59 protein-coding genes (2 of these 59 only partly in view) are annotated in these 53,918 nt (G+C 64.4%); 25 read left to right on the top strand and 34 right to left on the bottom strand.

Annotated elements, in window-relative coordinates:
• Together AC07OE_RS14405 and AC07OE_RS14400 are read left to right on the top strand one after the other, a co-directional pair.
• A protein-coding gene (locus AC07OE_RS14405; protein ID WP_495071260.1) for a sensor domain-containing diguanylate cyclase crosses the window boundary here: on the top strand, positions 1 to 20 show its final stretch. Its footprint begins 1,537 nt before the window's first position; 20 of the gene's 1,557 nt are visible here — the last part of the coding sequence; its start codon lies beyond the left edge, outside the window; its stop codon occupies positions 18 to 20.
• 21 nt (positions 21 to 41) lie between these two features.
• Positions 42 to 620, top strand: coding sequence for an NnrU family protein (locus AC07OE_RS14400; protein ID WP_495071259.1), 579 nt, complete (start codon positions 42 to 44; stop codon positions 618 to 620).
• Positions 621 to 634: 14 nt separating this feature from the next.
• Here the strand turns inward: AC07OE_RS14400 and AC07OE_RS14395 are convergent, their stop codons facing one another.
• Both AC07OE_RS14395 and AC07OE_RS14390 read right to left on the bottom strand, forming a co-directional pair.
• Entirely contained in the window at positions 635 to 844 is a 210-nt protein-coding gene (locus AC07OE_RS14395) for a DUF2788 domain-containing protein (protein WP_495071258.1), read from the bottom strand.
• The gene (locus AC07OE_RS14390) at positions 844 to 1,689 is read right to left on the bottom strand and encodes a DUF2189 domain-containing protein (protein WP_495071257.1); all 846 of its coding nucleotides are present in this window, start codon (positions 1,687 to 1,689) and stop codon (positions 844 to 846) included. Before AC07OE_RS14390 ends, AC07OE_RS14395 begins: the two co-directional genes overlap by 1 nt.
• 106 nt (positions 1,690 to 1,795) lie before the next feature.
• Here AC07OE_RS14390 and AC07OE_RS14385 point away from each other — a divergent pair, with 106 nt between their 5' ends.
• The gene (locus AC07OE_RS14385) at positions 1,796 to 2,161 is read left to right on the top strand and encodes a glutaredoxin domain-containing protein (RefSeq protein WP_495071256.1); all 366 of its coding nucleotides are present in this window, start codon (positions 1,796 to 1,798) and stop codon (positions 2,159 to 2,161) included.
• 2 nt (positions 2,162 to 2,163) lie between these two features.
• Here the strand turns inward: AC07OE_RS14385 and AC07OE_RS14380 are convergent, their stop codons facing one another.
• Entirely contained in the window at positions 2,164 to 2,655 is a 492-nt protein-coding gene (locus AC07OE_RS14380; protein ID WP_495071255.1) for a Spy/CpxP family protein refolding chaperone, read from the bottom strand.
• Between the two features lie 145 nt (positions 2,656 to 2,800).
• Between AC07OE_RS14380 and AC07OE_RS14375 the strand changes: the two genes are divergently transcribed.
• Together AC07OE_RS14375 and AC07OE_RS14370 are read left to right on the top strand one after the other, a co-directional pair.
• Positions 2,801 to 3,742: a recombination-associated protein RdgC gene (locus AC07OE_RS14375; protein WP_495071254.1), complete on the top strand. Its 942-nt coding sequence runs from the start codon at positions 2,801 to 2,803 to the stop codon at positions 3,740 to 3,742.
• 44 nt (positions 3,743 to 3,786) lie between these two features.
• Entirely contained in the window at positions 3,787 to 4,701 is a 915-nt protein-coding gene (locus AC07OE_RS14370; protein ID WP_495071253.1) for a dienelactone hydrolase family protein, read from the top strand.
• On the opposite strand, the gene AC07OE_RS14365 is transcribed toward AC07OE_RS14370, so the two are convergent.
• The 7 genes from AC07OE_RS14365 to AC07OE_RS14335 all read right to left on the bottom strand — a co-directional run bounded on the left by AC07OE_RS14365 (position 4,698) and on the right by AC07OE_RS14335 (position 11,040).
• Positions 4,698 to 5,255, bottom strand: coding sequence for a glycine zipper domain-containing protein (locus AC07OE_RS14365; protein ID WP_495071252.1), 558 nt, complete (start codon positions 5,253 to 5,255; stop codon positions 4,698 to 4,700). The genes AC07OE_RS14370 and AC07OE_RS14365 overlap by 4 nt on opposite strands.
• Positions 5,256 to 5,350: 95 nt before the next feature.
• Positions 5,351 to 6,100, bottom strand: coding sequence for an aspartate/glutamate racemase family protein (locus AC07OE_RS14360; protein WP_495071251.1), 750 nt, complete (start codon positions 6,098 to 6,100; stop codon positions 5,351 to 5,353).
• Between the two features lie 8 nt (positions 6,101 to 6,108).
• Complete coding sequence (locus tag AC07OE_RS14355) at positions 6,109 to 6,828, bottom strand: GntR family transcriptional regulator (RefSeq protein ID WP_495071250.1); 720 nt, start codon at positions 6,826 to 6,828, stop codon at positions 6,109 to 6,111.
• Entirely contained in the window at positions 6,825 to 7,712 is an 888-nt protein-coding gene (locus AC07OE_RS14350; protein WP_495071249.1) for an ABC transporter permease, read from the bottom strand. The genes AC07OE_RS14355 and AC07OE_RS14350 overlap by 4 nt, the downstream gene beginning before the upstream one ends.
• Positions 7,709 to 8,629: an ABC transporter permease gene (locus AC07OE_RS14345; protein WP_495071248.1), complete on the bottom strand. Its 921-nt coding sequence runs from the start codon at positions 8,627 to 8,629 to the stop codon at positions 7,709 to 7,711. Before AC07OE_RS14345 ends, AC07OE_RS14350 begins: the two co-directional genes overlap by 4 nt.
• 27 nt (positions 8,630 to 8,656) lie before the next feature.
• Positions 8,657 to 9,937: an ABC transporter substrate-binding protein gene (locus tag AC07OE_RS14340; protein WP_495071247.1), complete on the bottom strand. Its 1,281-nt coding sequence runs from the start codon at positions 9,935 to 9,937 to the stop codon at positions 8,657 to 8,659.
• A gap of 62 nt (positions 9,938 to 9,999) precedes the next feature.
• Positions 10,000 to 11,040: an ABC transporter ATP-binding protein gene (locus AC07OE_RS14335; protein WP_495071246.1), complete on the bottom strand. Its 1,041-nt coding sequence runs from the start codon at positions 11,038 to 11,040 to the stop codon at positions 10,000 to 10,002.
• Positions 11,041 to 11,272: 232 nt separating this feature from the next.
• Between AC07OE_RS14335 and AC07OE_RS14330 the strand changes: the two genes are divergently transcribed.
• Positions 11,273 to 11,599, top strand: a complete 327-nt coding sequence (locus AC07OE_RS14330; protein ID WP_495071245.1) for a low molecular weight protein tyrosine phosphatase family protein — start codon at positions 11,273 to 11,275, stop codon at positions 11,597 to 11,599.
• Here AC07OE_RS14330 and AC07OE_RS14325 read toward each other — a convergent pair.
• The 12 genes from AC07OE_RS14325 to AC07OE_RS14270 all read right to left on the bottom strand — a co-directional run bounded on the left by AC07OE_RS14325 (position 11,533) and on the right by AC07OE_RS14270 (position 22,797).
• Positions 11,533 to 12,852, bottom strand: coding sequence for a biosynthetic peptidoglycan transglycosylase (locus AC07OE_RS14325; RefSeq protein ID WP_495071244.1), 1,320 nt, complete (start codon positions 12,850 to 12,852; stop codon positions 11,533 to 11,535). The genes AC07OE_RS14330 and AC07OE_RS14325 overlap by 67 nt on opposite strands.
• A 39-nt stretch (positions 12,853 to 12,891) precedes the next feature.
• Positions 12,892 to 13,449, bottom strand: a complete 558-nt coding sequence (locus AC07OE_RS14320; protein ID WP_495071243.1) for a hypothetical protein — start codon at positions 13,447 to 13,449, stop codon at positions 12,892 to 12,894.
• Complete coding sequence (gene xrtQ / locus AC07OE_RS14315; protein WP_495071242.1) at positions 13,446 to 14,297, bottom strand: exosortase Q; 852 nt, start codon at positions 14,295 to 14,297, stop codon at positions 13,446 to 13,448. Before xrtQ ends, AC07OE_RS14320 begins: the two co-directional genes overlap by 4 nt.
• Before the next feature lie 15 nt (positions 14,298 to 14,312).
• The gene (locus tag AC07OE_RS14310) at positions 14,313 to 16,421 is read right to left on the bottom strand and encodes a VIT and vWA domain-containing protein (protein ID WP_495071241.1); all 2,109 of its coding nucleotides are present in this window, start codon (positions 16,419 to 16,421) and stop codon (positions 14,313 to 14,315) included.
• 165 nt (positions 16,422 to 16,586) lie between these two features.
• Complete coding sequence (locus tag AC07OE_RS14305; RefSeq protein ID WP_495071240.1) at positions 16,587 to 17,384, bottom strand: hypothetical protein; 798 nt, start codon at positions 17,382 to 17,384, stop codon at positions 16,587 to 16,589.
• A 10-nt stretch (positions 17,385 to 17,394) separates the two neighbouring features.
• Positions 17,395 to 18,861: a two-component system sensor histidine kinase CreC gene (gene creC, locus AC07OE_RS14300; protein WP_495071239.1), complete on the bottom strand. Its 1,467-nt coding sequence runs from the start codon at positions 18,859 to 18,861 to the stop codon at positions 17,395 to 17,397.
• Positions 18,858 to 19,589, bottom strand: coding sequence for a two-component system response regulator CreB (gene creB / locus AC07OE_RS14295; RefSeq protein WP_495071238.1), 732 nt, complete (start codon positions 19,587 to 19,589; stop codon positions 18,858 to 18,860). The genes creC and creB overlap by 4 nt, the downstream gene beginning before the upstream one ends.
• A 63-nt stretch (positions 19,590 to 19,652) precedes the next feature.
• Positions 19,653 to 20,099 (bottom strand): Cu(I)-responsive transcriptional regulator, encoded by a 447-nt coding sequence (gene cueR, locus AC07OE_RS14290; protein WP_495071237.1) that lies wholly within the window; start codon positions 20,097 to 20,099, stop codon positions 19,653 to 19,655.
• Entirely contained in the window at positions 20,083 to 20,280 is a 198-nt protein-coding gene (locus AC07OE_RS14285) for a heavy-metal-associated domain-containing protein (RefSeq protein ID WP_479621993.1), read from the bottom strand. The genes cueR and AC07OE_RS14285 overlap by 17 nt, the downstream gene beginning before the upstream one ends.
• A gap of 79 nt (positions 20,281 to 20,359) precedes the next feature.
• Positions 20,360 to 20,989: a YbhB/YbcL family Raf kinase inhibitor-like protein gene (locus AC07OE_RS14280; RefSeq protein ID WP_495071236.1), complete on the bottom strand. Its 630-nt coding sequence runs from the start codon at positions 20,987 to 20,989 to the stop codon at positions 20,360 to 20,362.
• Between the two features lie 69 nt (positions 20,990 to 21,058).
• Positions 21,059 to 21,895, bottom strand: coding sequence for a helix-turn-helix transcriptional regulator (locus AC07OE_RS14275; protein WP_495071235.1), 837 nt, complete (start codon positions 21,893 to 21,895; stop codon positions 21,059 to 21,061).
• Positions 21,892 to 22,797, bottom strand: a complete 906-nt coding sequence (locus tag AC07OE_RS14270; protein ID WP_495071234.1) for a LysR family transcriptional regulator — start codon at positions 22,795 to 22,797, stop codon at positions 21,892 to 21,894. The genes AC07OE_RS14275 and AC07OE_RS14270 overlap by 4 nt, the downstream gene beginning before the upstream one ends.
• Positions 22,798 to 22,899: 102 nt before the next feature.
• Between AC07OE_RS14270 and AC07OE_RS14265 the strand changes: the two genes are divergently transcribed.
• The 3 genes from AC07OE_RS14265 (at position 22,900) to AC07OE_RS14255 (ending at position 27,066) form a co-directional block, all read left to right on the top strand.
• A complete protein-coding gene (locus AC07OE_RS14265) occupies positions 22,900 to 24,315 on the top strand; it encodes an MFS transporter (protein ID WP_495071233.1) in 1,416 nt (471 codons plus the stop codon).
• 38 nt (positions 24,316 to 24,353) lie between these two features.
• A complete protein-coding gene (locus AC07OE_RS14260) occupies positions 24,354 to 26,582 on the top strand; it encodes a heavy metal translocating P-type ATPase (protein ID WP_495071232.1) in 2,229 nt (742 codons plus the stop codon).
• Positions 26,583 to 26,670: 88 nt separating this feature from the next.
• Positions 26,671 to 27,066, top strand: coding sequence for a MerR family transcriptional regulator (locus tag AC07OE_RS14255; RefSeq protein ID WP_495071231.1), 396 nt, complete (start codon positions 26,671 to 26,673; stop codon positions 27,064 to 27,066).
• On the opposite strand, the gene AC07OE_RS14250 is transcribed toward AC07OE_RS14255, so the two are convergent.
• Complete coding sequence (locus AC07OE_RS14250) at positions 27,063 to 27,314, bottom strand: hypothetical protein (protein WP_495071230.1); 252 nt, start codon at positions 27,312 to 27,314, stop codon at positions 27,063 to 27,065. The genes AC07OE_RS14255 and AC07OE_RS14250 overlap by 4 nt on opposite strands.
• 104 nt (positions 27,315 to 27,418) lie before the next feature.
• Here AC07OE_RS14250 and AC07OE_RS14245 point away from each other — a divergent pair, with 104 nt between their 5' ends.
• Positions 27,419 to 27,757 carry a YnfA family protein gene (locus tag AC07OE_RS14245; protein WP_495071229.1) on the top strand — a complete coding sequence of 113 codons (339 nt, stop codon included), beginning with the start codon at positions 27,419 to 27,421 and terminating at the stop codon, positions 27,755 to 27,757.
• Between the two features lie 16 nt (positions 27,758 to 27,773).
• On the opposite strand, the gene AC07OE_RS14240 is transcribed toward AC07OE_RS14245, so the two are convergent.
• Positions 27,774 to 28,328, bottom strand: a complete 555-nt coding sequence (locus AC07OE_RS14240) for a DUF4124 domain-containing protein (protein WP_495071228.1) — start codon at positions 28,326 to 28,328, stop codon at positions 27,774 to 27,776.
• 262 nt (positions 28,329 to 28,590) lie between these two features.
• Here AC07OE_RS14240 and AC07OE_RS14235 point away from each other — a divergent pair, with 262 nt between their 5' ends.
• Positions 28,591 to 30,147: a methyl-accepting chemotaxis protein gene (locus AC07OE_RS14235; protein WP_495071227.1), complete on the top strand. Its 1,557-nt coding sequence runs from the start codon at positions 28,591 to 28,593 to the stop codon at positions 30,145 to 30,147.
• 19 nt (positions 30,148 to 30,166) lie between these two features.
• Positions 30,167 to 31,354 carry a YbfB/YjiJ family MFS transporter gene (locus AC07OE_RS14230; RefSeq protein ID WP_495071226.1) on the top strand — a complete coding sequence of 396 codons (1,188 nt, stop codon included), beginning with the start codon at positions 30,167 to 30,169 and terminating at the stop codon, positions 31,352 to 31,354.
• Positions 31,355 to 31,409: 55 nt separating this feature from the next.
• On the opposite strand, the gene AC07OE_RS14225 is transcribed toward AC07OE_RS14230, so the two are convergent.
• Positions 31,410 to 33,029, bottom strand: a complete 1,620-nt coding sequence (locus AC07OE_RS14225; RefSeq protein WP_495071225.1) for a GMC family oxidoreductase — start codon at positions 33,027 to 33,029, stop codon at positions 31,410 to 31,412.
• A 38-nt stretch (positions 33,030 to 33,067) separates the two neighbouring features.
• On the bottom strand, positions 33,068 to 33,823 hold the full coding sequence (locus AC07OE_RS14220; RefSeq protein ID WP_495071224.1) for a class II aldolase/adducin family protein: 756 nt from the start codon (positions 33,821 to 33,823) through the stop codon (positions 33,068 to 33,070).
• Between the two features lie 105 nt (positions 33,824 to 33,928).
• Here AC07OE_RS14220 and AC07OE_RS14215 point away from each other — a divergent pair, with 105 nt between their 5' ends.
• Positions 33,929 to 34,624 (top strand): Crp/Fnr family transcriptional regulator, encoded by a 696-nt coding sequence (locus AC07OE_RS14215; protein WP_495071223.1) that lies wholly within the window; start codon positions 33,929 to 33,931, stop codon positions 34,622 to 34,624.
• Positions 34,625 to 34,633: 9 nt separating this feature from the next.
• Here AC07OE_RS14215 and AC07OE_RS14210 read toward each other — a convergent pair whose 3' ends face one another.
• Positions 34,634 to 35,215, bottom strand: coding sequence for an NADPH-dependent FMN reductase (locus tag AC07OE_RS14210; RefSeq protein ID WP_495071222.1), 582 nt, complete (start codon positions 35,213 to 35,215; stop codon positions 34,634 to 34,636).
• Between the two features lie 397 nt (positions 35,216 to 35,612).
• Between AC07OE_RS14210 and mnmG the strand changes: the two genes are divergently transcribed.
• The 10 genes from mnmG (at position 35,613) to AC07OE_RS14160 (ending at position 44,576) form a co-directional block, all read left to right on the top strand.
• On the top strand, positions 35,613 to 37,661 hold the full coding sequence (mnmG, locus tag AC07OE_RS14205) for a tRNA uridine-5-carboxymethylaminomethyl(34) synthesis enzyme MnmG (RefSeq protein ID WP_495071221.1): 2,049 nt from the start codon (positions 35,613 to 35,615) through the stop codon (positions 37,659 to 37,661).
• Between the two features lie 37 nt (positions 37,662 to 37,698).
• Positions 37,699 to 38,355 (top strand): hypothetical protein, encoded by a 657-nt coding sequence (locus AC07OE_RS14200; RefSeq protein ID WP_495071220.1) that lies wholly within the window; start codon positions 37,699 to 37,701, stop codon positions 38,353 to 38,355.
• A 5-nt stretch (positions 38,356 to 38,360) separates the two neighbouring features.
• Positions 38,361 to 38,900 (top strand): DUF4124 domain-containing protein, encoded by a 540-nt coding sequence (locus AC07OE_RS14195; protein WP_495071219.1) that lies wholly within the window; start codon positions 38,361 to 38,363, stop codon positions 38,898 to 38,900.
• On the top strand, positions 38,887 to 39,570 hold the full coding sequence (gene rsmG / locus AC07OE_RS14190) for a 16S rRNA (guanine(527)-N(7))-methyltransferase RsmG (RefSeq protein ID WP_495071218.1): 684 nt from the start codon (positions 38,887 to 38,889) through the stop codon (positions 39,568 to 39,570). Before AC07OE_RS14195 ends, rsmG begins: the two co-directional genes overlap by 14 nt.
• Positions 39,571 to 39,914: 344 nt before the next feature.
• Positions 39,915 to 40,532 carry a LysE family transporter gene (locus AC07OE_RS14185; protein ID WP_495071217.1) on the top strand — a complete coding sequence of 206 codons (618 nt, stop codon included), beginning with the start codon at positions 39,915 to 39,917 and terminating at the stop codon, positions 40,530 to 40,532.
• A gap of 52 nt (positions 40,533 to 40,584) precedes the next feature.
• Positions 40,585 to 41,370: a ParA family protein gene (locus AC07OE_RS14180; protein ID WP_495071216.1), complete on the top strand. Its 786-nt coding sequence runs from the start codon at positions 40,585 to 40,587 to the stop codon at positions 41,368 to 41,370.
• 72 nt (positions 41,371 to 41,442) lie between these two features.
• Positions 41,443 to 41,985 (top strand): RBBP9/YdeN family alpha/beta hydrolase, encoded by a 543-nt coding sequence (locus AC07OE_RS14175; protein WP_495071215.1) that lies wholly within the window; start codon positions 41,443 to 41,445, stop codon positions 41,983 to 41,985.
• Between the two features lie 27 nt (positions 41,986 to 42,012).
• On the top strand, positions 42,013 to 42,972 hold the full coding sequence (locus AC07OE_RS14170; RefSeq protein ID WP_495071214.1) for a ParB/RepB/Spo0J family partition protein: 960 nt from the start codon (positions 42,013 to 42,015) through the stop codon (positions 42,970 to 42,972).
• A gap of 72 nt (positions 42,973 to 43,044) precedes the next feature.
• On the top strand, positions 43,045 to 43,821 hold the full coding sequence (locus tag AC07OE_RS14165; protein ID WP_495071213.1) for a class I SAM-dependent methyltransferase: 777 nt from the start codon (positions 43,045 to 43,047) through the stop codon (positions 43,819 to 43,821).
• Positions 43,818 to 44,576: an HD-GYP domain-containing protein gene (locus AC07OE_RS14160; protein ID WP_495071212.1), complete on the top strand. Its 759-nt coding sequence runs from the start codon at positions 43,818 to 43,820 to the stop codon at positions 44,574 to 44,576. Before AC07OE_RS14165 ends, AC07OE_RS14160 begins: the two co-directional genes overlap by 4 nt.
• Before the next feature lie 9 nt (positions 44,577 to 44,585).
• Here the strand turns inward: AC07OE_RS14160 and AC07OE_RS14155 are convergent, their stop codons facing one another.
• The 3 genes from AC07OE_RS14155 to AC07OE_RS14145 form a co-directional block, all read right to left on the bottom strand.
• Entirely contained in the window at positions 44,586 to 45,392 is an 807-nt protein-coding gene (locus AC07OE_RS14155) for a class I SAM-dependent methyltransferase (protein WP_495071211.1), read from the bottom strand.
• A gap of 75 nt (positions 45,393 to 45,467) precedes the next feature.
• Complete coding sequence (locus tag AC07OE_RS14150; protein WP_495071210.1) at positions 45,468 to 46,928, bottom strand: hypothetical protein; 1,461 nt, start codon at positions 46,926 to 46,928, stop codon at positions 45,468 to 45,470.
• Between the two features lie 147 nt (positions 46,929 to 47,075).
• The gene (locus AC07OE_RS14145) at positions 47,076 to 48,500 is read right to left on the bottom strand and encodes an FAD-binding oxidoreductase (RefSeq protein WP_495071209.1); all 1,425 of its coding nucleotides are present in this window, start codon (positions 48,498 to 48,500) and stop codon (positions 47,076 to 47,078) included.
• 401 nt (positions 48,501 to 48,901) lie between these two features.
• Between AC07OE_RS14145 and AC07OE_RS14140 the strand changes: the two genes are divergently transcribed.
• On the top strand, positions 48,902 to 49,483 hold the full coding sequence (locus AC07OE_RS14140; protein ID WP_495071208.1) for a TMEM175 family protein: 582 nt from the start codon (positions 48,902 to 48,904) through the stop codon (positions 49,481 to 49,483).
• A 92-nt stretch (positions 49,484 to 49,575) separates the two neighbouring features.
• Positions 49,576 to 50,151 (top strand): cob(I)yrinic acid a,c-diamide adenosyltransferase, encoded by a 576-nt coding sequence (locus AC07OE_RS14135; protein WP_495071207.1) that lies wholly within the window; start codon positions 49,576 to 49,578, stop codon positions 50,149 to 50,151.
• A 78-nt stretch (positions 50,152 to 50,229) separates the two neighbouring features.
• Here the strand turns inward: AC07OE_RS14135 and AC07OE_RS14130 are convergent, their stop codons facing one another.
• The 4 genes in view from AC07OE_RS14130 to AC07OE_RS14115 are tightly spaced (at most 51 nt apart) and all read right to left on the bottom strand, a layout consistent with a single transcriptional unit that may run on beyond the window.
• The gene (locus AC07OE_RS14130) at positions 50,230 to 51,351 is read right to left on the bottom strand and encodes a mannitol dehydrogenase family protein (protein ID WP_495071206.1); all 1,122 of its coding nucleotides are present in this window, start codon (positions 51,349 to 51,351) and stop codon (positions 50,230 to 50,232) included.
• Between the two features lie 13 nt (positions 51,352 to 51,364).
• Positions 51,365 to 52,375, bottom strand: a complete 1,011-nt coding sequence (locus tag AC07OE_RS14125; RefSeq protein ID WP_495071205.1) for a zinc-binding alcohol dehydrogenase family protein — start codon at positions 52,373 to 52,375, stop codon at positions 51,365 to 51,367.
• A 50-nt stretch (positions 52,376 to 52,425) separates the two neighbouring features.
• Positions 52,426 to 53,433, bottom strand: coding sequence for an aldo/keto reductase (locus AC07OE_RS14120; protein ID WP_495071204.1), 1,008 nt, complete (start codon positions 53,431 to 53,433; stop codon positions 52,426 to 52,428).
• Between the two features lie 51 nt (positions 53,434 to 53,484).
• On the bottom strand, positions 53,485 to 53,918 hold the 3' end of the coding sequence (locus tag AC07OE_RS14115) for an ABC transporter substrate-binding protein (RefSeq protein ID WP_495071203.1). The gene runs 511 nt beyond the window's last position; only the last 434 of its 945 coding nucleotides appear in the window; the start codon falls outside the window, past its right edge; its stop codon occupies positions 53,485 to 53,487.

Genomic DNA, 53,918 nt, shown 5'->3' with positions numbered 1-53,918 from the left:
ACCGGGTGTTGGGCGCGTAATGGCATAACAGGAGAGTTGCCATGGGCTATTTGTTGCTGGGATTGGTGGTGTTTTTGGGAGTGCACTCGGTGCGCATGGTTTCGGACACGTGGCGCACACGGGCGATGGGCCGCTGGGGCGAGGGCGCTTACAAAGTTGTGTACTCCCTGTTGGCAGCCGTCGGTCTGGCACTCATTGTCTGGGGCTTTGGCGTGGCCCGCGAAACCCCGGTGGTGCTGTGGACCCCACCCAGTGGTATGCGCCATCTGGCGGCGTTGTTGACGCTCCTGGCCTTTGTGCTGTTGGCGGCAGCCTATGTTCCGGGCAATGCCATCAAGGCGCGCTGGCGCCATCCCATGGTGCTCGCTGTCAAAACCTGGGCACTGGCGCACTTGCTCGCCAATGGCAACCTGGCCCACGTGCTGCTGTTTGGTGCGTTTCTGCTGTGGGCAGTCGCCAACTTCATTGCCTGCCGAAAACGGGACCGCGCCTTGGGTGTTACCTACCCGGCGGGTACTGCCAAGGCTACCGGTTTGACTATGGTGGTAGGGGTGGCAGCCTGGGCTGTGTTTGCCTTTGTGCTGCATGGGCTGCTGATTGGCATTCGCCCCATTGGTTGACCCGCGTTGGGGCTCTACCGGGTCAGCACCCACTGGATGACGAATTTGGCGGCAAAGCCCACCATGCCAAACGCCAAGCCCAGAAACAGCACAAACGTTCCGAACTTGCCAGCCTTGGACTCCCATGCCAGCTGTCCGATGATGAACAGCATGTAGAGCATGAAGCCACCCACCCCAAAGGTGAGGCCAAAACTGGCAATTTGCTCTTCGCTAAAACCAAACATCAGCGTTGCCCGGGACGTACATAGGGCGCGGAGTAGGCCTCGCGGGCGGGTAATGCGGAAGCATCTACCAGCTCACGGTAGGCATGCCAGCTGGCGTGGCCGAGCATGGGGATCACCGGAATCAGGCCCAGCAGCAGCGACCCCAGGCCCAGCAGGGTGAACCCCATGATGAGTGCTGCCCACAGTGCCATGGGAATGGGGTTGGCCAGGATGGTTCGCCAGCTCGTCAGCACTGCCTGCAACAGCGTCACACGGCGGTCCAGCAACAAAGGCATGGAGACCACGCTGGAAGCAAACAACGGTGCCGCCAGTACGCCACCCAAAGCCAGCCAGAGTTCAAACAGCCAGCTGTCGGGTGCCAGCACCACGTAGCGGACAAATTCCAGGGGTGTATTCACAGGCACGGGCGCCAGCAGGGTAATCAGGGCCGCCGAGGTCAGCACCCAGCCGGTGGCCGCTGCGGCCAGCAGTGCGCCAAATTGCACCATGCACCAGTAGTCGTTGCCCCATTTGTTGAAATGGCTGTTCTGCCAGTTCAACCAAGTCTTGGCCACCACCCGCCAGTCCGCGGTTTCCTTGCGCTCCAGCGCACGGCTCAGGGCATAGAGGCTGGTCGCGAGTACCGGGGCAATCACCAGAAAACCTGAGAGTGCACCGGCCAGCAGCCAAAAACGATGGTGTGCCACTGCCACGATGGCCGCACCGAATGCCGCCAGCACGAACCCATGTGCAAAGCTCACCCAGCCGGCGCGCAACATGTCGTGCCAGGCCAGACCTAGCCACGCCAAAGGGCGCATCAAGCTGATGGTGTGGATGGGTGGGGGTGAGAAGGGACGTTTAGCCATGGTGGTAGACCAATCCTACCCAGTGTAGGCGCCGATCAGCCCCTAAATTTTGATGGGGATCAAGGGCCCACCGCATAATAAAAAATCAACCCTATCAGGATCGTTTATGCCCCGTCCCATTCTGGATGAATCTCACATTCACCCCGCCATACGTCAACGCATTGCCACCCATCAGCAAGACATTGTTCAGGAAGTGCAGGCTGCCGTGGCCGCCCATGCGGTGGTGGTGGTGGGCATGGGGCTCAACCCCATGCCGAAGAAAGCACGGGCAGCGCTAGACGCTGCGGGGGTGCCCTACACCTACCTGGAGTACGGCAGCTACTTCAACACCTGGCGTCGGCGCAACGCACTGAAAATGTGGACCGGCTGGCCCACATTTCCCATGGTGTTCGTCAAAGGCACACTGGTAGGCGGTGCCACCGACGTACAGGCCCTGATCGCCAGTGGCGAGCTCAAGGCGCTGTTGGCCTGAGCTTATTTGCGCTCGCCACCCCGGTGGCCGCCCATGCGGGCGTGTTCTTGGTCAAACACTTTTTGTTGTTCGGGGCTAAGCACCGCGTAGAAGGTTCTGATTGCTTCATCGCGCTTGTCCATCTGGGCTTGCATATCTGCCATGTGCTGGGTGCGCAGAGCGCGGATCTTGTCCAGGCGTTCCGGGGTGCTCAGCTTGTCCAGTTCTGCACGGTCGGGGCGCTGTTTGGCGTCGCGGGCTGGCGGCTTCATTGCGGTGGTGAAGGTGGTCCAGGCGCTCTCCTGGGCCGCAGTAATTTTCAGCTTGGTTTTCAGCTCGGCCACGTGTTTGGCATGCATCTCTTCCATCTTGGCGGGATCCATGCGTTGGTGGTGTTCCATGCGGGGCTTGCCGTCCGTGGCGGGGGCATTGGCGGCAGGCTGTTGCGCCATGGCCGAGAAGCCGGCACCGGCCAGAACGCTGGCAACTACGAGAGATTTGAAAACGGGTTTCATGGTGTGTCCTTTACTCATCTGCCTGCAGCGGGTATCGCATCAGGTTGAGACCAAGTGTGTGGGGGCTGTGTAACTCGCCCATTGCGCCGCCATGTGGGTTTGTAAAGTTGCGTGAAAATGCACGGTCTATAGAAATGGGTCAAAAGTGTTCAAAAACATGATGGTGTACCGCTTGGTGTCGGCATGGTCGACAACGCAGGCGCAGTTGGAAGAGGCGCTGGATGGCGCACGGTTTGTGGAATGTGGCGCCAGCCAGGAGAAGTCCGTGGGTTGGACCGAACCGCGTGGCCAGGCCAACGGCCCGCTGGTGGAGATTGTGGGTGGCCAGTGGCTGCTCAAGCTCATGATCGAGGTCAAGAGCGTGCCGGGCTCCGTGGTCAAGCGCAAGGTGCAAGAACAGCTGGCCCACATCGAGGCCACCACGGGCCGCAAGCCTGGCAAGAAAGAGGCGCGCGAGATCCGGGATGATGCCCGTCTGGCCCTCTTGCCCATGGCGTTCACCAAGCAGTCCAGCGTGCAGGTGTGGATAGACCCCAAGGCAGGACGCCTGGTGCTGGACGCCGGCAGCCAGGCCAAAGCCGACGAGGTGATGACGGCCTTGATCAAGGCCGTGGACGGCCTGGCCGTGCAACTCATCAACACCCAGTTGGCACCGGCCACCGCCATGGCGCATTGGCTGGGCACGCAGGAAGCGCCACCAGACTTCAGCGTGGACCGGGAGTGCGAGCTGAAAGCCGCTGACGAATCCAAGGCCGTGGTGCGCTACACGCGCCACGCGCTGGACACCGACGAAGTGGCCCAACACATTGCACTGGGCAAGATGCCCACGCGCCTGGCCATGACCTGGAATGACCGGGTGTCGTTCGTGCTGACCGAGGCGCTGCAGCTCAAAAAGATTGCCTTCCTGGACACCGTGTTTGAGGAAGCCGCCAAGGCTGCAGGCGATGGCAAGGACGACAACTTTGACGCTGACGTGGCCATTGCCACGGGGGAGCTGGTACAGCTGATTCCGGACTTGCTGGAGGCGTTGGGCGGCGAGGTTGCCTTGGGCGAAAACCCTGCTGCGGGCGCAGTCACAGCGGTGTAACGGCTTTCCCGCTAAGCTGACTTCTTTTTTTGGGAGGCTGGCCCATGCAACGCAAAACCGCGCAGGACTTTGACCAGGAACTGCTGATTCTGTTTGATGCCTATGTGCACGGCATCGTGGACCGGCGTGGATTTCTGGAGCGTGCCCAGAAGTTTGCGGTGGGTGGGGTGACGGCGGCGGGCTTGCTGGCTGCACTCAGCCCCAACTTCGCGGCCGCCCAGGTGGTGCCCAAAGACGATGCGCGCATCAACACCCGCACGGTCGACATTCCATCCCCCGCGGGCTACGGCAGCATCAAGGGCTATCTAGCCCGCCCAGCGCAGGCCACGGGCAAGTTGCCCACCATTTTGGTGGTGCACGAGAACCGCGGGCTCAACCCCCACATCGAAGACATTGCGCGTCGCCTGGCGTTGGCGGGCTACTTGGTGTTGGCGCCTGATGCGCTCACCCCACTGGGTGGCTACCCCGGTGATGAGGACAAGGCCCGTGATGCCTTTGCCAAACTGGACCAGACCAAGACGCGTGAAGACTTTGTGGCGGCTTCGCGCTACCTGCTGAACCATGCCGAGGGCACGGGCAAGTTGGGTGTGGTGGGCTTTTGCTACGGGGGTGGCATGGCCCACATCCTGTCGGTGCGCCTGCCAGAGCTGGCAGCGGCGGTGCCCTTCTACGGTAACCTGCCTGCACCCGAAGATGCCGCCAAGGTGAAGGCGCCGCTGCTGGCCCACTTTGCGGCGGTGGACGAACGCATCAACGCGGCCTGGCCCGCCTATGAAACGGCCCTGAAAGCCGCCGGCGTGCGCTACACGGCCTACCAATACGCGGGCACGCAGCACGGGTTCAACAACGACACCACGCCCCGCTTTGATGCGGCCGCCGCGCAACTGGCGTGGGACCGCACCCTGGCATTTTTTGCCCAGACCCTGCGCGCCCAAGGCGCAGCGCTAGTCATGGCTTAGTCGTCGAAACGGTCGTGGCCATGACCGTGGTGGCGGTGGTGCTTGTCCCAGCCGCGGTGGTAGTGGTGGCCAAAGTCATGGCGGTAGTCGTCGCGGTAGCCCGCCTGCTCATAGTGCCCGCCTGGGCCGTAGCCACGCGCTTGGTATTGGCGTTGGGTCACGCTACGTCCCACACCGGCACCTGCTGCTCCACCCAGGCCCGCGCCGACGATGGCACCGCTACGACCTCCCACGGATTGACCGACCGCCGCACCAGCTGCACCGCCGACAGCGCTGCCAATGACCGCACCATTGCGACCGGAACCATGCGTGGTGACCGCAGCGCCAGCAGCGCCGCCCAAGGCGCCACCGACTACCGCACCGCTTCTACCGCCCATGGATTGACCAAGCACCGCGCCGGCCGCAGCGCCTACGCCGCCACCCAGAAGGGGCGTCCATTCGTCCGCATGGGCGGTATGAACCAGGGCCAACAGACCCAAGGCTGCGGTACCCGCGCGCAGGCTGCGGACCAGCTGGCCAGGAAACCGGGTGGGGTGAGAAGACGAATGCGTCATAGGTAGCAAGGGGCCGGAGCCCGTACCGCCAGAGGTGGCGGTTTATGCGCTTTCAACGCCCTGCCCACCGGGACGATGACGCCAATTACAAGGCTTTACACCTGCAGCAGCTTGTTACGACTGCCCAATGCGATTAGTTCGGGGGCCAGGTTGTCCCACGGCACGTCGAAACCGTTTTCCCTGTTGGGGCTGGGTGGCAGGGCCAGTGCATGGCGCGTGCCGGCCAGCACACTGTCAATGACCGGTATGTCCACATACGGCTGGATCAGTGCTGCCAGACCCGCCAGACCGGCGCCGCCGAGCACAATGGACTGGGCGGCCCATTGTGTGGCGGCTTCCTGGCAGGCCTTGGTGAGCAGGGCCACGGCGGCTTGCGGGTTGCTGGCCAGTTCGGCGCCACTGGGTGCCACGGTCTGGATGCCGGCCAGCGCGGACGCATGGCCCAGCGAATAGGCGAGGCGTTCCAGCATGGGTTTCCAGCGTTCACCGCCGGTGACGACGGCAAACCGCCCCCGCGTCGCCGCCTCCGCGAATGCTGCTTCCGCCAGACCCGTGACGGGTGCCGCACTGCCCTGGCGCAGGGCCAGCAAGCCGGGGTCCCCAAAGCAGCCGATCAGGATGGCATCCGGCACCTGGGGGTTGTCTTGCAGCGCCGCGGCCCAGCGGTCCAGCAGGGCGTGGCTGGCGATGGCGTAGCTGGCCTCGCAGGCAATGTAGGGGGCGCCAAAGCGGGCCGTCACGGTCTTGACCTGCACCTGTGGGCCGGCAGCAGCCTGGGCGTGGGTCTGCAACAGCGCACTGACGCTGTGCGAGGTGTTGGGATTGATGACCAGTAGCTGGCGCATGGTGCGCTCTAGGACGCCGAGGGTGGAACGGCATCCCCAAACAGCGAGAGCAGGTCCGGCACATCGCTCTCAGGCTGGTTGAACTGCAGCTGGGTCTCCAGCTGTGCCAGGTGTTCGCGCATCAGGCGGGCGGCCTCGCGCGGGTCGCGCAGGCGAATCGCGTCCAGCAACGCACGGTGTTCATCGCAACCGCAGGACGTAGCTTCCACGCGCGCCTGCGTATGGTTGTTGCTGTAGGTCATGAGGATCAGCGAGGTGCGCGACACCAGCTCGCGCAGGATGCGACCCAGCGTCTGGTGGTCCGAAGCATTGGCGATGTGCAGATGGAAATCCCCAGAGAGGCGGATGGCGCGGCGCATGTCACCTGCCACACGGGCAGCCTCTTCGTCGTTGATGCACTGGGTCAGCACCGCAATGTCATCGGCCGTGGCACTGGCGATGAAGCACTCAATGAGCGTGGGCTCGATCATGCGGCGCACCTCAAACACCTCCCGCGCCTCTTTTTCGGTGGGCTGTGCCACGGTGGCGCCGCGGTTGGGCGTGAGGGTCACGATCTGCTCGTTGGCCAGGCGCACCAGCACGGGCCGCACGCGCGTGCGTGACACGCCAAAGGCGCTGGCCAGTTTTTCCTCGATGAGCTTGGTGCCTGGAGGCAAGCGGTGGTCCAGGATGGTGGCCACCATGCGCTCGTAAATCTCGTTTTCTGTCAGAGCGACAAAATCAGTCATGCAGTCCGCCGGTTGGCTGGCTTCCTGGCCAGCAGTTTGGACAGGCCCACGGCCAGCCCCATCACCAGAAACGATACCACCATGGTCACCGTGCCCAGCGCGTAGATGGAGGGGGTGGTGACCGTGGTGGTGAGGCCCTGCAATTCGAGGGGCAGCGTGTTCACATCGCCGATGGCCTGCGAGGTGCGGGCAATCTCATCCCAACTCAGCGTGAAGCCGAACATGCCAATGCCCACCACGGACGGTGCAATCAGCGGCAGCACCACGTGGCGAAAGCCCTGCCAGGGTGTGGCACCCAGGTCGCGTGCGGCTTCTTCATAGGCGGGGTTGAAGCGGTTGAAGATGGCAAACATGATGAGCAGGCCAAAGGGCAGCGTCCAGGTCAGGTGCGCGCCCAGGGCCGAGGTGTAGATGCCCAGCGCAGTGCCGTAATTCTCCAGCACGCCGTCCATGCCAAAGGCCTCCAGCACCTTCTTGATGCCGCTGTCCAGCAGGCGGAACTCCAGGCCGATGCCCAGTGACACGATGATGGACGGCATGATGAGGCTGGCCACCACGGTGAAAAACAGGATGTTGGCAAAGCGCAGCTTTTTGCGAAAGGCCAGGCCTGCCAAGACCGAGAACACCACGGTAAACGCCATGACGGTGAGACCCAGACCCAGAGAGCGTTTCAGGGCGGCGGTGATGTCTACCGTTCCCAGCCCCTCGGCAAGTTTGCGGAACCAATGCAGCGAGGTGCTCTGCATGGGAAATGTCAAACCGCCGTCCGGGCCCTGGAAGCTCAGCACCACGATGACCAGCATGGGCCCGTAGAGGAACAGCACGTAGGCGGCGAAGAACGCGGCCAACAGCCAGAAAGCGGGGGAGTGTTTGTCGGAGTTCATAGTTCTTTGCGGATGTCGACCATGCGGGTCAGCGCCCAGATGATCATCAGCACAATGGCCAGCAACACCACCGCGTTGGCCGCGGCCAGCGGGAATTGCAGGTACGAGGTTTGCACCTGGATGATCTTGCCCACCGAGGCGATCTGCTGCCCGCCCATGACACCGATGGTCACGAAGTCACCCATGACGATGGTGATGACAAAGATGGATCCGATGATGATGCCGGTGCGGCACAGGGGCACGATCACATTCCACAGCGTTTGCCAGGCCGTGGCCCCGCTGTCGCTGGCGGCCTCAATGAGGCTGCGGTCTATGCGCATCATGCTGTTGAAGATGGGCACGATCATGAAGGTGGTGAACAGGTGCACAAATGCCAGCACCACCGAGAAATCGGAGAACAGCAACCACTCCACCGGCTTGTCGACCAGGCCCATGGTGGTGAGCACATCATTGACCAGGCCGTTGCGGCCCAGGAGCGGCACCCAGGCGATCATGCGGATCACGTTGGACGTCCAGAACGGGATGGTGCACAGCACGAACAACACCACCTGCACGCCGCTGGATTTGACGTGGAAGGCCAAAAAGTACGACACCGTGAAGCCGATGACCAGCGTGAGCAGCCACACCAGCACACTGAACTTGAACGTGGACAGGTAGGTCTTGACGGTGACGCACAGGTCACCGGACTCGTTGCGCGACAGGCAGCCGTCGAAGATGGCCAGGTAGTTTTTGAACGTGAAGCCCGGCAGCATCTCGTACTGGTTGTAGTCCCAGAAACTCACCATCAGCACCAGGGCCAATGGAATCAAAAAGAAGAGCGCAAACACCGTGGTGAGCGGCAGGGCCTGCCACCAGGCCGCAAGCGTGCGGCCCGGGGCAGAGGCCGCCGGAAGTGAGGGTGTGGAGGGTGCGCTCATGGTGTTTTCACTTCCTATGCAGGGCTATCAAGCAGCCACAAACTCGTTCCACTTCTGGACCATGTAGGCGTTTTCGTCCATCACGGCGTTCCAGCAGGCAATGCCGCCCATGCGTTGCTCATAGCTGCCGCCGTCGCGCACTTCGCCCTTCTTGGCCAACAGGTCGCCGTGTGGGCTCTTGATGTCCTGGGTGGCGGGCTTGCCTTCCATCCAGTAGGCCCATTCGTAGGCTTCCATCTTGGACTTGGCGGTTTCCAGCACGGCGCTGTAGTAGCCCTGGCGGTTCAGGTAGGCACCGGCCCAGCCGTCCAGGAACCAGTTGATGAACTCGTACGCACCGTCCAGCTTTTTGCCGGACAGGGTGGCGGGCAGGCCGAAGCCGGAGGCCCAGGCGCGATAGCCTTCCTTCAGGGGCTGGAAGTTGCAAGCAATGCCCTTGGTGCGCACGGCGGTCACGGCGGGCGACCACATCGACTGGATCACCACTTCGCCAGACGCCATCAGGTTCACCGACTCGTTGAAGTCTTTCCACAGGCTGCGGAACTGGCCTTGCTTCTTGGCTTCGATCAGGGTCTTGATCGTCAGATCAATTTCCTTCTTGGTCATGTTGCCCTTGTCTGGGTACTTGTAGATGCCCATGGCTTCCACGACCATGGCGGCGTCCATGATGCCGATAGAAGGAATGTTCAGGATGGCGGCCTTGCCCTTGAATTCGGGGTTCAGCAGCTCGGCCCAGGAGGAAATGGGGCGCTTGATCAGGTCGGGGCGAATGCCCAGCGTATCGGCGTTGTACGTGGTGGGAATCAAGCTCATGTACTGCGTGGGGCTCTTGGCGAACACCTTGCTCTTTTCGCCTTCCAGGAAGATGGTCTTCTTGGGTGCAGTGCCCTGGTCACCCACGGCCTTGCCGGCCACCATGCCGGTGGTGAACAGGCTGGTGATTTTGTCGGCGTTCTTGATGCGCTTGGTGTCGATGCCCTTCAGGTTGCCGGTGGGCACGATGTTCTTGAGCGAGAAGTACTCGGTGTCGATCAGGTCGAAGCTGTTGGGGGCGGTGACGGCGCGCTTGGTCACGTCGTCGGTGGTGACGGCCACGTACTGGATCTTGATGCCGGTGTCTTTTTCAAACTTGTCGGCAATGTCCTTGTCCTGGTTCGTGGCGGTGCCCAGGTAGCGCAGCACCAGCTGGTCGGCCGAGTGCACAGCGGGGAACACGCCTGCGGCCAGGATACCGGCGGTGCCTTTGAGCAGGCTGCGGCGTTGCATGGGAGCAGCGTTGGAGAGGGTGTCTTTCAGATCGTCAGCCATGGGAAAACTCCTTTGAGAAGGTCGGGAGGGGGTTAAAAACTTCTTGCGAAGACAGGGGGAACTCAGTACGCCAGCGGGTGTGCTGCGGCTGGCGCCCAGCTCAGCTGCACGGTCTCACCCACGGCGTAGGGCCGCTGGGCAAAGGTGGCTTCGGACACCATCACCGAGATCTCGGCCGTGGTGTGCGCGGTGTGGGCCACGCCGGGGTTTTGCAGGCCCAGCAGCACATAGGTGCCCTGGTACTCCACATCCGTGATCACGGCGCGCTTGGTGTGCGGGGCATCGGTGTTGGCACTGGTGGCGGGCGTGACCTGCATCTGGTCGGTGCGCACACCAATCTTGCCGCCGGAGGTTTCTAGCACGTTGTGGCCACCCATGAAGCGCGCCACAAACTCGCTGGCGGGCTTGTTGTAGACCTCGTGCGGGCTGCCCACCTGTTCGATGACGCCGTGGTTCATCACCACCATGGTGTCGGCCAGGGCCATGGCCTCTTCCTGGCTGTGGGTCACGTGGATGAAGGTCAGGCCCAGCTCCTTTTGCCAGCGGCGCAGCTCGGCACGCATCTGGATGCGCAGGAAGGGGTCCAGTGCGGAGAGGGGTTCGTCCAGCAGCAGCACGCGCGGCTGGGTGATCAGCGCGCGGGCCAGGGCCACACGCTGTTGCTGGCCGCCTGACAGTTCAGCCGGTTTGCGGTCCGCCAGGTGGCCCATGGCTACGCGCTGCAGCAGGTCTTGCGCCTTGGCATGGCGTTCGAGCTTGTCCACGCCTTTCATCTTCAGGCTGAAGGCCACGTTGTCCAGCGCGCTCAGATGGGGGAACAGCGCAAAGCTCTGGAACATCATGGCCGTGCCGCGTTCGGCAGCGGGCAGGTCAGTGATGTTGCGGTTCTCCAGCAGGATGTCGCCGTCAGACGCCGACTCGTGCCCCGCAATCATGCGCAGCGTAGTGCTCTTGCCGCAGCCCGAAGGGCCCAGCAAGCAGCAGTAGCTGCCGCTGGCGATGCGCAGGTTGATGTTGTCCACGGCAGGCTTGCCCTGGGCGTAGCGTTTGCTCAGTCCTACGACCTCGATGGCCGCGGCCTGCAGTGGGGTGGTGGCGTTCATGTCAAGGCTTATGCAAAGCCTGTGCCAACTTTGTACACAATGTTTTTGCAGCATTGTGTACAAAATGCACCGGGTTTGTGCGTTGCAGCAAAACCAGAGGTGACTTCAGTGCTTGATTTGGTGCAGTGCGGGGCTGCTCCCTGGTGCAAAATGCTCCTGATTTAATAGCTGCTAGCGCATATTCGACGGGGGCTAGAGCCCTAAAATGCCTCTAACTCCGAGCCGCAGCCCCATGAACCTCCTTTTTGTGTGCAGCCGCAACCAGTGGCGTAGCCCCACGGCCGAACAGGTCTGGCGCAAGCACCCTGGCCTCTCGGTGCGCTCTGGCGGCACCAGCCGCAATGCGCGCCACCCGGTGTCCGAAGCGGACATCCTGTGGGCCGACGCGGTATGCGTGATGGAAGACAAACACGCCGCCCAGCTCAAAGCCAGCTTTAGGGAGCTGCTACAGGGCAAGCCCCTGCACGTGCTGGATATTCCGGACGACTACCGTTACATGGACCCGGAGTTGGTTGAACTGGTCCGCAGCGGCGTGGCAGGGATCTTGGGGCTGGACTGAACCCAGACCAGCTGTGGCAGCGCCTCCATTAGCGCTGCCCGCTCCTTTTTAGGCAAAGGCCGCAGGCCTGCCGCCACCCACTGGGCGCGCTCCAGGTTGATGGAGCCGCGGGCTTTCCAGCGCTGGGCTTCCAGCGCCGGGTTGTGCAGCATGGCGGCCAGCCACACGGCCTGGGCGGCGGTGAGTTGGTCGGCGCGCTTGCCAAAGTAGGTGTGGGCCGCGGCCTGCGCGCCGCACACGGTGGCGCCCCAGGGCGCGTGGTCCAGGTACAGGCGCAGGATGCGAGCCTTGCCCAGGGTTTGTTCCATCTCCACTGCGTAAAGCAGTTCGCGCAGCTTGCGCACGGGGGAGCGCTCGCCGCCCGTGACCAGCAGCTTGGCCACCTGCTGCGACAAGGTGCTGGCGCCGCGGAGGGGGGCGTCTTCGGCCTGGTTGCTGCGCAGGGCCTTGTTCATCTCCACCAGGTCGTAGCCGGGGTGTTCGTAAAAGCGCTGGTCTTCGGCAGCCAGCACGGCGCGGGCCAGCAGGCTGTCGGCGCGCACGTTGGCCCGCGCCATGGCCACGGGCAGGCCCTGGCTGCATTGGCTTTGCGCCTGCGCCCAGGCTTCGGTGCCCAGGCCTTGCACGGCCATGCCCTCCAGGCGCGGCTGCACCGTCAGCGCCTTGCCGGGCAGCTCCAGCGTGGCCTTCAGCGAAAACGTGCCGTCGATCTGCGCGGTGACGACCTCGGGGATGGCGTTGGCAAACAGCGCGTAGCCGTCGGCCACCGGGGTGGTGGGCACATCGATGTGCAGCGTGATGCCGGTGGGGCGCAGTGCGCCGTGCCAGGTGGCGGTGACGGCGCCGCTTTGCAGCGTGCCACGCAGTTCGGTGGCGTTGCGGCGCACGGTCATGCGGGCCTCTTGCAGGCGGATTGGCTCACCGCCCCAGCTGGTGCTGCGCAGCGTGCAGGGTTGGCAGTGCAGACTGAGTTGCTGGGTGGCGTCGTCCCAGGCCATGTGCACATCGCCTAGGCGTGTGGGCAGGGTGCGGCCATGCAGCTGCCTGGCAATCCACGGTGTGCTCCCCCACTGCACGAGTGCAGCCACGCCCACGTCCATGGTCAGCGGGCCTACGCGCAGCGTGGTGGCCCAGTCACCCGGCGCCGGGCGCACGATGGCGCGGGCCGTGAACAGCAGGGCGCTCAGGCCCAGCATGGCCAGCACCGCGGTAAACACCAAAACCCGGGCCGTGGCCCACAACAGTTTGCGCACAACATCATCCTTGCAAGAACACTACAGACTTAGACAGACTTAAAGCGGGGTGGCCACGGTGATGGCTTTCCACGGCCCCGTGGACTGGCCCGCGGCAGATGCCCAGTACCAGGCCGAGGCGTCGGTAAAGCCCTGTCCCTGCGCGTCTTCAATGCGTTCGCACACGCGCACGGCGCGGCCACCGCGGTCCGCCACAAAGCAGCGCCAGCGCGTGTGGTCTGCTTGTTCTTCCAATTGCTCGTTGCGGATGCGGTAGCCCAGGCCGCGGTAGCAGTCGGTGGCGGGGTGCAGCATGCGTGTGGGCTGTTTCACGGTGCGCAGCACCAGCACCTGGCGGCCATCGGTCATGCGCGCCAGCGTGCCGGGGAAGTGGCGCGCAAAGCGCAGCTCCACCTCGCTGAGCGCCAGCGGGCGCAGCGGTGTGCCTTGCCATTCGGTGGGCAGTTCGACGCTCTGCGTCGCCGTGTTCGCGTCGTGTGGTGTGGAGCGCTCAGCCACGGCTTGGCCGATGCCCCACAGCGCACACAGCGGCAGCAGCGCGGCCCACAGCGTTTTGTGCAGCACGCGGTTCAAGAAACGGTTTTCCAGAAAGCTCATGATGTCGCGCGCTCCAAAAATCCATTGCGGCCCATGGTCCAGGCAATGCCACCACATACTGCGGCCAGTACCAACAGGCCCACGGCGTCATGGCCCCAGCCGGGCAGGTGGGCGCCAGACGCTTGGGTGGCGACCAGCACGGTGTTGCGCAGCACATTGCCCAGCAGCACCAGCGCACCCACGATGGGCAGGCGCAGCAGAAAGGTCTTGTTGGGTTTGTTGGTCGCCAAGGCCACCACACAGGCCGTGAAGTAACCCAGCCACGCCATCTGCACGCCCGAACAAGGCGCGTCCACGATGATGAGCTGCCCATTCACCACCAGGCTGCTGCCCGTGCGCTCCACGGTGTGGGCGATGGACAGCAACCAGCGGCTGGCTTCGGCCGTGACCACGCGCAGCGGAAAGCCTGCATAGAACTGCAGCGATGCCAGCAAGGGCAACGACAACACCGACAGGCCCAGCACCGGTGCGGTGGCCACGCGCGCAGGCAGAAAGGCGATGAGCCCCGCGGCCACCGACAGCAGGCCGATGAGCGCCACTACCAGGTCTGGTAGCTGCTGGTGCAGCGCCGTGGTGAGCACGGCACCGGCCAGCGCCGTCACCTGAAAACCCAGGCGCGGCGCGGCACGCAGGTGCCTGCGGTGTAGCCACAGCACGCCGCCCAGGGCCGCCAGGGCCAGCAGCCCCAGTGGGTCATCCGAGCCGTCCACCATGCGTTGGCCCATCCACCACCAGGTGGGCCACAGCGCCAGGGTCAGCAGGGCTAGCCAACGCCATTCGGGCGCGGTGTCCAGCGCGATGCCAAAGCGCACAAAGCGGGGCATGTGCAAGAGGCGGGGCAGTGCCATGGCCGGATCTCCTGCTTAGCTGGTGTAGTGGTGGGCGCGCAGGGCGGCGCGGCGGCGGCGGTGCGCCAGCATCGCCAGCACCGACAGCGTTACCAGGATGGCGCCCCATGTGGCGGGTTCGGGCGTGCTGGGTACTTCAGCACCCAGGGCCGAGTTCTCCACACCTTGCGGCAGGGGCGAAGGCTGGTTCACGCTGGGGCTGTCCGCAGGCGCCTTGTTGCGCACCACCTGGTCCACGGCCAGGAAGCTGGTGTACTGGGTCAGCAGGCTGTACTTCAGGCCCAGGTCGGTGATGGCGTCCTTGGCTGCGCTGCCGCCTTCCAGGGCTTCCTGGTCGCTGAGTGCGGCAATGCGGTGGCGAGCCCACAGGTGGCGCAGGGCGGCGGTGTCGGTGGCATTGCTGGCGTTGATGGGCATGCTGAAGTGCAACGGGCCGCTGGCCGAGTTGCCGTCCACGATCAGCGTGCCCTTGGCCTCACCCTTCCATTTGCCAAACACGATGAGCGGGCGCTGGGCCAGCAAGTCGGGCAGCTGGCGGGGTTCCACGTCGTACACGTCCAGGCCTTCAAAACGCACCTTCACATTGGTGAGCACGGGGGAGTCAATCATTTTGCGGAAGCGGGCGGCTTGTTCGGCGGCCTCGGCGGGTTTGGTGATGATGAAGGGTTCGCCCATGCCCGCACGGGCCAGGCCTTCCATGAGGTGGCGGTTCACGCTGGAGCCAATGCCGAAGGAAAACACGTTGGCACTCGACAGGTTGTTGCGCACCAGCTCAAAGGCTTCGCGCTCTACGGTCACGTAGCCGTCGGTCACCACCACCACGGTGCGTGACACATCTGCGTTCTTGGGCTGGGCATACACGCGCTTCAGCGCGGGGATCAGCTCGGTGCTGCCACCGCCGCCTTCCTTGTCGATGGTGCGGATGGCTTGGTCGATATTTGCCTTGGTGGCGGGCACCGAGGTCGGGCTCAGGAAGTTGTTGCTGCCCGAGAACAGCAGCACATTGAAGGTGTCGCTAGGGCGCAGGCCACCAATCAGCTCGCGCAACACCACCTTGGCCGTGTCCAGCGGAAAGCCGTGCATGGAGCCCGAAATGTCCACCACAAAGATGTACTCGCGCGGTGTGATGGCGGTGGCGGCCGGGGCCTTGGGCGGCTCCACCATGGCGAGGAAGAAGTTCTCGTCCTGGCCCTTGTAGAGCATCACGCCGGTCTCGATCTTGTCACCCGCCAGGCGGTAGTTCAGGATGAAGTCGCGGTTGTTGGTCGGCTCGGCCGTGGGGCTCAGGCCCACCACGGTGGCGCCACCCTGCTCGGTGTAGCTGCTGATGGTGTGCGAGCTGGAGCGCACTTCCTTCACGCCAATGGGCGTGTTCAGCGTCACATGGATATCAAACGCAGGGGCGGTGGCGCTGGTGGGCGTGTTCTGGCCTTGGGGCAGGATGGGCTGGGCCACCCAGGTGGCGTTGGCCTGGCCGCTTTGCGGGCTGTTGTAACGCGGGCCCACCACGGTGGGGAAGACGAACTGGTAGTTGCCATCGGTGGGCAGCAGCAGCTCGGTGTAGCGCAGCTCCACCTTCACATCGTCGCCGGGCATGATGTTGGCCACGTTCATCTGGAACACATTGGGCAGGTACTGCTCCAGCAGCGCGGCGGTCTTGCCTTCCTGCTTGGCTGCGTCGTACTCGATCTTGGCTTGTTGCTTTTCGCGGATCTTGGCGGTGATGAGGCGATCCGCCAGGCGCACGTTCATGCCGTGCACTGCGGCGCGCGTGGAGCCGGGGAACACGTACTTGGCTTCGATGGCGCGTTGGCCTTCGTTCTTGTAGGTCTGCACCACAGTTACGTCGGCAATCACGCCGCTGACCTTCACATTCACCTGGGTGGACTTGAGCGGCAACTGGTCCACACCAGGGTTGTCGCTTTTGACGAAGAAATAGGGGCTCTCGGTTTTGAGGCGAGGTGCCGCATCGCGGTCTTGCGCGTGCGCCGGGGGGCTGATGGCCAGCGCGACAAAGCAGGCGGCTGAGAGTGTGGTGGTGGCCAGCCAGAGCCAGCGCGAAAGGCGCGCGGGAGGCTCGGTGTCGGCGGCGTTGGGGGCCTGGTGGGTAGCAACAAGTGCCATGGGGCTTCTCCATTCGGCGTGCGGTATTGCACGGTGGAGAGAGCATCCCGCCGGGGGGAGAAGTCAGTTTGAAGCGGCTAGGGGCTTGTGTGAAGTCTGTGTGAAAACGGGGTGAAGGAATCAACATTCAATAGCGCTACAAGCACATTCCATTGAATAGAACGTTCAATCTCCAAACGGATCTAAGGGAGATTTGTTCGGAACTGCTGCATGTATGCGAGTTGCGCGACTGGCGGAGGCCGGTACTTGTGCATCGTGAAGCATGTATCCACCAACGCATCCCCGTGGTTCAAAATTGTGAATATCACCAAGAGTGATCCAGCTATAAAGATCGAGAGCAAAAATACAGAACCAACGAGGGCCTACGTCCTCCTGTGTCCACACGCATTCGTATCTCAACTTCCCATTGCTGGTGACAAGCACGTCGACGTTCTTTGCAGCTCGATTGAGCTTTAAAGTCTCGACAAAGTGCGTGTGATGAGCTGGGATCGATTCCATCGTCGCAACATTCCCATTGATCTTTGCACTTGGTAGAGGAGGAGTGACCTGAAATGGCGTACCTGGTTTGAGTGGGTTGCGGTAGAGCGCCGCATGGAAACCGCCTACCCATCGACGAATTGCGCCATGAACATCCAAATTTTGGAACGTCGCGAAAGAGCGGTCCAAGTTGGGTTCGTGAATAAGTTTGATGCCTAAATGGGTGTCCGCTGGATTTAATGAACGGTAACGTTGCGCCGCAATGAGTTCTCCGACCTTTTCGTCATTCAGTTTGTTTGCGTTATTGCAGCGGACATGCGCCCGCAGTTTGAGGGGCGGGTTGCGGTCAGTTTTGTCGAAGCAACTCTGTGGCGGAATGTGGTCATGATCGGTCTGATCGGATGAATGAATTTCCAAGCCGCAGACATGGCAGAAAGAAAGGTCTCGTATAGCTCTTAGATCGCGCTGAGAAACGACACTGATCATGATTGGTTGGTCAGTCCGTGCGGTGCCTTAGCCACAGTGCCGCAACAGCACCGGATCCTTCTGCTTCAGGCCGATTGCCCAGCTCAATCCGCCCCCGGTGCAGCGAAGCAATCTCTTTCACAAAACTCAACCCCAGCCCCGTGCTCTTTTTCTTGGAATGCGGGCGGGCCAATGAGTAGAACTTCTCAAACACCTTGTCTTGCGCGTAGCCGGGGATGCCGGGGCCTTGGTCGCGCACGGTGATCTGGGCCCAGCGGCCTTGTACTTGCAGGCCCAGTTCGATGTGGCCGCCTTCGGGGGAAAAGTCCAGCGCGTTGTCCAGCAGGTTGCTAACGGCGCGGCGCAGCAGGAAGGGGTCGGCCTCCACCGTCACGTCGTCGCTAGCGGCCACGGTGATGCGACAGCCACGCTGGGTGGCTACGCCGTGCGAGGCGTGGGCCAGCTCGTCCAGCAGGGGCAGCAGGGCGACGGGCTGGGCGTTGTCGAGCACGCGGCGGGTCTCCAGCGCGGTGAGCTCCATCATGCGGTCCACCATCTCCTGGATGCGCTGGGTCTCGCGCTGGATGTTGGTGAGGAAGCGCTGGCGCTGGGCTTCTTCCATGGGCTCTTGCAGCAGCTCGGCGGCGCCGCGGATGGCGGACAAGGGGCTTTTCACTTCGTGCGTGAGGGTCTGCACATAGTCGGCCACGTAGTTGCGCCCGGCCAGCGCGTCGCGCATCTCGTCGTAGGCGGCGCGCATCAGGTCCCAGGCACGGCGCAGCAAACGGCCGGGGTGAAAGCCCTGCTGCGCCTTGATGTAGCGCGCGTAGTCGGCAATCAGGCCGAAGGGCCGCACCAGCCACATGGACACCATGACGGCCAGCACCAACACTGCCAGCACCGAGATGAGCCCCGCGTAGAGCGTGCGGCTGCGCGCGGCGGCCACAAACTGGCCAAAGGTTTGCACCGGCTTGCCCACGGTGACGGCACCAATGATTTCGCCGCTGCCCGCGCCCTGTGCGTTGCTGGTCCAGCGCACGGGGGCGGCCATGTACATGACGGCGGAGTTGGGGTCGCCCGGAATGTCCAGCGTGGTGCGGGCGCCGTATTCGCCCTTGAGCGTGAGCTGCACATCGCGCCACTGCGAGAAGTTTTTGCCATGTGACTGACCCGTGGAGTCGTAGACCACGGTGCCGTTGCGGTCGGTCACGTAGGCGCGCAGTTCCACCTTGGTTTTATTGACGGTGAATATCTGGGCGCTGAATTCGCGTGCGTAGGCGGCCTTGAACAGGCTGTCGAGCCGCGCCGTGTCGATGGCGCCGTCGCGCACGTCTTGTTCGATGAGCGTGGCCAACAACTGCGAGGTTTCCACCAGCGACTCTTCGGCGGACTCGCGGTAACGCGGGTCCAGGTCGCTGACCACGCGGTAGAGCACGGCGGCCATGCCGATCGCGTAGATCAGCAGCAGCCCGAAAAAGATGCGGCTTCTTTTGCTCAAGGCGTGGCCGGTAGTTCTTCGCTCAGCGCGTAACCGCTGCCGCGCAGGGTGCGGATGGGGTCGTGGCCGGGGGCCACGAGTTTGAGTTTGGCGCGCAGGGTCTTGATGTGGGCGTCTACCGTGCGGTCAAAGCTGTCGTTGTCGCCACCCCAGACCTGCAGCAGCAGTTCGTCGCGCGTGAACACGCGGCCAGGCTTTTGCACCAGTAGGCGCAGCACGCCGTATTCGTAGCGCGACAGCTCTAGCGCCTTGCCGTAGAAGCGGATCTGGTGGCGTTCTTCGTCCAGCGCCCAGATGGCGGGGGTGTTTGCGGGTGCTGCCGCGGCGGCTACCACCGTTGTCACGGGCCGCGCGCTGCGGCGCAGGATGGTGCGCACGCGCGCCACCAGCTCGCGCGGGGAAAAGGGCTTGGCGATGTAGTCGTCGGCGCCCAGCTCCAGGCCCACCACGCGGTCGATCTCGTCGCTGCGGGCGGTCAGGAACAGCATGGGCACCTGGTTGCCGCCGGGCAGGGCCTGCAGGCGGCGGAAGAGCTCGAAGCCGTTCAGGTCGGGCAGGCCCACGTCCAGCACGGCCAGCGCTGGCAGCTCGGCGCTGAACAGGCGAATCGCGTCCTCCGCGGTGCTGGCCCACACGGGCGCAAAGCCGTCGGTGGATAAAACGTACTGCAGCGTGTCGGCAATGCCGGACTCGTCTTCAACAATGAGGATGCGCGGTTTCAGGGCCATGGGGCGCATTGTGGCGCAAAAATGGCCTCTAGCCCCCGTGGATCATGCGCAAGCAGCTATCAATTACGTAGCGGTTTGGGCGATGCCCGCCAGGTCGTCCAGGATGGGACAGTCGGGCCGTTCGTCGCCATGGCAGCAGTCCACCAGGCCGCTCAGCGTGCGCTGCATGCTTTGCATGGCTTCGATGCGCTGGGTCAGTTCTGCCATGTGTTTTTGGGCAATGGTCTTCACGCTGCTGCTGGCGCGGCGGCGGTTTTGCCACAGGCCCACCAACTCGGCAATCTCTGCCATCGAGAAACCCAGGTCGCGGCAGCGCTTGATGAAGCGCAGCGTGTGCACATCGGCCGGGCTGTAGAGGCGGTAGCCGCTGTCCGTGCGGTTCACCGTGCCCAGCAGCCCCAGCGATTCGTAGTGGCGCAGCATCTTGGCAGACACGCCGCTTTGGCGCGCGGCTTCCCCGATATTCACGGGTTCGCCAGACACCGCCGCGTGCTTAGGCTGCAACGGCATAGCCTTCTTCGGCAATGGCGTGGGCCAAGGCTTCGCGCGGCTGGGTGGACTCCACATCCACCTTGTTCTGGCTGCGGTCGATGGTGACCTGGGCTTGCGGGTCGGCGTCTTGGATCGCGCGGGTGACGGCTTTCTCGCAGTGGCCGCAGGTCATGCCGGTGACGGTAAAGGTTTGGTGCATCACAACTCCTGTTTTGAATGGATGCAGGAATTGTGAACCTTGCTACCGTGGGAAGGTCAAGCGCGGGGCCTTTATTCGATTAGCGACCGTAAGTGGCCGTGAAGCTGGCCTTGCCCAGCAGGTGCGCGCCCAGGCCCTTGTTCAGGATGAAGCCGTGCAGGCCCGCGGTGCCGGTTTTGGGAATGCCGCCAGCGGCCTGCAGGTCGTCCACGTCGTAGGCAAACAGCGTGAAGATGTAGCGGTGCGGCTTGTCGCCCACGGGCGGGCAAGGGCCGCCGTAGTTGCCGTTGCCGCCTGTGGCGCCGGTGTCGTGGAAGTCGGTGCTACCGCCAAACGCGGGGGCGGGCAGCGTGGCCGCCGCATTGCCCGCGCCGCGCGCCAGGCCGGTGGCGCTGGCGGGGATGTTGTAGACCGTCCAGTGCCAGAAGCCGCTGCCCGTGGGCGCGTCGGGGTCGTAGACGCTGAGGGCCAGCTTCTTGGTGCCGGCGGGCAGGTTGTCCCACTGCAGGGCGGGCGACACATTGCCGCCGGAGCAGCCAAAGCCGTTGAGGACAAACTGGTTGTCAAACGACCCCGAGGCCAGGTCTGTGCTGCTGAGGGTGAAGGGTTTGGTTTGGGCCCAGGCTGCGCCGCTGGGGAGTGCCAGGCTGGTGGCCAGCAGGGCGGCTGCGCCCAGGGTGCTGAGGGATGTGCGTACGGTGAATGTCATGGCTGCTTTCCTTCCAAAAGACTGCGCTCATTGCGCAAGTCGATTGTTCGGCGGCGAGCAGTCGGCGCGTTAGCCGCTAACGCTGCTTTCCTGTGCCAAAGCGCTTTTTCTGCTAACGGTGGGCGTTGCCTCTGCGTTGCGCACGGACGAGGGGCTGAGGCCAAAGCGGGTGCGGAAGGCGGCGGTGAAGCGGCTGTGCGACTCGTAGCCGCAGCGCTGTGAGATTTGCCCCACCGGAATGTCGGTGGACTGCAGCAGGCTCAGGCCCAGCTCCAGCCGCACCTCGCGCAGGCAGGCGGTCACGTTGCTGTTTTCCTCCTGCAGGCGCTGGCGCAGCGTGCTGCCGCTGAGCAGAAAGTGCTGGGCCAGCGTGTCCACCGACCAGTCGGCGTGCGGGCTCTGCGAAATCAAATTGGTCACCCGGTCGGTCCACGACAGGGGCACGCGGCTGGGGAACACCAGGCGCTGCTCGGCCAGTGTCAGCAGCATCTCTACGCCACGGTGCACCGCGCTGGGCGAAAGCCCTTGGTCCGCCGCGCGCCGCGCGCGTTCCCAGGTTTGCGCCCAGTCTTCGGGCGCGGTGGTGGTGGCCAAGCCGCTCAGCGGTGGCTGGCCGGCCAGCGCGGGGTAGTGGCTGGCAAAGGCGTCCAGCACCGCTTCGGGAATGGCCCACACGCTGGCTGCGTAGCGCCCCGAGGGGCCGATATGGTTGGACACATCCCACTGGTGGCCCGCGCCCAGCAGGCACAGGCCGCCGGCCTGCACCATCAGCTGCCCGTCGGCCCGCTGCGGCGTGATGATGCCCTTGGTGCCCGCGCGCACCCACACCACGCCCGGCGAGCGCACGCGCACAGTCTTGAGGGTGTGGCTGACGGCCACCGAAATGTCGGAGAAATGCGGGTTCATGGGGCTAGTGTGTCTGATGCGCAGACGTCCCGCACGCAGCCGCGCAACCAGCGGTGTGCTGGGTCGGCATGCTGGCGCGGGTGCCAGAGCAGGGAGACGGTGAATTCGGGCGCGGCAAAGGGCAGTGCGAAGCTGTGCATGCCGGCGCGCAGCACGCCGGTGTGGCGCTCGGGCACGCTGGCGATGAGGTCGGACGCGCGGGCCACTGCGACGGCGGTGGAGAAGCCGTCGACGATGGTGCGCACTTGCCGCTCCAGCCCCAGCGCCTGCAGGGCTTCGTCCAGCTGACCCTTGTCCAGCCCGCGGCGCGAGACGTTCACATGCTGCCCCGCTGCGTAGCGCGCGGGGGTGATCTCGCCAACGCTGAGCGGGTGGCCTGTGCGCACCACGCCAATGTGGCGGTCGCGGAACAGGGCCTGGGCGCGTAGCTCGGGGCCCATGCTGCCTTCCACCACGCCGGTTTCCAGGTCCACCGTGCCGTCGCGCAGCGGGCCGCTGTCCTTGTCGGGCTTTTGCACAAAACGCAGGCGCACGCCGGGCGCCTCGGCTGCCACGCGGGCAATCAGGGCGGGGCCAAAGTTCTCCACAAAGCCTTCGCTGGTGCGCAAGGTGAAGGTCCGCACCAGTTGCTGCAGGTCGATGTGCTCGGTGGGGCGCAAGGCGGCTTCGGCGTCCTGCACCAGCTGGCCTACGCGCTCGCGCAGCTCCAGCGCGCGCGGTGTGGGCACCAGGCCGCGGCCGGCGCGCACCAGCAGCGGGTCGCCTGTGGTCTCGCGCAGGCGGGCCAGCGCCCGGCTCATGGCCGAGGGGCTCAGGCGCAGCCGCCGCGCGGCACCGGCAACGCTGCCCTCTTGCAGCAGCACATCCAGCGTGACCAGCAGGTTGAAGTCGGGGGTGGACATGGGCGAACCATAGCGCAAATGGCATGACATGGCGCTGTGTGCATGAATACAGTGCAAATGCTGCGTCTTCCGCCATGCCAGTGAAAAACCTACGCTTCAAGCATGCAAACCTCACCCACTTCTCTTCCCGCCACCGCCCGCTGGGCGTTGGCCAGTCTGTCGCTGTCGCTACTGCTGTCTTCGCTGGGCACCAGCATTGCCAATGTGGGGCTGCCCACGCTGGCGCAGGCGTTTGGCGCATCGTTCCAGCAGGTGCAGTGGGTGGTGCTGGCGTACCTGCTGACCATCACCACGCTCATCGTTAGCGTGGGGCGGTTGGGCGATCTGGTGGGGCGCCGGCGCCTGCTGCTGGGTGGCATTGCGCTGTTCACGGTGGCATCTGGCCTGTGCGGGCTTGCGCCCACGTTGCCGCTGTTGATTGCCGCCCGCGCACTGCAGGGCCTGGGTGCGGCGGTGATGATGGCCATCACCATGGCGCTGGTGGGCGAGATCGTGCCCAAGGCGCGCACCGGCAGCGCCATGGGCCTGCTGGGCACCATGTCGGCCGTGGGCACGGCGCTCGGGCCTTCGCTGGGCGGTGTGCTGCTGGCCACGCTGGGCTGGCGCGCGCTGTTCCTCATCAACCTGCCGCTGGGGGCGCTGGCCATCGTGCTGGCCTGGCGTTGTCTGCCTGTGGACCGCACCGCGGCTGCGCAGGGTGTAGTGCGTTTTGACATGGCGGGCACGCTGCTGCTGGCGCTCACGCTGGCGGCCTATGCGTTGGCCATGACCTTGGGGCGCGGCCACATGGGCGTGGTGAACTTGGCGTTGCTGGCAGCCGCAGCACTGGGCGTGGCCTTGTTTGTGCGCACCGAAGCGCGCGCCACATCGCCGCTGGTGGCGTTGGCCATGTTCCGAGAGGCCGGTTTGAGCGCAGGCTTGGCGATGAATGCACTGGTGTCCACCGTGATGATGGCGACGCTGGTGGTGGGCCCGTTCTACCTGGCACGTGGGCTGGGGCTGGATGCGGCGTGGGTGGGCGGCGTGATGGCGGTGGGCCCGGTGGTCTCCGCAGTCAGCGGCGTGTTCGCGGGCCGCATGGTGGACCGCTGGGGTGCGTCGCGCATGGTGGTGGCGGGGCTGGTGGCTATGGTGGCAGGGGCCGTGGGCTTGTCGGTGTTGCCCCCGCTGCTGGGCGTGTCGGGCTATATCGTTGCCATGGCGGTGTTGACACCGGGCTACCAGCTGTTCCAGGCGGCCAACAACACGGCTGCGTTGCAGGACGTACGCGCGGACCAGCGCGGCGTCACTTCCGGCATGCTGAATCTGTCGCGCAACCTGGGGCTGGTGACGGGCGCTTCGCTGATGGGCGCGGTGTTTGCCTGGGCTGTGTCGGCGGTGGATGTGGGCACGGCACCGCCTGCCGATGTGGCTGCCGGCTTGCAGATCACCTTTGCCGTGGCGGCTGCTTTGGTGGTGGGCGCGCTGGCCCTGGCCATAGCGGGCCGGGTGCGGGCAAAACCCTTGGTCGTGTCATGACTTGACCTTCCCCCCATGGCAAGGCCTAAGCTCTTGCCATGACTACTGAAACTGCATCCCCCGCGACCATCGATATCGGCATTGGCGGCATGACCTGCGCATCGTGTGTGATGCGGGTCGAAAAAGCGCTAAAGAAAGTACCCGGCGTGGAGAACGCCACGGTGAATCTGGCGACCGAGTCGGCGCGTGTGCAGGTGAGCGACGCGGGCCTGGAAGCCCGCCTGCGCCGCGCGGTGCGCGATGCGGGCTATGAACCACTGGCGCCCAGCGCGGCGATTGACGCGGTGGATGTGTCGCCCTGGGCCGGTTTTGGGCCGGTAGGCATAGGCCTGGCGCTGTGCGCACCGCTGGTGGTGCCCATGCTCGGCGATCTGTTCGGCAAGGACTGGATGCTGCCTGCGCTGTGGCAATTCTTGCTGGCCACACCGGTGCAATTCATTCTGGGGGCACGCTTCTACAAAGCCGGTTGGCATGCGCTCTTGGCGCGCACCGGCAATATGGATTTGCTGGTGGCGCTGGGCACCTCGGCGGGCTGGGCGCTGTCCATGTGGCTGTGGCTCACCGCGTCAGACCATTCGGCGCATGGCATGCCGGCCATGGCGCCACACCTGTACTTTGAAAGCAGTGCCGTGGTGGTGACGCTGGTGCTGCTGGGCAAGTGGCTGGAGGCGCGCACCAAGCGCCAGACGACCGCCGCCATCCGCGGGTTGCACAGCCTGCGGCCCGACACGGCCCATTTGTTGGGGCGTGAAGGCGAAGTGGATGTGCCGGTGGCCGAGGTGTTGGTGGGCGACAAGATCGTGGTGAAGCCCGGCGAGCGCTTTCCCGTGGACGGCACGCTGCTAGAAGGCCGCACGCAGGTGGACGAATCCATGCTGACCGGCGAACCGCTCCCCGTGACCAAGGAGGTGGGCGCCAAGCTCACCGGCGGCAGCATCAATGGCGAGGGCCGTGTGGTGCTGCAGGTGCGCGCAGTGGGGGTGGATACGGTGCTGTCCCACATCATCCGCCTCGTAGAAGATGCGCAGGCCGCCAAAGCGCCCATCCAGCGGCTGGTGGACCAGGTGAGCGCGGTGTTTGTGCCCGTGGTGCTGGTGATTGCGCTGGTGACACTGCTGGCCTGGTGGTTGACCGGCCACAGTTTTGAAGTCGCATTGATCCACGCCGTGGCCGTGCTGGTGATTGCCTGTCCCTGCGCGTTGGGTCTGGCTACGCCGGCGGCCATCATGGCGGGTACCGGCGTGGCGGCGAAGCACGGCATCCTCATCAAAGACGCGCAGGCACTGGAGCTGGCGCACACCGTGAACGTGGTCGCTTTTGACAAGACCGGCACGCTGACCGTGGGCCAGCCGCGCCTGACCGCACTTCTTCCCGTGGGCTTCGCGGAGGACGAAGCCTTGCGCCTGGCCGCGAGCCTGCAAAGCGGCAGCGAACACCCGCTGGCGCACGCAGTAGTGGCGGCTGCCAAGGCCAAGACGATGGACGTGCAAGCCCCCACGGATGTGCAAGCCGTGCCGGGCCGTGGCACGCAGGGCATAGTGGCCGGGCGCACGCTGCTGCTGGGCAGCCTGCGCTGGATGGCCGAGCTGGGTGTGAATCTGGCTGCTGTGACGGCCCGGGCCGCGCAACTGCAGGCCGATGGCGCCACCGTGTCTGCGATGGCCGAGCAAACCGAGAGCGGTGTGACACTGCTTGCCCTGCTGGCCTTTGCCGACGAACCCAAGCCCGGCGCGAAAGAAGCGCTCGCCACCCTGACGGCCCGCGGCATCCAGACCGTCATGATCTCGGGCGACAACCGAGGCGCCGCCGAAGCCATGGCACAGCGCCTGGGGCTGGAGGCGAAAGACGTGCTGGCCGAAGTGTTGCCCGGTGACAAGGCTGCGAAGGTGGCCGAACTCAAAGCAGGTGGAAAAGTCGTGGCGATGGTCGGTGATGGCGTGAACGACGCTCCCGCGCTGGCCGCTGCCGATGTCGGCATGGCCATGGCCAACCCCAATGGCGGCGGAACCGATGTGGCCATGCACGCCGCTGGTATCACCCTCATGCGCGGGGACCCGCTCTTGGTGGCTGGCGCGCTGGACATCAGTCGCCGCACGGTGGCCAAGATCCGCCAAAACCTGTTTTGGGCCTTCGCCTATAACGCAGCCGGCATTCCGCTGGCGGCGCTGGGCTACCTGAGCCCGGTGGTGGCCGGTGCGGCCATGGCGCTGAGCTCGGTGAGCGTGATGACCAACGCCTTGCTGCTCAAGCGTTGGAAGCCGGATTGATGGTCAAATGACCTGCTAGCCCCCGTGGAATAAGCAAAAGCAGCTCCTAAAATAAGAGCATTGATTCAGCCCCAATCGGAGACCCGCCATGTGGATCGGTGAACTGTCAGAACGCAGCGGTGTCTCGCGCGACACCATCCGCTTCTACGAGAAGCGCGGCTTGCTGCAGGCCCAGCACCGCGACGCGGACACCGACTATCGCGTGTACGGCAGTGCCAGCCTGCAGCGGCTGGCCCACATTCAGAAGCTCAAGGACGCGGGCTTCACGCTGCAGGACATTGCCAATCTGTTGGGTGAAGCGGGCGGTGCGCCCTCGTGCGCGGCGCTGCCCGCACGCTTGGCGCAAAAGGTCTTGCAGCTGGAAACCCAGATGGCGCAGCTCAAGCACCAGCACCAGACGCTGCTGGCCGTGCAGCGTGCTTGTGATGGCGACTGCACGGCGGTGGACGGCCTGCCCAGCTGCATGCCGGGCTGCGTGGCCTAGCGCGGGGCATCGCGGTCCGCGCAATCCAGATGGCATGCCGGCGCCTGGCGTTTGCGCCACGCGCGCCAAGCCAGCAGGGCCGCCGTGGCCAAGGCCAGGCCGCTGGCCAGAGGCTCCAGAAAAAAGGCCAGGCCGGTGAGGGCCGTGGAACCCAAAGTCAGAGCCAGTACGGGGAGCGTGCAGCAGGCCACACAGGCGGCCCCGGTAAACCAGGCCAGACCGCGGGAAGACAGGGAGAAACGTGTCATGGGAAACTTTCAACACAGTGGAACAGGTCCCCATGCTAGGCCCTGGAGTGCACTCCAGGGTCAATAATTCCCTCACTTCTCCCCATGGCTTCCAAGGAAATTGCATGCATCCTCTGCTTACCACCACCGGTCTCTACGTGCTCACCGCGGTGGCCGAGATTGTGGGCTGTTACCTGCCCTGGCTGTGGCTGAACCAGCGCGCGCCGGTGTGGGTGCTGCTGCCAGCCGCTTTGTCACTGGCGTTGTTCGTCTGGTTGCTGAGCCTGCACCCAGCAGCCAGCGGGCGGGTGTACGCGGCCTACGGCGGGGTCTATGTGGTGACGGCGCTGGCTTGGTTGTGGCTGGTGGACGGCATTCGTCCCCAGCTGTGGGACTGGGTGGGCGCTGGCCTGGCGCTGGCCGGGATGGCGGTCATGGTGCTGGCGCCGCGCGCACCCGCCTAGGTCTGGCGCGACCTGCCTATTTGGCGCAGGCCGAGAAGTGGTTGTTGCCGTTGGACATGCACTGGTAGAAGCTGCGGTCCTTGCCGGTGGAGAACTGGCAGTGGGCCAGGGTGGTCTGGGCCTTGGCGCGGCGCAGATTGGCCGCGTTGTTGTCGTAGTCGGCCTGGGTGATGTAGCCGTCTTTCAGGTTCTTGGCGCTCACTTCCAGCGCGGTGTCGGCCTGGTCCTGCGCATTCTTGACCGCGCTCATGCAGTCCAGCGGCACCTCTTTGCTGTCCTTGGTTTTCAGGGCCTTTTCCATGCCTTTGGCCAGGTCTTGCACGTCCTTGGGAATTTTCTTGGTGCCGTCGGGGTTGTATTCGGTGGCGGGTGGGGCCTTGCCGTTGTTGTCGCCGCCAAAGCCGCTGTTGCTGCGCAGTTTCAGCGCTTCGGCGCCCTTGTCGGTTGCGGGTGGCTGCGAGCCGTAGTGGGTTTTGCCGTCCGCGTCCACCCATTTGTAGACACCCTCTGCGTGCCCCCCCATTGTGGTGAGCAACAAGGCAAGGGACAGGAGGACGGAATGCAGGCGCATGGTGGGGTTTGGGAAGAAGCTGAGGTTCGGGGTGAAATTCTATGCCAGCCCCCGAAGGGGTTGTGCACACAGCTATCAAATCAATAGCGATGTGGGGCACCTTGACCTGGGTCAAGGGCGAATGACAGCTTGCGCTGCACACTTGGCACGATGCCGGTTGATATCCATGTCCCGGGGTGACCAATCCCGGCCATGGCCTTGCCCCTGTAAGCTTGCCCCGGTACACGCAAGCTTTTAGACTCCCAAAAAAGGAAGACAAACCATGAACACCATGTCCCTGATGCGGCTTTTTACGATTCGGCTGCGCATGTTGGGCGCCATTGCCATGGTGTTGGCCCTGCTGGCGGTGGTGGGGGCCGGCGGTTTGTGGGGGATGGCGCAGATCCAGGCCGAGAGCGACGCCTTTCTGGACAACTCCTTTGCCCACGTGCAGCACCTGGGCCGTTTGCAGGCTGCCATCAGCGCCGTGCGCCAAGCCGAGAAGGACATGATCATCGCCTACGAGACCCCGGCCGAGGTGGAGAAAGCCTATGCGCGCTGGAAGACCAACCTGACGACGGTGAACGACATCACGGGCCACCTGCTGGAGGACGGCGACAACAAGGTGATTCGTGGCATGCAGGCCAACCTGGCCTCCTATGTCCAGCTGATGGAACCCGTCGCCAGCCAGCTCAAGACCAGTGGCTACGAGTCCGCGACGACGGCCAACCGCATGGCGCAGAAGGCGCTGGCCGAGGTGGAGAAGGTGCAGCAGCAGACGCACGAACTCGAAGAAGTGCTGCAGAACGAGGCCAACGACGCCACCCACAAGCAGCAGAACGTGGGCCAAACCATCAAATGGCTGTTCATTGCCGCGCTGGCGCTGGCCGTGGTGGTGGTGGTGCCGCTGACCATCCTGAACATGTTGTCCATCTGCCGGCCTCTGGAGCAGGCGCGCCAGTTGGCCCAGGCGATTGCCGGGGGTGACCTGTCGCAGCGCGTGGACGTGGATGGCAAGGACGAGGTGGCCGACCTGCAACGGGCGCAAAAGGCCATGCAGGAGGGCCTGGGGGCTCTGGTGTCGCAGGTGCGCAACGCCAGCGAAAGCGTGGCCCTGGCCAGCCAGGAGATTGCCTCGGGCAACCAGGATCTGTCGCACCGCACCGAGCAGTCGGCCAGCAGTGTGCAGGACACGGTGACCTCGCTCTCTGACCTGACCACCAATGTGCAGCAGACCGCCAGTGCCGCGCAGACCGCGCGCCAGCTGTCTGATTCGGCCTCCACCCTGGCCGCCCGCGGCGGCAAGGTGGTGACCCAGGCGGTGGGCAGCATGCATGAGATCTCGGCGTCCAGCCGCAAGATCAACGACATCATTGGCCTGATCGACTCGATTGCCTTCCAGACCAACATCCTCGCGCTGAATGCCGCGGTGGAGGCGGCCCGTGCGGGAGAGCAGGGCCGTGGCTTTGCCGTGGTGGCTTCCGAGGTGCGCAGCCTGGCCAAGCGCTCGGCCGATGCGGCCCACGAGATCAAGCTGCTGGTGAGCACCAGCGTGACCGCGGTGGATGGCGGGGTAAAGCTGGTGGAAGAGGCCGGTGCCGCGATGCAGGAAATGGTAGACGGGGTGCAGCGCGTGGGCGCCATCATTGGCGAGATCAGTACCGCGGCGACCGAGCAGTCCACCGGCATTGCCCAGGTGAACGCGTCGGTGGGCAATATCGACCAGGCCACGCAGCAGAACGCGGCGCTGGTGGAGCAGTCTGCCGCGGCGGCCGAGTCGCTGCGCGAGCAGGCTGGCCGCCTGGCGGAAGTGGTGCGCCAGTTCCGCCTGAGTGTCTGAGGCGCGGGCGGTAGCCCCGGTGACGCACCCTCCCACCGATCGCCAGGCCTGGGCGCTGGCCCTGGCCTTGTCGCTGGGGGCCGCGGTGTCGCTGGGCATCACCCGCTTTGCCTACGGCCTGTTGCTGCCGGCCATGCGCGCCGACTTGGGCTGGAACTACACGCTGGCCGGTGCCATGAACACGGCCAATGCACTGGGTTACTTTGTGGGCGCGTTGGCCACCCCGTGGCTGATGCGGCGCCTGGGACCTTCCGCTTTACTATGGGGTGGGGCGGTACTGGCCAGTCTCTTCATGGGGCTGAGCGGGTTTTTCACCGAGGCGCAACCGTTGCTGTTGCAGCGCCTGCTGGCGGGTGTGGCCAGTGCGCTGGTGTTCATCGCGGGCGGCCTGTTGGCAGCCCGGCTGGGCGCGCGCTACCCACGGCATACGGGCTTGTTGCTGGGCCTGTACTACGGCGGCACGGGGTTGGGCATTGTGGCCTCGGCCCTTCTGGTGCCCTGGGTGCTGGAGGCTACCCAACACCAAACCCATGGCTGGCGCTGGGCCTGGTGGATGCTAGCGCTGGCTTGCATGGCTGCCAGCGCGATGCTGGTGTGGCCCGCGCGCGTGATGGCACGCTGGGCGCTGCCTGCCGCAGCCAGCGGTGCGCAGGGCCATTTCCGTTGGCTAGCGTTTAGGTACGGGCTGGCGGGCTACACGCTGTTTGGCGTGGGCTACATTGGCTACATGACCTTTGTGGTGGCGCTCCTGCGCGCGCAGGGCAGCAGTGCGCTGGCGGTTACGGTGTTCTATGCGCTGTTGGGTGTCGCCGTCATCGCGTCCAGCCGCATCTGGGCTGGCTTGCTGGACCGGTACCCGACCGGGCGCCCGCTGGCCACGCTGAATGCACTGCTGGGTGTGGCCACGGTGCTGCCTGCGCTTACCCAATGGTGGCCCATGGTGCTGGTCTCCGGCCTGTTGTTTGGCGGGGTGTTTCTGTCGGTGGTGGCGTCCACCACGGCGCTGGTGCGCCATAACCTGCCACCGGCTGCCTGGGCCGTGGGCATCAGTGCCTTCACCACAGTGTTTGCCGCGGGCCAGATCATTGGCCCTACGGTGGTGGGCTGGATTGCCGATGGTCCCGGCGGGTTGGCGCGGGGGCTGGTGTTCTCGGCCGGCGCCCTGTGGCTGGGTGCGCTGCTGGCCCTACGTCAAAAATCACTCTAGCCCCCGTCAAATCATCGTCAACAGCTCCTGTTTTGATAGCGTTAGCCGTGTTCCATCAGGCGGCAGCGCGGATCAGGCGCGCCGCTTTTTCCGCAATCATGATGGTGGGGGCGTTGGTGTTGCCGGTGACCAGGTGGGGCATGATGGACGCGTCCACCACACGCAGGCCGCGTACGCCGTGCACGCGCAGCTCGGGGTCCACCACGGCCATGGGGTCGTTGGCGGGGCCCATCTTGCAGGTGCCGCTGGGGTGGTATTCCGTGTCCGAGTGGTCGCGCAAGAACTGCTCGATCTGTGCGGTGTTGTTCCGGTCGATGGGGTAGAGCATCTGGCCGCGGTAGGCGTCCAGCGGCTGGGCCTGCATGATGTCAAAACCCATCTGCGTGCCCTTGACCAGCGTGGCCATGTCGTCGGGGTCGCTCAGGTAGGCGGGGTCGATGCGCGGCGCGTCGGTGGGCTTGGCGCTTTGCAGGGTCACGCTGCCGCGGCTCTTGGGGCGCATCAGCGTCACGTGCAGCGTGTAGCCGTGGCCCAGGTGGGTCTTGCGGGTGTGGTCGTCCACGATGCCAGTGCACAGCGCGAGCTGGATGTCGGGCGCGTCGGCCTCGGGCCTGGTTTTCAGAAAGGCTTGCGATTCGGCCACGTTGGTGGTGACCCAGCCGGTGCGCTGCTTGCGCCATTCCAGCACCGACTTGGCCACCGCCCAGGCGCCCTTGGCGGACAGGCCCAGTGCGGCGTCAACCCGCTGGGTGCGGTAGATGAGCACGGTGGTCACATGGTCTTGCAGGTTCTGGCCCACGCCGGGCAGGGCGTGGCGCACAGGAATGCCGTGCTCGCGCAGGTGCGCCGCCGGCCCCACGCCCGAGAGCATGAGCAGCTGGGGCGAGCCAAAGGCGCCGCCGGACAGCACCACCTCGCGCCGGGCGCGCACTTCCAGCACCTGGCCGTCGCGCGCATATTGCACGCCCACGGCGCGCTGGTTCTCACCCGTGCCTTCGAACAGCACCTTGTTGGTGTGTGCGTGGGTGATGACGGTGAGGTTGGGCCGGCCCAGATGGGGCGTGATGTAGGCGCGTGCGGCACTCCAGCGTTCGCCGTCTTTCTGGGTGACTTGCGCGGGCGAGCAACCCAGCTGGTTGGCGCCGTTGTAGTCGGGCGTGCGGGGCAGGCCCTGTGTTTCGCAGGCTTGCAAAAACGCGTCGTTGAGTTTGCTGGGGCTGCGCAGGTAGCTCACATTGAGTGGTCCACCCACGCCGCGGTAGGCGTTTTCGCCATGGCACTGGTTGTTTTCGGACTGCTTGAACAGCGGCAGCACATCGGCATAGCTCCAGCCGGTATTGCCCTGGGCCGCCCAGCGGTCGTAGTCGTAGGCGTTGCCACGCGTGTAGACCATGGCGTTGAGCGAGCTGCTGCCACCCATGACCTTGCCGCGCGGCGCAAAACCGCGGCGCCCACCCAGGCCAGCCTGGGGCACGCTCTCGTAGTTCCAGTTGAAGATGCCCAGCCGGGCCGTGGCCGCGAAGCCTAGCGGTGCGTGGATGAAGGCGCTGCTGTCGGGGCCACCGGCCTCTAGCAGGCAGACCGTCACGTTGGGGTCTTCGCTGAGGCGGCTGGCCACCACACAACCGGCGGAACCGCCGCCAACGACGATGTAATCAAATTCTTGCAAGGGCATGGAAAAAGCTAAGTGGGCGCGGCCGCAGCCGCGCGGGGTCAATCTTGGTAGCTGGGGTCGGTGCGGTTGAGCTTGCGGATCAGGGCGGGCCAGACAAAGGCGCCGCCCAGGCCGCCGGTTTGTACGCGCATGGCCTCGGCCACGCCTTTTACAATCTGCGGGTTCACCTGGGTCAGTTCGCCACCGGCCTGGGCGCTGAGCTGGATCTGGCAGGTGGACTCCAGCGTGTACATGCTGAGGAACGCATCGGCAATGGTCTTGCCCACGGTGAGCAGGCCGTGGTTGCGCAGCACCAGAAAGTTGGCGTGGCCCAGGTCCGCCTGCAGGCGGGGCTTCTCTTCGTCGCGGAAGGCCACGCCTTCGTACTCGTGGTACGCCAGTGAGGCGAGCACAAAGGTGGATTGCTGGCTGATGGGCAGAATGCCGGCCTTTTGCGCACTGACGGCCACGCCGGCACGCGTGTGGGTGTGCATCACGCAGCCCGCGTCCTCGCGCACCTCGTGCACAGCGCTGTGGATCACAAAGCCAGCCGGGTTGACGGGGTAGGGCGAGTCGATGAGCTTGTTGCACTGCTGGTCCACCTTGACCAGGCTGCTGGCGGTGATCTCGTCAAACATCAGCCCGTAGGGGTTGATGAGGAAGTGGTGCTCCGGTCCGGGAATGCGGGCGCTGATGTGGGTGAAGACCAGATCGCTCCAGCCATACAGCGCCACGAGCCGGTAGCACGCGGCCAGATCCACACGCAGTTTCCATTCTTCGGGGCTGACCTGCGATTGCACTGAGGGGGTGGCCATGCGACATCTCCAGAAATTTTGTAGGGACTTGGCCACGTTAACCGGGCGCCAAGCTCTAAACTGTTAAAAAATTAACAATCAAGGGTAATCACCGGGGGGAAATGGATGGGGTACTCAAAAGCCGAGCTGCTGCACAAGCTCTCGCTGAACGCTTGGTTTGAAAGCCTGCCGCTGGCGGACCGCAAGGCCATGCTGTCGGCAGCGGCGCTGGTGCCAGTGCGCGCGGGCGATGTGCTGTACCACAAGGGCGAGACGACCGGTGGTTTCTACGGCGTGGTGGAGGGCGCCTTCAAGGTGTCCAGCCTGGGCGAGGATGGGCGCGAGGGCATTCTCTCCATCATGGAGGAGGGCAACTGGTTTGGTGAGACCACGCTGCTGGATGGCCTGCCCCGACCCCATGATGTGACGGCGCTGCACGAAGGCGTGGTGCTGCTGATCCTGCCCAGCGACTTTTCTGCGCTGATGCAGCGTGCGGGCTTTGCCCAAGGAATTGGTGCGCTGCTGTGTACGCGCGTGCGGGCGTTGTACGGTTTGGTGGAGGATGCCATGCTCCGCTCCACCCGTGCGCGCGTGGCCCGCCGCCTGCTGGCCCTGGCGCGCGGCGACACTACCATGGCACCGCAGGCGCGCACCATCATCACCGTTTCACACGAGGCCTTGGCGATGATGCTGGGCGTCACGCGCCAGACGCTGGCCAAGGAGTTGAAGTACCTGGTGCGCGAGGGCGTACTCGCCCTAGGCTATGGGCATATCGACATTTTGTCGTTGCCAGGCCTCGAGAAGCTGGGCGCTGCCCGCTAACTGTTTGGCTTAAGTGGCCAGGCGCGGGGCCGCCCAGAGCACCTGGTCCACCACGGTCTGCACGCCACGGCGCTGGCGCTCTTCGATGAGCTGGCCTTCATCGTCAAAGGCCTTGCCGGCCGAGCCCAGCGCAAACTGTTTGGGCGCGAGCCAGCAGTGCAGAGCTAGCAACAGCGGCTGCAAATGGCTAAGTGAGCGCAAACCTCCCAGTGCGCCTGGCGACGCACTGAGCAGCCCTACCACCTTGCCCGCAAAGGGTTTCTCACCGTCCGCCCACACCGGGTGGCCCTTGACCGGGCTGCTGGCCCAGTCCAGCGTGTTCTTCATCAGGCCGGTGTAGCTGCCGTTGTACTCGGGCGAGACGATGATCCAGGCCGGGTGCGCATCCATGATTTCCTTGAGGCGAATCACATCTGCCGGGGTGCCTGTGGCTTCGAGGTCGGCGTTGTAGAGCGGGATGTTGAAGTCGCTCAGTTCGAGGTGGGTAACCTCGGCGCCAGCCTCGCGGGCCAGGGCTGCGGCCACGTGGGCGAGGCGGCGGTTGAAGGAGTGTTGGCGGGTGCTGCCCGCGAAGATCAGGAGTTTTGTCATGGGTTGGATTGTCGCCAAGTCCGGACTCTTTTGTTCGCCCGCGGTGGGGGTGGGGTATGCGTTTTGCTTCGTGTCCCCCGCCCGCTTTGCGGGCTCCTCCTTGACCTACGTAAAACGCATACCCCACCCCCGCCGCTCGAATTTGCAATTCAATGCGGGAGCGCCAATTCCTCGTTGGATTCAGTGGGCTGGGTGCTCTGCAAAGTGAGGTCAAGGAGGAGCCCGCGCTGCGGGCGGGGGACACGAACGGCGCAGAGTACACAGTCCGTTGAATCCCGCAGCAACGCGGCCCATCCAAAGCCGGCGTGCCAAAAAATCAGGCACCCGCTAAAATCATCGCCTTCCCCCTCACTTGACGCGCACCCTCCCTGTCTTTGGCGCGCCCGAATAGAACACCATGTTGTACCCACAAGATTTCGATGTCATCGTCGTTGGCGGCGGCCATGCCGGCACCGAGGCTGCGCTTGCTGCCGCCCGCATGGGCTGCAAGACGCTGCTGCTCTCCCACAACATCGAAACCCTGGGCCAGATGAGCTGCAACCCGAGCATCGGCGGCATTGGCAAGGGCCACCTGGTGAAAGAGGTAGATGCCATGGGTGGTGCGATGGCCCTGGCTACCGATGAATCGGGCATCCAGTTCCGTATTCTTAACAGCAGCAAGGGCCCGGCCGTGCGCGCCACGCGTGCCCAGGCCGACCGGGTGCTCTACAAAGCCGTCATCCGCCGCATGCTGGAAAACCAGCCCAACCTCTGGCTGTTCCAGCAGGCGGTGGACGACCTGATGATCGAAGGTGACCGCGTGGTTGGCGCCGTGACGCAGGTGGGCATCCAGTTTCGCGCCAAGACCGTGGTGCTGACCGCCGGCACCTTCCTGGACGGCAAGATCCACGTGGGCCTGAACAACTACGCCGCCGGCCGGGCCGGGGATCCGCCCGCGGTGTCCTTGTCCGCACGCCTGAAAGAACTCAAGCTGCCACAGGGCCGCCTGAAGACCGGCACGCCGCCGCGCCTGGATGGCCGCACCATTGACTTCAGCAAATGCATTGAGCAACCCGGTGATGGTGTGCCCGGTGGCATGAGCGACGTGATGCCGGTGGCCAGCTTCATGGGCAATGTGGCCATGCACCCACAGCAGGTGCCGTGCTGGATCACCCACACCAACGAGCGCACGCACGACATCATCCGCAGCGGCTTTGACCGCAGCCCTATGTTCACCGGCAAGATCGAGGGCGTGGGCCCGCGCTACTGCCCGAGCGTGGAAGACAAGATCAACCGCTTTGCCGACAAGGACAGCCATCAGATCTTTCTGGAACCCGAAGGCCTGACCACGCACGAGTACTACCCCAACGGCATCAGCACCAGCCTGCCGTTCGACATCCAGTATGAACTGGTGCGCAGCATGGCCGGGTTGGAGAACGCCCACATCCTGCGCCCTGGCTACGCCATCGAGTACGACTACTTTGATCCACGCTCCTTGAAAAGCAGCTTTGAGACTCGCCAGATTGGCGGCCTGTTCTTCGCGGGCCAGATCAATGGCACCACGGGTTATGAAGAGGCAGCGGCCCAGGGCCTGTTTGCCGGCATCAACGCCGCGCTGCAGGTGCGCAGTCTGGGCGGTGGCGATGTGGCGCTGAGCGCTGCAGGTGCTGCTAGCTACACGGGCGACACTTGGCTGCCCGGCCGCGACCAGGCCTACCTGGGCGTGCTGGTCGACGATCTGATCACCAAGGGTGTGACCGAACCCTACCGCATGTTCACCAGCCGGGCCGAATTCCGCCTGCAGCTGCGTGAGGACAATGCGGATGACCGACTGACCACGGTGGGCCGGGCGCTGGGCCTGGTGGACAACGCACGCTGGGATGCGTTCTGCCGCAAGCGCGATGCGGTTTCACGTGAAACAGAGCGCCTGAAGGCCATCTGGGTGAACCCGCGCAATCTGGCGGCCGAGGAATCCGAGCGCGTGTTGGGCAAGGCCATCGACCATGAGTACAACCTGGGTGACCTGCTGCGCCGCCCCAACATCAGCTACGCCGCGTTGATGTCGCTGGACCACGGCAAGTACGCCAACCGCGATCTGGCACCCCCTGTTTCACGTGAAACCGCGGATGTGCCACTCAGCGTGGAAGTCGCAGCGCAAGAGGCTTTTGTGGCCGCCGTGGTGGAGCAGGTGGAGATTGCCGCCAAGTATTCGGGCTACATCGACCGCCAGAAGGATGAGGTGGAGCGCGCCGCCCATTACGAAAACCTGCGCCTACCGGCGGAGCTGGACTACATGCAGGTCGGCGCCCTGAGTATCGAAGCACGCCAGCGCCTGAACAAATACCGGCCCGAAACCCTGGGTCAGGCGTCACGCCTGTCGGGCATCACACCCGCCACCATCTCGTTGCTGTTGATCCACCTGAAGAAGGGCAACTTCCGCGGTTTTGCCGAAAAGGTGGCAGCGTAAACTAGCCCCTTTTCCAAAGGGCCTGGGAGGGCTGTGCATGCCGCGTGCGATTGTTCTGGTGCTGACCTTGATCGGGATTTTGGTGATCCCCTTGGCGTTAAAGAAGTGCGCATCACCCAAGACACCACCCATGGCGGTGGCCCCCTCCGGTGCACCGCTGGCACTCGCAGCCAGCAGCCCGGAGCCCGTGGGCAACAAGCCCATCGGCTATGGCATGACCTTTGGCCCGGCAACGCTGGAAGACAACGACCCCAAGGACGTGGCCAGCCTGGAGTGCGACGCGGGCGAATCCACGCTGGACCGCCCCTACAAAGGTGGCTGCAACCCCACGGTGGGCGACACCAGCTGCCGCATGGTGCTGCCGCTGCTGTGTATCAAGAAGGGCGACTTGCCCCGACCCAGCGGTCTGAGCGGCAATGGCTGGACGCGCGGTGATCTGGCTGCCACACAGGCGGTGATGGGTGCCACCATCGATTCCGAGATGAAGGCGAATGTGATGTGCGAGCGCGAGCTGGGCCCCGGCTGGCGCATGGCTACCTTTGCCGATGGTGGCAACTACATGGACGACCAGAACTACGACCACGAAGCACGTGGGGATGTCTGGGGGCTGCAGGGTCGCCTGGGTGCGGGCATCGGCGGCAATGGCCGCTACTGGGTGAACTCTCCGGGCCAGTCGGCCAATTGCTGGAACTGAATGTGATGCAACTTTCTCGCGTCTTCGTGGCGGCCGTAGGGCTGGTTCTGCTGGCGGCGTCGGCGCAGGCCGAGGTGTTCAAGTGCAAGGGCGCCGACGGCAGGGTGGTGTTCAGTGACCACGCGTGTGCCGCGGACCAGACGAGTTCGACGGTGCCGGGCATTACCAAATCCGCCACGAAACCCGTGCCATCCGTGGAGCCTGCGACGGCCCTGGAGCAGGCCAAGCGCCAACAAATGCAAGCCGGGCTGAGCCCCGAGTGCCAAGCTCTGGGGGATAAGGCCTCTCAACTGTTGCGATCCGATGCCGGGCTGGAAGAGATCAAGCGTGCGGTGTCCGAGTTCGAGGGACGTTGCGGTGACCAGGTGGAGAAAGCCTGGCGCGCATCCGGCCAGGCCCGCCCCGCCGGCAAACCTGACGCTGCCAGCTGCCGCATGCTGCGCCAGGTGCGCGACGATGCCAAGGCTCGGCTGTCCAAGATGACTGACAAGGAAAAGATGGAATACGCAAAACTGCAGAACGAGGTGTCCGTTGCCTGCCCCTAACCTGAACCACCGCGAGGTGTTGGTCCAAGCACTGCCAACTTTGGGCCTGGCGCTGGACGACACACAGGTCACGGCACTGCTGGACTACCTGGCCTTGATCCAGAAATGGACCAAGGTCTACAACCTGACCGCCGTACGTGACCCCGACGAGATGCTGACCCACCACCTGCTGGACAGCCTGGCCGTCATCGTGCCTTTGCAAAAACAACTGGCGGTGTTGGTGGGGCAGGGTGTGGTGGGTGACAAACCTCGGTTGCTGGACGTCGGGTCGGGTGCTGGTTTGCCCGGTATTGTGATTGCCATTTGCTGCCCGCACATCACGGTGCATTGTGTGGACACGGTGGCCAAGAAGGCAGCCTTTATCCAGCAGGTGGCGGTGACGCTGAAGCTGCCCAATCTGCGGGGCATCCATGCGCGGGTGGAAAGTTTGACCGAGCCCTACGACGTGGTGAGTTCGCGTGCTTTTGCGTCGTTGGTAGATTTCACGACCTGGTCGGAGAAGGCGCTGGCGGGGCAGGGGGTGTGGATGGGAATGAAGGGCAAGCATCCTCTCGACGAGCTGGCCGCTTTGCCATCTTCGGTGGAAGTGTTTCACGTGGAACAACTGGATGTGCCGGGGTTAGGTGCTGAGCGGTGCATTATTTGGATGCGGAAGAGGGCGGTGGTTTAAGTCCCTCGCTATTCAACTTTGATGGGGGCTGGGTAGGGGTTGGCGTTTTGCTTCGTGTCCCCCGGCCTTCGGCCTCCTCCTTTACCTACGCAAAACGCCAACCCCTACCCAGCCAACGGAAAGGGTGGTGTGCCCACGGTGGAAAACCCATTCCTTTGTTCGTAGCTGCGTGACAGGGGTGCGCCCCAAAGTGAGGTCAAGGAGGAGGGCCAAAGGCCCGGGGGACACGAACGGCGGGGCGTACCCCTGGCGCGTAGCGGGCACAGAACAACAGGCAAGAACGCCAAAAAGCTGCGCCAGAATTTCCAACGTAAACTCAGCCCTTCCCCTGAAAGAAAACCACCATGCTCGGCGTCACCGATTACGGCACTTTTGTCATCACCATCATCGTGTTTCTGGCCATTCCCGGACCGGGCAATCTGGCGCTGGTGACATCCACCAGCAAGGGTGGCATTGCGGGTGGGCTGGCCGCTACGCTGGGCGTCATTCTTGGTGACCAGGTGCTGATGTGGTCGGCCGTGGCCGGTGTAGCTGCCTTGTTGGCGGCCTACCCCGAAGCCTTCCACGCTGTGCAGTGGATGGGCGCTGCGTACCTGGCCTGGCTGGGTTTCAAGATGCTGACCACCAAACCCGGCGCTGCGCCGGTACTCAACATCAAGGCCGGCCACTACCTGCGCCAAGCACTGCTCATCACCTTGCTCAATCCCAAGGCCATCTTGTTTTACATGGCCTTCTTCCCGCTGTTTGTGGACCGCGCCAGCCAGCAGGGTCTGGTGACCTATGGCTTCATGGCCGCCACCATTGCCTTCCTCACTTTCTTGTACGGCTTGGGCGCCACGCTGCTCACGCACTTTCTGGCCGAGCGCATGCGTGCCAATCCCAAGATTGGCCGCGTGCTGGAAAAAGTCGCGGGCCTGTTCCTGGTCGGCTTTGGCATCAAGCTGGCCCTGCAGTCGCGCTGAGCGCCCGCACCCTTTCGCACCGGTTTTCTAGTCTCTTCACGTAAAGCGCTCTATGGCCAAAATTTTCTGCGTTGCCAACCAAAAGGGTGGCGTTGGCAAGACCACCACCACCGTCAACCTGGCGGCTGGCCTGGCCAAGGTGGGCCAGCGCGTGCTGATGATTGACCTGGACCCGCAAGGCAACGCCACCATGGGCTCCGGCGTGGACAAGCGCAAGCTGGAGCTCACCATTTACGACGTGCTGCTCGAATCCGCCTCCGTGGTCGAAGCGCGCGCCACGAGCGAGAAACTTATCGAAGGTGGTTGCGGCTACGACATCTTGGGCGCCAACCGCGAACTCGCCGGTGCCGAGGTGGAGCTGGTGGAAGTGGAGCGCCGCGAAAAGCGCCTGAAGCAGGCGCTGGCCGTGGTCGATGCCGAGTATGACTTTGTGCTCATCGACTGCCCCCCAAGCTTGAGCATGCTGACGCTCAACGGTCTGTGCTGCGCGCACGGCGTCATCGTGCCCATGCAGTGCGAGTACTTTGCGCTCGAAGGCCTGACCGATCTGGTCAACACTATCAAGCAGGTCAAGGCCAACCTCAACGACGACCTGCAGATCATCGGCCTGCTGCGCGTGATGTTCGACCCGCGCATCACGCTGCAGCAGCAGGTCAGCGACCAGCTCAAGGCGCACTTTGGCGACAAGGTGTTCAACACTGTGATCCCGCGCAATGTGCGCTTGGCCGAAGCGCCCAGCTATGGCGTGCCCGGCGTGGTGTTTGACCCCAATTCCAAGGGCGCACAGGCCTTTATCACCTTTGCGCAAGAGATGGTGGACCGCATCCAGGCCATGTAGGCGTTTGCAATCTAAATAGACCTCCAGCCCCCGTCGATATTGCGCCAGTAGCTCCTGAATTTATAGCAAACCATGTCTGCCCCCACCGTTCTCATCCTGCCCGGCTGGCAAAACTCCGGCGGCGCCCACTGGCAGAGCCGCTGGGAAGCGCTGTACGGCTACACGCGCGTGCAGCAGCACGACTGGATGCAGCCGCTGCGGGGTGACTGGATGATGCAGCTGGAAGAAGCTGTGCTGGCCGCACCCACGGTGGTGCTGGTGGCACACAGCCTGGGCTGCATGCTCACCGCCGCCTGGGCCCAGCATTCACAAAACACGCACAAGGTGCAGGCCGCGTTTCTGGTGGCGCCTGGCGACCCGGAGCGCGAAGAGTTGCGCGCCGCGCTCAAGAGCTGGTGGCCCGTGGTAATGGACAAACTGCCCTTTGCCGCCGAGCTGTTGGGCAGCCAGAACGACCCGTATTGCAGCTTCGCCCGCGCGCAGCACTTTGCCACCGCCTGGGGCGCTGAATTCATCGACTACGGCGCGGCTGGCCACATCAATGCCGATACGGGCCTGGGTGACTGGGCCGATGGCCACGCGCGATTGCAGGCTCTCATCGCCCGCACGGCCTGAACCTGAATTTCATAGGAAGAAGAAAACATGGTCACGAAGAAACCCAAGGGACTGGGCATGGGCTTGGAGGCGCTGTTGGGCCCCAAGGTGAAGGACACGCCCGCGGCCGACGCGGCACCCAGCAACCCCGGCACGCCCAACACCCTGCTGCTGACCGACATGGTGGCCGGTGTTTACCAGCCGCGCACGCGCATGGACGAGGGCGCGCTCTACGAGCTGGCCGAGAGCATCAAGGTGCAAGGCATCATGCAGCCCATCCTGGTGCGCCAGCTCGACGACGCCGACGCGGCCAAGCACATCGGCGATGGACGCAAACGGCCCATCTACGAAATCATTGCCGGTGAACGCCGCTTCCGCGCTGCCAAGCTGGCCGGGCTGGACAGCGTGCCCGTGCTGGTGCGCGATGTGCCCAACGAGGCCGCCGCGGCCATGGCGCTTATCGAGAACATCCAGCGCGAAGACCTGAACCCGCTGGAAGAAGCGCAGGGCCTGCAGCGCCTGATCAAGGAGTTTGGCCTCACGCACGAAACTGCGGCGCAGGCCGTGGGCCGCTCGCGCAGCGCAGCATCCAACCTGTTGCGTTTGCTGAACCTGGCTGACCCGGTGCAGACCATGCTGATGGCCGGGGACATCGACATGGGCCACGCGCGTGCACTGCTGGCGCTGGACCGTGGCACGCAGATCACCGCGGCCAACCAGATTGCGACCAAGAAGATGTCGGTGCGCGAGGCCGAGAGCCTGGTGAAGAAACTCAGCGCCGAGTTCTCGCTCACACCGCAAAAAACCGCCAAGGAAAAGTCGCGCGACATCAAGCGCGTGGAAGAGGAGCTGTCGGACCTGCTCATGGCCCAGGTGGACGTGCACATCAAGAAGCGCGTGAAGCGCAACGGCCGCTTTGAGGAAATGGGCGAGCTGGTTATCCAGTTCGGCTCCATCGACGAGCTCAACGGCCTGATTGAGCGTTTGGCCCCCGGCGGCAACCGCTAATCGCTATGAAATCAGGAGCTGCTTGCGCATATTCCACGCGGGCTAGCGGCCAATTTCTCACATAAATCTGCCGTGCAACGCCTGAACCCCGCCCACTGGCCCTGGCCACTGCCGGCGGTGCTGGCCTGGGCGCTGTGCTGGACGCTGTTCCGCACCGTGTGGGAGCAGGGCTTGGCCTTGCTGGGGGCGCTGGCCCTGGCCAGTGCATTGGGCGTGCTGTTGAGCCTCTGGGGTGCCAGCTGGTGGCGCCGCCTGCTGATTGCCGCGGGCTTTCCCGTGTCGCTGGCGCTCACGTTGGGCCTGGTGGGCGGCAATGCCGTGCCGGCCTGGGCCTGGCTGGTGCCGCTGGCCTTGTTGCTGCTGGTCTACCCCGTGAACGCTTGGCGTGACGCACCGCTGTTTCCCACGCCGCTGGACGCGCTGGCCGAGTTGTCGACCCATGCACCGTTGCCGGCCGGTGCCCAAGTGCTCGATGCGGGCTGCGGCCTGGGCCATGGGCTGCAGGCGCTGCGCCAGGCCTACCCGCAGGCCACGCTGCACGGCCTGGAGTGGAGCTGGCCGCTGCGTGCCCTGTGCGCACTGCGCTGCCCCTGGGCACGTGTGCGCCAGGGCAACATCTGGAAGGCCGATTGGTCGGGGTATGACATGGTGTATTTGTTCCAGCGGCCCGAGAGCATGGCGCGTGCGGTGGACAAGGCGCGTGCCGAGTTGCGCCCTGGTGCCTGGCTGGTGAGCCTGGAATTTGAGGCCACGCAGGCCGCAACAAGCGCCAGCTGGCGCACGCCCGGTGGCAAAATGGTGTGGCTGTACCGGGCGCCCTTGTCTGCGCCCACTGGAGAAAGCACATGACGTCCGAAACCACCCCATCCCCTGTGGCCACGAACCTGGACCCCGCCGACGCCCTGCAGGCGACCCAGGTGGTGGTGTTTGCCCTGGCCACCCTGGCCGAGTTGCGCGATTCGGACACCGAGAGCCACATGCTGCGCGTGCAGCGCTATGTGCGCGCCCTGTGCGCCCAGCTGCAAACGCTGCCCGCACACGCGGACGTGCTGACTCCCACCTATGTGGAAATGCTGGTCACCAGCGTGCCGATCTACGACATGGGCACCGTGGGCATTCCCGACCGCATCCTGCTCAAGCCCGGGCGCCTCACGCCCGAAGAAATTGCGGTCATGCGCACCCACACCACACTGGGCCACGACGCGCTGGCGCGCGCCGAGAAGACACTGGGCCGCGTGTCACCGCTGCTCACCATCGCCAAAGAGATCACCCTGTGCCACCAGGAAAAATGGGATGGCTCGGGCTACCCCAAGGGCCTGTGGGGTGCGCAGATCCCGCTGTCGGCCCGCATCGTGGCGCTGGCAGACGTGTATGACGCGCTGATCAGCAACAAGGTGTACAAGGATGGTGTGCCGCACGACCAGGCGGTCAAGATCATCACCGAAGCCCGCGGCAGCCATTTCGATCCCGACATGGTGGACGCCTTTCTGGCCGTCCACGAAGACTTCCGCACCATTGCGCAGCGTCACGCGGACACCGAGGCCGACATGCAGCAGAAGATCGAGTACATGGCCAACGCGATCGCTGAAGTCGCGGTCCTGTAGGGCGCCGCGTCAGGGCTTGGTGAACTTGAGCGTCATGCGGTCGCTCTCGCCAATCGCGGCATAGGTCGCGCGGTCTACATCCTTGTTGGCGTAGGACGGTGGCAGGGCCCATACGCCGCCTGGGTGGTCTGCCGTGTCGCGCGGGTTGGCATTCACCTCGGACTCGGCCGCCAGCACAAAGCCCACACTCTCTGCAATGCGTCGCACATAGGCTGTGTGCACGTAGCCGGTGCTGCTGGACGCGTCTTGCACGCGGTTGGCGGGCAGGCGGTGTTCCACCACGCCAAACACACCGCCGGATTTGAGGCTGTCAAACGCGCTCTGAAACACCGCGCGCACCGTGGCGTCGCCCTGTTCGTTCCAGTTGTGCACGTTGCGGAAGGTCAGTACCAGGTCGACGCTGCCGCGCGGAGCGTATTGCAACTGCGTGGGCGGTGCGAACACGCCTACCTGCACCTTGTCGTAGAGCTGGGGCGCCGCGTCCAGCTTGGCGCGCAGCCGTGCGGCACTGTTGCGCGTGTATTCCACCGGGGACTGGGGATCGTCCGCCGCCAGGATCAGCCGCCCCTTGTCGCGCAGGTAGGGCGCCAGGATCTCGGTGTACCAACCACCGCCCGGGCTCAGCTCCACCACGGTCGCATCGGGCCGGATACCGAAGAAGGTCAGCGTTTCATAGGGATGTCGCCACCCGTCGCGTGCCACAAAGGCTGGTGTGCGGTGCGGCGCCGCGATGGCGGCCTGCAGCGCATCGTCCGCAAGGACGGCACCGGTGGTAGTGAACAGCAGGAGCGGCAGGAGCCAGGATGTGATGCGCATGCCCACAGTGTGCCGCCCCAGGCCCTGCCTGCCAACGAATTGTTTGGCATGAGCTTGTGAGCGGATGATCTGGTATCAGGGTGTTGCGGCGAGGACCGGGTAGGGAGCGATGGCGCTGTACTGGTTGTTGTGGAAGCTCAGCATGCTTTGTCCCATCGCACGAACCCATTCCCGCAGCGGGCCATCCACCACATTGCCGGGTCGCAAACCTGCGGCGGCCCGGCTGTACAGCGCCCACTGCACGCGCGTTTGTCCATTGCGTCCGGTGTCCAGAGACAACCAGATATGGGCGTTTGGCATATCCGCCTCGTAGGGCGTCAACGCGCTCAGGTTCTCCTTGAACCAAGGGTCGCTGCTGGTGGGGGCGTTGTGCACCATCTGTTTCAAACTGGCTGAGTAGAGACCACCCACTGCACAGATGGTTACGGCGGAATTCGCCGTAGTGCCCAGGTCTTCTGCAATCTGGAACTGGCTTTTGGCCGGCGCTTGGCAGCGCCCCATGGCGATGACCGGGTTGAACTGTGCGGGTTGCACGGTCATCACCAGGGCAGCCAACGGCGCAGTCAGGTCGGAGTTTCTGAGGGTCAGGGTGGACACGACCTGGCCATTCATCGGGTAATCGTGGCGCCCGGCCACGATCCAGCGTCCGGGCGGCAGGGGCAGCGATGCGCTGCTGGTAGGCAAGCCCATGGCATTGCTGACTTCACTACCTGGTTGCAGGGTGTCCAGCTCGGCACCACCCACTTCCCTGGCCTTGCCGCCTGTCGCTGCAATGGGCGCCGCAATCGCTGGCGCCGCTGCGGCCTTGGGGAACGCAGGTATCGGCGTGAGTGTGTTGTCCAGCATGTCCACGGCGGCCTGTGCAGTGGCCTTCAGCCACGTTTGCACGGCTTTTTCAAATGCGCCCCCAACGGGTGCATTGGGTTCCGATTGGGCATAGAACGCATACTCCAACATGCGTCCGCCGGAGCGGCTGGCACTCAATCCCAGCGTGGCCAGATGTTCGGGCGATTCGTCTGCGTACGGGGTGAGCGGTCCATAGCGTTCCTTGATGAAAGGGGTCGCATGGTTGGCCGCTGCCTTGAAGAGGCTGCGCATGCCCGCACCAGGCGTCAGTTGGCCCCATCCACAAGCCTCTCCACCATGGCTGCCGCTGGACGTGATGTTGAAGGCAAAGCGCTGTTTCTCCGTCATGCACGAGGTTTGCCAACGGATGTTCAGGGAGTCCGGTGAGAAGCCCATGACGATGGCGAAAATCCCATTGCCGGAATCCGTGCTCTTGAGTGTCAGAAGCACCTGGTTGGTGGAGTTGAATGAACCATCGCCGCCCGTAAGGCGGATGGTGTTGTCCGCACGGTGCACGACCAGCCAGTCGCCGGGTGGTAGCGGCACGGGTTTGATGAACGCGCCAATACGTATGCCCTTGCCGTCCAGTTTGGTCCCGGTTTTGATGTCGCTGTAGTCCACTTGCGCTTGGCTGGCGCCCGCAATCAAGAGTGCCGCCAGCCCGATGGCGGCGAAGATGCTGAGTCTCATCCCTGTTGTCTTTCTAAGGTGGCCTGCGCAGCGGGGGCTACGCGTCAGGCCGCGAAAGCATAACAGGGGACGCGCGGATGGCATATCCCCAATATTGGGGATGTAGGCCTCTAGCCCCCGTGGAATATGCGCCAACAGCTCCTGAATTTATAGCGCGAAGATTTTACCCGGGTTCAGGATGTTGTGCGGGTCCAGCGCGCGTTTGATGGTGCGCATCATGTCCACCGCGCCATTGCCGGTTTCCTCCACCAGAAAGCCCTGCTTGTGCAGACCCACGCCGTGTTCACCCGTGCAGGTGCCGCCCAGCTTGAGCGCGCGCGCCACCAGTTGGTGGTTCAGCTTCTCGGCCAGTTCCCTTTCGGCAGGCAGGTTGGGGTCGATCAGGTACCCCATGTGGAAGTTGCCGTCGCCCACGTGGCCGACCAGGAAGTAGGGAATGCCAGCCTCCTGCGCCTCGGTCACGCTGTCCAGCAGCGCGTCGGCCAGGTGGGAGATGGGCACGCAGGCATCGGTGGTGATGGCCTTGCAGCCGGGGCGCGACTGCACGCCGGCAAAGTAAGCGTTGTGCCGCGCGGTCCACAGGCGGGTGCGCTCCTCCGGCGTCTCGGCCCATTCAAAGGCCGCGCCGCCAAACTCGGCTGCAATGTCTTGCACGGTTTGCACCTGCTCCTTGACGCTGTCGGGCGAGCCGTGAAACTCCATCAGCAACATGGCACCTTCGCGCAGCGTGAGTTTGGAGTGCGCGTTGACCATGCGGATGGTGTTGGCGTCCAGCAGCTCGCAGCGCGCAATGGGTACGCCCAGCTGGATGATCTGGATGGTGGTGTTCACCGCATCGGCCAGGCTGTTGAACGAGCAGGTGGCCGCCATCACGGCCTCGGGCAGGGGGTAGAGCTTGACGGTGACTTCGGTGATCACGCCCAGCGTGCCCTCGCTGCCCACCAGCAGGCGCGTTAGGTCGTAGCCGGCCGACGACTTCTTGGCACGTGTGCCAGTGCGGATCACTTCGCCGCTAGCCGTCACCACCTCCAGCGCCAGCACGTTCTCGCGCATGGTGCCGTAGCGCACGGCGTTGGTGCCGCTGGCGCGCGTGGCGCTCATGCCGCCAATGGTGGCGTCCGCACCGGGGTCGATGGGGAAAAACAGGCCCGTGCTCTTCACCGCCTCGTTCAGCGCCTTGCGCGTCACCCCGGGCTGCACCGTCACCGTCAGGTCTTCGGCGTTGATGGACAGCACGGCGTCCATGCGGCTCACGTCCAGGCTGATGCCACCCTGCACGGCCAGCAGGTGACCTTCGAGCGAAGAGCCCACGCCAAAGGGAATCACCGGCACCAGGTACTGCGCGGCCAGCTTTACTGCGTCGCTCACATCCTGCGTGCTCTGCGCAAACACCACGGCCGCAGGCGGCGGAATGTCAAACGCCGACTCATCGCGCCCATGCTGCTCGCGCACCACCAAGGCGGTGGAGAACTGCGCGCCAAAGCGGGCCTGCAGTGCGTCCAGCAGGGTCTGGGGCACCTCGCGGGCGTGGACTTCAGGCAGCAGGTGGTGGGAAGCGGTGGGGGCGTTCATGGGCGGTCTCCTTGTTTTCTCCATTGTAGGAAGACGGTTGCGATTTGCTTGCTGAAAAGCTGACGGGTGTTTGACCGCAGATTTGTGGGCTTTCGCGACTTGTTCTTACAAGAAGGGGGACGCTACACTGCGGAAAACAACAACAAAATCAAACACTTCGCTGTAGCAAGGGAGGTGCAGACCGTGAACATCTGTTGATGTCATTCCGCACTTTTGCGATCTATATCAAGTTGGGCATCATGACATCCACAGTCATTTGTCTTTTCACTCGGTTCTGTGAAATCCGGCTTGGCGCGGAGCCACCGGCGCCGTATGGCAAACGTTCATGCCAGGGCATCGTGTGGCGAAACGCGTTCCCAAAGGCATCCGGTCTGCGCTAGCCAAACATGAGGTCTCATAGCATGCACAAAGGTCGACTCGAAGCATTCTCAGACGGGGTCATCGCGATCATCCTCACGATCATGGTGCTTGAACTCAAGGTACCCAAAGAGCCGACGCTGGCCGCTTTGAGTGAACTCTGGCCGGTATGGTTGGCCTACGCCTTGTCCTACTACAACGTCTTTGTTCTGTGGGCAGACCACCATGACACCCTCTCGCAGGTCACAGAGATCGATCGTGACCTCCTGTTTGTGAACGGGTTGTTCCTGTTCTGTGCATCACTGATCCCATTCGTCACCGCGTTTGCTGGTGAAAGTCATTGGGCATCCCCGCTGCCAGTCGTTCTCTACGGGCTGGTCATGTTGGCTGTATCGGTCACGGTGGGCCGCTTCAGAGCGAAAGTCGCAAGCCTCGTTGCAGATCTCCAGGTGTCCGCACCGCTGCGCGAGGCTGCAAAGCACAGCTACCGTCTTGCGGCCTTCTTTTTCTTCTGCTCAGCGGCGGCGTTGGCGCACCCGCGCCTGGGGCTGGTGTTCTTCGTGGCCATTCCCCTCGCCAGGCGCTTTGCCGCCGGTTTTCGGTCGCGCGCCAAGAAAGAGGTCTAACCCCTCCGTCGCGCTAACATGTCTCTGCGAGCCGGGTCGTGCGGATAATCGATCAGGCTGGCAAGTTGGCCAGAATCGACAACAATGCGTGTATGGCCAACCGACTCACACAAATCGCCACCCGCACTGGGGACAACGGCACCACGGGGCTGGGTGACAACACCCGGGTTTCCAAAGACAGCTTGCGCGTGCACGCTATGGGCGATGTGGACGAGCTCAATAGCCACATCGGCCTCTTGCTCTGTGAGCCCATGCCCGAAGGCGTGCGCACGCTGCTGGTGGAGATCCAGCACCAGCTCTTTAACCTGGGTGGTGAGCTGTCCATCCCTGGCTACGAGCTGCTCAAGCCCGAGGCCGTGCTGGCGCTAGATGACGCATTGGCCAAGCACAACGCCAACCTGCCGCGCCTGCAGGAGTTCATCCTGCCGGCGGGCACGCGCGGCGCGAGCCAGGCCCATGTGTGCCGCACCGTGGCGCGCCGGGCCGAGCGCGCGGTGGTGGCGCTGGAAGCGCAGGAGACGCTGAAAGACACGCCACGCCAGTACCTGAACCGCCTGTCGGACCTGATGTTTGTGCTGGCCCGCGTGCTCAACCGCTACCGCACCGATGGCACGGTGGGGGACGATGTGTATTGGAAGAGCGAGCGCATGCAGCGAGCAGGTGAATGAGGCAGTGGTGCGCAGGCATTTGCTACTGAATTCATAGCTGTTTGCGCAGATGCCACGGGGGCTAGAGCCCTAAAGTATTCACACACCTGCGCCCAGCGCATTGCGCAGCTGGGTTTGCGCCACGGGCAGCCGCAGCTCGGTCGCCCGCTGCACCACCGGTGCCAGGCGGCGCAGCTTTTTCTCGGCGTGGTTCTTGGCGATGTCGGCCAGGCGGTGTTCGAGGAAGGGGTTGAGCAGGCGGTCGCGCAGTTCTTCCAGGTAGCTCCGGGCTTCAGGGCCGGTGCCTTCCGCGTCAAACACTGGCAACACCTCGTCGGCCCACACGGCCTCCAGCGGCGTGCGCAGGGCGGGCGTGTGCATGGCCTGCACCACCGTCATGTCGGCCGCACCGGCCAGCTGTTGCCAGCGTTCGGCCAAAAGGGTGTGGCCCAGGTTCAGCAGCCACAGCTTGCGCTGCTCGAAGGCGGGCAGGTCGTCGGTGACCACGATGGCCGGGTGGGTGCAGGGCAGCACCATGCGGTCTTGCCGCTCGATGGCCCACAGCGCATAGGGCTCGGCCACCGCACCGGCGGGCTCCAGCGGGGACGACACGATGCGGTCCACCAGCGAGTTGACCCAGACGCAGTGCGTTTGCAGGTAGTGGACGAATGCGGGCTCGGCACCCCAGTCCTGTGCCAGGGTACTCACGATGGTGCGCAGCGTGTCGCCGTTGCGGCTTACCAGTTCGCAGGGGTAGAGCGTTAGCGGTGCCGCAGGCTGCTGTTGCCAGCGGTGGCGCAGCAGCACCAGCAGCTTGGCCGGGTAGCTGCGGGGTGTGGTGTCGGGGGCGTGCAGCAGGGCGGCTGTGTCGGCGGGGTCCAGCGCATAGCCGGTGTCCGCCGTGTTGGAGACGATGACCTGCACCGGGCCGGCCACGGCGTTGCGCAGCAGGGCCCAGTCGCGGTCCGCATGCCAGACCACCTGCACAGCGTTCACGGCAATGTCTTCCTCCACGCGCTGGCCAGCCTGCATGCCGCGCACTTCCACGCGGTAGCCGTGAGCTAGCGCGGCGGCGCGCGCCGTGCTTTGCGGGCTACCGGTGCTCTGAACGACGGCAATGCCGCCCAGCGCCTGCCCCTGGGCCAGGGCTTGCGAGACGAACAGGTCCACATGCGCCTGCAAGAAGCGCCCGGTACCGAACTGGAGGATGGGGTGGCTCACCGATGGGGTTTCCTCAACATTCGACCAGGGCTTTGACCACCCCCTGTGTGGGGTCCAGCAGGGTGGCGAACCGGGCAGGCACGTCGGCCAGTGGCATGCGGTGGGTATTGAGCGCCGCGGTGGGAATCTTGCCGCTGCGCATGGCCTCCAGCACTGTCTCGAAATCTTCCATGGTGGCGTTGCGGCTGCCCAGAAGGGTGGCCTCGCGTTTGTGGAACTCGGGGTCTGAGAATGTGATGCTGTCGCGCACCACCGACACCATGACGTACTTGCCGCCGTGGGCGATGAACTGGAAGCCGCGCTCCATGGCGCGGGCGTTGCCGGTGGCGTCAAACACCACGTCGTAGAAGTCGCCGTTGGTCAGGGTCCGCAGCTCCTCCAGGTCGTTCTCACCGATGAGCACCCCGGCATGTGCACCCAGGTGTTGCTGGCAAAACTTCACGCGCTCTGCCCGCGTGTCCAGCGCCGTGACCTGACCGCCGCGCAGGCCCGCAAACAGCAGGGCCGCCATACCGATGGGGCCGGTGCCCACAACCAGCACCCGCTGGCCGGGCTGAACATCTGCGCGGCGTACGGCATGGGCGCCAATGGCCAAAAACTCCACCATGGCCGCCTCGTCCAGCGAGACGCCTTCGGCCTTGCGCACAAACTGCGCGGGCACGCTGAGGTACTCCGTGAAGGCGCCGTCCCGGTGGACGCCCAGCACCTGGATATTGACGCAGCAATTGGTTTTTCCTTGGCGGCAGGCAACGCAATGTCCGCAAGACAGGTAGGGCATCACGAATACCGGGTCACCCGGCTGCAGGGGGCTGCCGGCAGGGGCTTCTTCCACGGTGCCCGCAATTTCGTGGCCCATGACGCGCGGATAGGCCAGGTACGGCTGGTTGCCCGTGAAGATATGCAGGTCGGTTCCACACACGCCCACGCGGCGAATGCGCAGCAGCACATCCCCCTCGTTGCGGGTGGGGGCGGCCCCTTCAATGGCGCGCAGCACGCCGGGCGTTTCACAAATGACGGTCAGCATAAAAATCCTCGGATGGGGCGGAGTGGGTGTCTATAGGCATGTCGCTGTGCTCAGGCTGGCACCGGCGCTTCCGCATGCAACAGGCCCCGGTCACGCAGGGTCTGCCACAGTGTGGCGGGAATCGGTGTTTCCAGCCAGGTCACGTTTTGCTGGAGCTGCGCGGCCGTGCGGGTGCCGGTCACGCAGCTCACCACGGCGGGGTGGGCCAGCGGGAACTGCAGTGCCGCCGCCTGCAGGGGCACACCGAATTCGCTGCACACCTGGGTGAGGGCGTGCACGCGCGCCACCACGTCTGGCGGAGCCTCGGCGTAGTTGAATTTGGTGTTGCCGGCCAGGATGCCGGAATTGAACGGACCGGCGGCTACGATGGCGTTGCCACGGCGCAGGCATTCCTCCAGGCAGGGGCGCAGGCTCTCCTGCTCCAGCAGGGTGTAGCGTCCGGCCAGCATGGTGCAGTCCAGGTCGAACTCCTGCATGCTGTTCATGACCACCTGCCATTCGTTCACGCCCAGGCCCACGGCCTTGGTGACGCCGGCGCTGCGCAGTTCGTCCAGCGCGCGGAAGCCGCCGCCCGTGGTCAGCTGTTGCCAGTAGGTGGCGTGCTGGTCGCCATGCGTGTCACGGCCAATGTCGTGCACGTAGAGGATGTCAATGTGCGCCAGCCCCAGGCGCTGCTGGCTGTCCTCGAAGGAGCGCATCACACCGCTGTAGCTGTAGTCGTAGTGCGGGCGGAAGGGATATGGGTTGGCCCAGCCGCCATCTCCCGGCGCCACACTGGCATCGGGACGCAGCAGTCGGCCCACTTTGGTGCTGACCACGAACTCATCGCGCGCGCATTCGGCCAGTTGGGCACCCAGGCGGTGTTCCGACCGGGTGTAGCCGTAGTAGGGCGCCGTGTCAAAGTAGCGCACGCCGGCGGCCCAGGCGCTGGCAAAGACATCCTCCACCTCGCGGGCGCTGGTGGCCCGGTACAGGCCGCCCATCTGTGAGCAGCCCAGGCCCAGGGCGGTAAGCCGCAGGTCTACGCGGGGAAGGGTTTTGGAATCCGTGGTGTGCATATGCCCATCCCCCGGCATCCAGTGCCGGAGGTGTCCTTGGGTTGGTAGAGGTTAGTAGAGAACGTTCTTGGCGGCGGGGCTGTCGATGTTCTTTTTGTTGACCATCAGCACGCCAGTGTCGCGGAAGGCGGGCACTTTCTTGCCGGCCACGATTTCCGCCACGGTCTTCACGCCCAGGTTGCCCATCTCGAATGCGCTTTGCACGGCAATGGCTTCGATGGTGCCGTCCTTCACAAAGCCTTGCAGGTCGGAGTTGCCGTCGAAACCAATGGCGACCACTTTGCCGGCCTTGCCGGCTTGGGCCAAGGCGCGACCCATGCCGATGGCGGTCGGCTCGTTGGCGCCGAAGATGCCTTTGAGGTCAGGGTTGGCGGCCAGCACGTCGGTGGTCTGGTTCAGGGCCGTGCCCATCTGCGAGTTGGAATAGAAGGGACCAACGATCTGCAGCTTGGAGTGCTTCTTGATGTAGTCGGTGAAGCCGCCCA

The organism is Rhodoferax sp. GW821-FHT09E07, assembly GCF_059416145.1.
The sequence above is the reverse complement of the archived record's forward strand: the minus strand, read 5'-3'. Positions and strand labels throughout refer to the sequence as shown.

Excerpts from the sequence above, each read along its gene's own strand:
- AC07OE_RS14400 (WP_495071259.1), top strand. The coding sequence starts at position 42 with ATGGGCTATTTGTTGCTGGGATTGGTGGTGTTTTTGGGAGTGCACTCG.
- AC07OE_RS14395 (WP_495071258.1), bottom strand. The coding sequence starts at position 844 with ATGTTTGGTTTTAGCGAAGAGCAAATTGCCAGTTTTGGCCTCACCTTT.
- AC07OE_RS14390 (WP_495071257.1), bottom strand. The coding sequence starts at position 1,689 with ATGGCTAAACGTCCCTTCTCACCCCCACCCATCCACACCATCAGCTTG.
- AC07OE_RS14385 (WP_495071256.1), top strand. The coding sequence starts at position 1,796 with ATGCCCCGTCCCATTCTGGATGAATCTCACATTCACCCCGCCATACGT.
- AC07OE_RS14380 (WP_495071255.1), bottom strand. The coding sequence starts at position 2,655 with ATGAAACCCGTTTTCAAATCTCTCGTAGTTGCCAGCGTTCTGGCCGGT.
- AC07OE_RS14370 (WP_495071253.1), top strand. The coding sequence starts at position 3,787 with ATGCAACGCAAAACCGCGCAGGACTTTGACCAGGAACTGCTGATTCTG.
- AC07OE_RS14365 (WP_495071252.1), bottom strand. The coding sequence starts at position 5,255 with ATGACGCATTCGTCTTCTCACCCCACCCGGTTTCCTGGCCAGCTGGTC.
- AC07OE_RS14360 (WP_495071251.1), bottom strand. The coding sequence starts at position 6,100 with ATGCGCCAGCTACTGGTCATCAATCCCAACACCTCGCACAGCGTCAGT.
- AC07OE_RS14355 (WP_495071250.1), bottom strand. The coding sequence starts at position 6,828 with ATGACTGATTTTGTCGCTCTGACAGAAAACGAGATTTACGAGCGCATG.
- AC07OE_RS14350 (WP_495071249.1), bottom strand. The coding sequence starts at position 7,712 with ATGAACTCCGACAAACACTCCCCCGCTTTCTGGCTGTTGGCCGCGTTC.
- AC07OE_RS14345 (WP_495071248.1), bottom strand. The coding sequence starts at position 8,629 with ATGAGCGCACCCTCCACACCCTCACTTCCGGCGGCCTCTGCCCCGGGC.
- AC07OE_RS14340 (WP_495071247.1), bottom strand. The coding sequence starts at position 9,937 with ATGGCTGACGATCTGAAAGACACCCTCTCCAACGCTGCTCCCATGCAA.
- AC07OE_RS14335 (WP_495071246.1), bottom strand. The coding sequence starts at position 11,040 with ATGAACGCCACCACCCCACTGCAGGCCGCGGCCATCGAGGTCGTAGGA.
- AC07OE_RS14330 (WP_495071245.1), top strand. The coding sequence starts at position 11,273 with ATGAACCTCCTTTTTGTGTGCAGCCGCAACCAGTGGCGTAGCCCCACG.
- AC07OE_RS14320 (WP_495071243.1), bottom strand. The coding sequence starts at position 13,449 with ATGAGCTTTCTGGAAAACCGTTTCTTGAACCGCGTGCTGCACAAAACG.
- xrtQ (WP_495071242.1), bottom strand. The coding sequence starts at position 14,297 with ATGGCACTGCCCCGCCTCTTGCACATGCCCCGCTTTGTGCGCTTTGGC.
- AC07OE_RS14310 (WP_495071241.1), bottom strand. The coding sequence starts at position 16,421 with ATGGCACTTGTTGCTACCCACCAGGCCCCCAACGCCGCCGACACCGAG.
- AC07OE_RS14305 (WP_495071240.1), bottom strand. The coding sequence starts at position 17,384 with ATGATCAGTGTCGTTTCTCAGCGCGATCTAAGAGCTATACGAGACCTT.
- creB (WP_495071238.1), bottom strand. The coding sequence starts at position 19,589 with ATGGCCCTGAAACCGCGCATCCTCATTGTTGAAGACGAGTCCGGCATT.
- cueR (WP_495071237.1), bottom strand. The coding sequence starts at position 20,099 with ATGCCGTTGCAGCCTAAGCACGCGGCGGTGTCTGGCGAACCCGTGAAT.
- AC07OE_RS14285 (WP_479621993.1), bottom strand. The coding sequence starts at position 20,280 with ATGCACCAAACCTTTACCGTCACCGGCATGACCTGCGGCCACTGCGAG.
- AC07OE_RS14280 (WP_495071236.1), bottom strand. The coding sequence starts at position 20,989 with ATGACATTCACCGTACGCACATCCCTCAGCACCCTGGGCGCAGCCGCC.
- AC07OE_RS14275 (WP_495071235.1), bottom strand. The coding sequence starts at position 21,895 with ATGAACCCGCATTTCTCCGACATTTCGGTGGCCGTCAGCCACACCCTC.
- AC07OE_RS14270 (WP_495071234.1), bottom strand. The coding sequence starts at position 22,797 with ATGTCCACCCCCGACTTCAACCTGCTGGTCACGCTGGATGTGCTGCTG.
- AC07OE_RS14265 (WP_495071233.1), top strand. The coding sequence starts at position 22,900 with ATGCAAACCTCACCCACTTCTCTTCCCGCCACCGCCCGCTGGGCGTTG.
- AC07OE_RS14260 (WP_495071232.1), top strand. The coding sequence starts at position 24,354 with ATGACTACTGAAACTGCATCCCCCGCGACCATCGATATCGGCATTGGC.
- AC07OE_RS14255 (WP_495071231.1), top strand. The coding sequence starts at position 26,671 with ATGTGGATCGGTGAACTGTCAGAACGCAGCGGTGTCTCGCGCGACACC.
- AC07OE_RS14250 (WP_495071230.1), bottom strand. The coding sequence starts at position 27,314 with ATGACACGTTTCTCCCTGTCTTCCCGCGGTCTGGCCTGGTTTACCGGG.
- AC07OE_RS14245 (WP_495071229.1), top strand. The coding sequence starts at position 27,419 with ATGCATCCTCTGCTTACCACCACCGGTCTCTACGTGCTCACCGCGGTG.
- AC07OE_RS14240 (WP_495071228.1), bottom strand. The coding sequence starts at position 28,328 with ATGCGCCTGCATTCCGTCCTCCTGTCCCTTGCCTTGTTGCTCACCACA.
- AC07OE_RS14235 (WP_495071227.1), top strand. The coding sequence starts at position 28,591 with ATGAACACCATGTCCCTGATGCGGCTTTTTACGATTCGGCTGCGCATG.
- AC07OE_RS14225 (WP_495071225.1), bottom strand. The coding sequence starts at position 33,029 with ATGCCCTTGCAAGAATTTGATTACATCGTCGTTGGCGGCGGTTCCGCC.
- AC07OE_RS14220 (WP_495071224.1), bottom strand. The coding sequence starts at position 33,823 with ATGGCCACCCCCTCAGTGCAATCGCAGGTCAGCCCCGAAGAATGGAAA.
- AC07OE_RS14215 (WP_495071223.1), top strand. The coding sequence starts at position 33,929 with ATGGGGTACTCAAAAGCCGAGCTGCTGCACAAGCTCTCGCTGAACGCT.
- AC07OE_RS14210 (WP_495071222.1), bottom strand. The coding sequence starts at position 35,215 with ATGACAAAACTCCTGATCTTCGCGGGCAGCACCCGCCAACACTCCTTC.
- mnmG (WP_495071221.1), top strand. The coding sequence starts at position 35,613 with ATGTTGTACCCACAAGATTTCGATGTCATCGTCGTTGGCGGCGGCCAT.
- AC07OE_RS14200 (WP_495071220.1), top strand. The coding sequence starts at position 37,699 with ATGCCGCGTGCGATTGTTCTGGTGCTGACCTTGATCGGGATTTTGGTG.
- AC07OE_RS14195 (WP_495071219.1), top strand. The coding sequence starts at position 38,361 with ATGCAACTTTCTCGCGTCTTCGTGGCGGCCGTAGGGCTGGTTCTGCTG.
- AC07OE_RS14185 (WP_495071217.1), top strand. The coding sequence starts at position 39,915 with ATGCTCGGCGTCACCGATTACGGCACTTTTGTCATCACCATCATCGTG.
- AC07OE_RS14180 (WP_495071216.1), top strand. The coding sequence starts at position 40,585 with ATGGCCAAAATTTTCTGCGTTGCCAACCAAAAGGGTGGCGTTGGCAAG.
- AC07OE_RS14175 (WP_495071215.1), top strand. The coding sequence starts at position 41,443 with ATGTCTGCCCCCACCGTTCTCATCCTGCCCGGCTGGCAAAACTCCGGC.
- AC07OE_RS14170 (WP_495071214.1), top strand. The coding sequence starts at position 42,013 with ATGGTCACGAAGAAACCCAAGGGACTGGGCATGGGCTTGGAGGCGCTG.
- AC07OE_RS14160 (WP_495071212.1), top strand. The coding sequence starts at position 43,818 with ATGACGTCCGAAACCACCCCATCCCCTGTGGCCACGAACCTGGACCCC.
- AC07OE_RS14155 (WP_495071211.1), bottom strand. The coding sequence starts at position 45,392 with ATGCGCATCACATCCTGGCTCCTGCCGCTCCTGCTGTTCACTACCACC.
- AC07OE_RS14150 (WP_495071210.1), bottom strand. The coding sequence starts at position 46,928 with ATGAGACTCAGCATCTTCGCCGCCATCGGGCTGGCGGCACTCTTGATT.
- AC07OE_RS14145 (WP_495071209.1), bottom strand. The coding sequence starts at position 48,500 with ATGAACGCCCCCACCGCTTCCCACCACCTGCTGCCTGAAGTCCACGCC.
- AC07OE_RS14140 (WP_495071208.1), top strand. The coding sequence starts at position 48,902 with ATGCACAAAGGTCGACTCGAAGCATTCTCAGACGGGGTCATCGCGATC.
- AC07OE_RS14135 (WP_495071207.1), top strand. The coding sequence starts at position 49,576 with ATGGCCAACCGACTCACACAAATCGCCACCCGCACTGGGGACAACGGC.
- AC07OE_RS14125 (WP_495071205.1), bottom strand. The coding sequence starts at position 52,375 with ATGCTGACCGTCATTTGTGAAACGCCCGGCGTGCTGCGCGCCATTGAA.
- AC07OE_RS14120 (WP_495071204.1), bottom strand. The coding sequence starts at position 53,433 with ATGCACACCACGGATTCCAAAACCCTTCCCCGCGTAGACCTGCGGCTT.